Source organism: Stenotrophomonas sp. STEN018 (assembly GCF_056760235.1).
The window spans coordinates 1-57,671 of the sequence record NZ_JBRREK010000026.1 but is presented as its reverse complement, the minus strand read 5'-3'; the positions used below and the strand labels follow the sequence as shown (position 1 = coordinate 57,671).

At 60.7% G+C, this 57,671-nt stretch carries 50 protein-coding genes and 1 tRNA gene (1 of these 51 running past the window's edge); 21 read left to right on the top strand and 30 right to left on the bottom strand.

What is annotated here, in order from left to right; translation table 11 throughout:
• The 5 genes from clpB to ACVOMB_RS11700 form a co-directional block, all read right to left on the bottom strand.
• Window positions 1–2,561 carry the 5' portion of an ATP-dependent chaperone ClpB gene (gene clpB / locus ACVOMB_RS11720; RefSeq protein WP_481531337.1) on the bottom strand. Its footprint begins 28 nt before the window's first position, so the window shows 2,561 of its 2,589 coding nt (coding positions 1–2,561); it begins with the start codon at window positions 2,559–2,561; the stop codon falls past the left edge of the window.
• Window positions 2,562–2,736: 175 nt separating this feature from the next.
• On the bottom strand, window positions 2,737–3,549 hold the full coding sequence (locus ACVOMB_RS11715) for a DUF3014 domain-containing protein (protein ID WP_481531336.1): 813 nt from the start codon (window positions 3,547–3,549) through the stop codon (window positions 2,737–2,739).
• A 77-nt stretch (window positions 3,550–3,626) separates the two neighbouring features.
• Window positions 3,627–5,204: a hypothetical protein gene (locus ACVOMB_RS11710; protein WP_481531335.1), complete on the bottom strand. Its 1,578-nt coding sequence runs from the start codon at window positions 5,202–5,204 to the stop codon at window positions 3,627–3,629.
• Window positions 5,205–5,268: 64 nt separating this feature from the next.
• Entirely contained in the window at window positions 5,269–6,174 is a 906-nt protein-coding gene (locus ACVOMB_RS11705) for an XAC2610-related protein (RefSeq protein WP_481531334.1), read from the bottom strand.
• A 43-nt stretch (window positions 6,175–6,217) separates the two neighbouring features.
• Window positions 6,218–6,691: a DUF3574 domain-containing protein gene (locus ACVOMB_RS11700; protein ID WP_481531333.1), complete on the bottom strand. Its 474-nt coding sequence runs from the start codon at window positions 6,689–6,691 to the stop codon at window positions 6,218–6,220.
• A gap of 216 nt (window positions 6,692–6,907) precedes the next feature.
• Here ACVOMB_RS11700 and ACVOMB_RS11695 point away from each other — a divergent pair, with 216 nt between their 5' ends.
• The 5 genes from ACVOMB_RS11695 (at window position 6,908) to otsA (ending at window position 15,091) form a co-directional block, all read left to right on the top strand.
• Window positions 6,908–9,340: a TonB-dependent receptor plug domain-containing protein gene (locus ACVOMB_RS11695; protein WP_481531332.1), complete on the top strand. Its 2,433-nt coding sequence runs from the start codon at window positions 6,908–6,910 to the stop codon at window positions 9,338–9,340.
• 260 nt (window positions 9,341–9,600) lie between these two features.
• Complete coding sequence (locus ACVOMB_RS11690; protein WP_481531331.1) at window positions 9,601–10,932, top strand: OmpA family protein; 1,332 nt, start codon at window positions 9,601–9,603, stop codon at window positions 10,930–10,932.
• Between the two features lie 215 nt (window positions 10,933–11,147).
• Window positions 11,148–11,894, top strand: coding sequence for a trehalose-phosphatase (gene otsB / locus ACVOMB_RS11685; protein ID WP_481531330.1), 747 nt, complete (start codon window positions 11,148–11,150; stop codon window positions 11,892–11,894).
• 54 nt (window positions 11,895–11,948) lie between these two features.
• Complete coding sequence (locus tag ACVOMB_RS11680) at window positions 11,949–13,727, top strand: glycoside hydrolase family 15 protein (protein ID WP_481531329.1); 1,779 nt, start codon at window positions 11,949–11,951, stop codon at window positions 13,725–13,727.
• On the top strand, window positions 13,724–15,091 hold the full coding sequence (gene otsA / locus ACVOMB_RS11675; protein ID WP_481531328.1) for an alpha,alpha-trehalose-phosphate synthase (UDP-forming): 1,368 nt from the start codon (window positions 13,724–13,726) through the stop codon (window positions 15,089–15,091). Before ACVOMB_RS11680 ends, otsA begins: the two co-directional genes overlap by 4 nt.
• Before the next feature lie 160 nt (window positions 15,092–15,251).
• On the opposite strand, the gene ACVOMB_RS11670 is transcribed toward otsA, so the two are convergent.
• The 4 genes from ACVOMB_RS11670 to rluD are packed head-to-tail and all read right to left on the bottom strand — an operon-like array spanning window position 15,252 to window position 17,950.
• Window positions 15,252–15,653, bottom strand: a complete 402-nt coding sequence (locus ACVOMB_RS11670) for a thiol-disulfide oxidoreductase DCC family protein (RefSeq protein ID WP_481531327.1) — start codon at window positions 15,651–15,653, stop codon at window positions 15,252–15,254.
• Window positions 15,646–16,185: a DUF4166 domain-containing protein gene (locus tag ACVOMB_RS11665; protein ID WP_481531326.1), complete on the bottom strand. Its 540-nt coding sequence runs from the start codon at window positions 16,183–16,185 to the stop codon at window positions 15,646–15,648. The genes ACVOMB_RS11670 and ACVOMB_RS11665 overlap by 8 nt, the downstream gene beginning before the upstream one ends.
• Window positions 16,182–16,961, bottom strand: a complete 780-nt coding sequence (pgeF, locus tag ACVOMB_RS11660; protein WP_481531325.1) for a peptidoglycan editing factor PgeF — start codon at window positions 16,959–16,961, stop codon at window positions 16,182–16,184. The genes ACVOMB_RS11665 and pgeF overlap by 4 nt, the downstream gene beginning before the upstream one ends.
• Entirely contained in the window at window positions 16,961–17,950 is a 990-nt protein-coding gene (gene rluD, locus ACVOMB_RS11655; RefSeq protein WP_481531324.1) for a 23S rRNA pseudouridine(1911/1915/1917) synthase RluD, read from the bottom strand. The genes pgeF and rluD overlap by 1 nt, the downstream gene beginning before the upstream one ends.
• Window positions 17,951–18,067: 117 nt before the next feature.
• Between rluD and ACVOMB_RS11650 the strand changes: the two genes are divergently transcribed.
• Window positions 18,068–18,952 carry an outer membrane protein assembly factor BamD gene (locus tag ACVOMB_RS11650; RefSeq protein ID WP_481509417.1) on the top strand — a complete coding sequence of 295 codons (885 nt, stop codon included), beginning with the start codon at window positions 18,068–18,070 and terminating at the stop codon, window positions 18,950–18,952.
• A 557-nt stretch (window positions 18,953–19,509) separates the two neighbouring features.
• On the opposite strand, the gene ACVOMB_RS11645 is transcribed toward ACVOMB_RS11650, so the two are convergent.
• From ACVOMB_RS11645 to sucC, 4 genes are all read right to left on the bottom strand, one after another.
• Window positions 19,510–21,147, bottom strand: coding sequence for an NAD+ synthase (locus ACVOMB_RS11645; RefSeq protein WP_481531323.1), 1,638 nt, complete (start codon window positions 21,145–21,147; stop codon window positions 19,510–19,512).
• A gap of 1 nt (window position 21,148) precedes the next feature.
• A complete protein-coding gene (locus ACVOMB_RS11640) occupies window positions 21,149–21,529 on the bottom strand; it encodes an endonuclease domain-containing protein (protein WP_481531322.1) in 381 nt (126 codons plus the stop codon).
• 530 nt (window positions 21,530–22,059) lie between these two features.
• Window positions 22,060–22,935 (bottom strand): succinate--CoA ligase subunit alpha, encoded by an 876-nt coding sequence (gene sucD / locus ACVOMB_RS11635; RefSeq protein ID WP_481531321.1) that lies wholly within the window; start codon window positions 22,933–22,935, stop codon window positions 22,060–22,062.
• Window positions 22,936–22,956: 21 nt separating this feature from the next.
• On the bottom strand, window positions 22,957–24,126 hold the full coding sequence (gene sucC / locus ACVOMB_RS11630) for an ADP-forming succinate--CoA ligase subunit beta (RefSeq protein ID WP_346499776.1): 1,170 nt from the start codon (window positions 24,124–24,126) through the stop codon (window positions 22,957–22,959).
• Window positions 24,127–24,382: 256 nt separating this feature from the next.
• Here sucC and ACVOMB_RS11625 point away from each other — a divergent pair, with 256 nt between their 5' ends.
• Both ACVOMB_RS11625 and ACVOMB_RS11620 read left to right on the top strand, forming a co-directional pair.
• On the top strand, window positions 24,383–26,008 hold the full coding sequence (locus ACVOMB_RS11625; protein ID WP_481531320.1) for a sensor histidine kinase: 1,626 nt from the start codon (window positions 24,383–24,385) through the stop codon (window positions 26,006–26,008).
• A 58-nt stretch (window positions 26,009–26,066) separates the two neighbouring features.
• A complete protein-coding gene (locus ACVOMB_RS11620) occupies window positions 26,067–27,467 on the top strand; it encodes a sigma-54-dependent transcriptional regulator (protein WP_481531319.1) in 1,401 nt (466 codons plus the stop codon).
• A 148-nt stretch (window positions 27,468–27,615) separates the two neighbouring features.
• On the opposite strand, the gene pilB is transcribed toward ACVOMB_RS11620, so the two are convergent.
• On the bottom strand, window positions 27,616–29,343 hold the full coding sequence (gene pilB, locus ACVOMB_RS11615; protein WP_481531318.1) for a type IV-A pilus assembly ATPase PilB: 1,728 nt from the start codon (window positions 29,341–29,343) through the stop codon (window positions 27,616–27,618).
• Window positions 29,344–29,465: 122 nt separating this feature from the next.
• Here pilB and ACVOMB_RS11610 point away from each other — a divergent pair, with 122 nt between their 5' ends.
• The 4 genes from ACVOMB_RS11610 to ACVOMB_RS11595 all read left to right on the top strand — a co-directional run bounded on the left by ACVOMB_RS11610 (window position 29,466) and on the right by ACVOMB_RS11595 (window position 33,401).
• Window positions 29,466–30,320 carry a glycosyltransferase family 2 protein gene (locus ACVOMB_RS11610; RefSeq protein WP_481531317.1) on the top strand — a complete coding sequence of 285 codons (855 nt, stop codon included), beginning with the start codon at window positions 29,466–29,468 and terminating at the stop codon, window positions 30,318–30,320.
• Between the two features lie 313 nt (window positions 30,321–30,633).
• Window positions 30,634–31,452 carry a glycosyltransferase gene (locus tag ACVOMB_RS11605; RefSeq protein ID WP_481531316.1) on the top strand — a complete coding sequence of 273 codons (819 nt, stop codon included), beginning with the start codon at window positions 30,634–30,636 and terminating at the stop codon, window positions 31,450–31,452.
• 3 nt (window positions 31,453–31,455) lie between these two features.
• Window positions 31,456–32,385, top strand: a complete 930-nt coding sequence (locus ACVOMB_RS11600; RefSeq protein ID WP_481531315.1) for an NAD-dependent epimerase/dehydratase family protein — start codon at window positions 31,456–31,458, stop codon at window positions 32,383–32,385.
• On the top strand, window positions 32,382–33,401 hold the full coding sequence (locus ACVOMB_RS11595; protein ID WP_481531314.1) for a glycosyltransferase family 2 protein: 1,020 nt from the start codon (window positions 32,382–32,384) through the stop codon (window positions 33,399–33,401). Before ACVOMB_RS11600 ends, ACVOMB_RS11595 begins: the two co-directional genes overlap by 4 nt.
• Here ACVOMB_RS11595 and ACVOMB_RS11590 read toward each other — a convergent pair.
• The 9 genes from ACVOMB_RS11590 to ACVOMB_RS11550 all read right to left on the bottom strand — a co-directional run bounded on the left by ACVOMB_RS11590 (window position 33,340) and on the right by ACVOMB_RS11550 (window position 42,396).
• Complete coding sequence (locus tag ACVOMB_RS11590) at window positions 33,340–34,197, bottom strand: class I SAM-dependent methyltransferase (protein WP_481531313.1); 858 nt, start codon at window positions 34,195–34,197, stop codon at window positions 33,340–33,342. The genes ACVOMB_RS11595 and ACVOMB_RS11590 overlap by 62 nt on opposite strands.
• A 12-nt stretch (window positions 34,198–34,209) precedes the next feature.
• Entirely contained in the window at window positions 34,210–35,139 is a 930-nt protein-coding gene (locus ACVOMB_RS11585) for a glycosyltransferase family 2 protein (protein ID WP_481531312.1), read from the bottom strand.
• Window positions 35,136–36,536 carry a lipopolysaccharide biosynthesis protein gene (locus tag ACVOMB_RS11580; RefSeq protein ID WP_481531311.1) on the bottom strand — a complete coding sequence of 467 codons (1,401 nt, stop codon included), beginning with the start codon at window positions 36,534–36,536 and terminating at the stop codon, window positions 35,136–35,138. Before ACVOMB_RS11580 ends, ACVOMB_RS11585 begins: the two co-directional genes overlap by 4 nt.
• 186 nt (window positions 36,537–36,722) lie before the next feature.
• Window positions 36,723–37,475: a class I SAM-dependent methyltransferase gene (locus ACVOMB_RS11575; protein ID WP_481531310.1), complete on the bottom strand. Its 753-nt coding sequence runs from the start codon at window positions 37,473–37,475 to the stop codon at window positions 36,723–36,725.
• A complete protein-coding gene (locus ACVOMB_RS11570) occupies window positions 37,441–38,409 on the bottom strand; it encodes an ATP-grasp domain-containing protein (RefSeq protein WP_481531309.1) in 969 nt (322 codons plus the stop codon). The genes ACVOMB_RS11575 and ACVOMB_RS11570 overlap by 35 nt, the downstream gene beginning before the upstream one ends.
• A 17-nt stretch (window positions 38,410–38,426) precedes the next feature.
• A complete protein-coding gene (locus ACVOMB_RS11565; protein WP_481531308.1) occupies window positions 38,427–39,611 on the bottom strand; it encodes a DegT/DnrJ/EryC1/StrS family aminotransferase in 1,185 nt (394 codons plus the stop codon).
• Between the two features lie 94 nt (window positions 39,612–39,705).
• The gene (locus tag ACVOMB_RS11560; RefSeq protein ID WP_481531307.1) at window positions 39,706–40,041 is read right to left on the bottom strand and encodes a type IV pilin protein; all 336 of its coding nucleotides are present in this window, start codon (window positions 40,039–40,041) and stop codon (window positions 39,706–39,708) included.
• A gap of 51 nt (window positions 40,042–40,092) precedes the next feature.
• The gene (locus ACVOMB_RS11555) at window positions 40,093–41,940 is read right to left on the bottom strand and encodes a hypothetical protein (RefSeq protein WP_481531306.1); all 1,848 of its coding nucleotides are present in this window, start codon (window positions 41,938–41,940) and stop codon (window positions 40,093–40,095) included.
• Between the two features lie 93 nt (window positions 41,941–42,033).
• Complete coding sequence (locus tag ACVOMB_RS11550; RefSeq protein WP_481531305.1) at window positions 42,034–42,396, bottom strand: prepilin-type N-terminal cleavage/methylation domain-containing protein; 363 nt, start codon at window positions 42,394–42,396, stop codon at window positions 42,034–42,036.
• Between the two features lie 359 nt (window positions 42,397–42,755).
• Between ACVOMB_RS11550 and ACVOMB_RS11545 the strand changes: the two genes are divergently transcribed.
• Genes ACVOMB_RS11545 through coaE form a run of 3 tightly spaced genes read left to right on the top strand, consistent with a single transcriptional unit; the run spans window position 42,756 to window position 45,562 of the window.
• The gene (locus ACVOMB_RS11545) at window positions 42,756–44,015 is read left to right on the top strand and encodes a type II secretion system F family protein (RefSeq protein ID WP_481531304.1); all 1,260 of its coding nucleotides are present in this window, start codon (window positions 42,756–42,758) and stop codon (window positions 44,013–44,015) included.
• 7 nt (window positions 44,016–44,022) lie between these two features.
• The gene (locus tag ACVOMB_RS11540; protein WP_481531303.1) at window positions 44,023–44,889 is read left to right on the top strand and encodes a prepilin peptidase; all 867 of its coding nucleotides are present in this window, start codon (window positions 44,023–44,025) and stop codon (window positions 44,887–44,889) included.
• Window positions 44,890–44,944: 55 nt separating this feature from the next.
• On the top strand, window positions 44,945–45,562 hold the full coding sequence (gene coaE, locus ACVOMB_RS11535; protein ID WP_481531302.1) for a dephospho-CoA kinase: 618 nt from the start codon (window positions 44,945–44,947) through the stop codon (window positions 45,560–45,562).
• A gap of 145 nt (window positions 45,563–45,707) precedes the next feature.
• On the opposite strand, the gene ACVOMB_RS11530 is transcribed toward coaE, so the two are convergent.
• The 6 genes from ACVOMB_RS11530 to ACVOMB_RS11505 form a co-directional block, all read right to left on the bottom strand.
• On the bottom strand, window positions 45,708–47,048 hold the full coding sequence (locus tag ACVOMB_RS11530; protein ID WP_481531301.1) for a sensor histidine kinase: 1,341 nt from the start codon (window positions 47,046–47,048) through the stop codon (window positions 45,708–45,710).
• Window positions 47,041–47,718, bottom strand: coding sequence for a response regulator transcription factor (locus ACVOMB_RS11525; RefSeq protein WP_057629745.1), 678 nt, complete (start codon window positions 47,716–47,718; stop codon window positions 47,041–47,043). Before ACVOMB_RS11525 ends, ACVOMB_RS11530 begins: the two co-directional genes overlap by 8 nt.
• Before the next feature lie 147 nt (window positions 47,719–47,865).
• Window positions 47,866–48,330: a hypothetical protein gene (locus tag ACVOMB_RS11520; protein WP_481531300.1), complete on the bottom strand. Its 465-nt coding sequence runs from the start codon at window positions 48,328–48,330 to the stop codon at window positions 47,866–47,868.
• 220 nt (window positions 48,331–48,550) lie between these two features.
• Window positions 48,551–49,426, bottom strand: a complete 876-nt coding sequence (rimK, locus tag ACVOMB_RS11515; protein WP_481509140.1) for a 30S ribosomal protein S6--L-glutamate ligase — start codon at window positions 49,424–49,426, stop codon at window positions 48,551–48,553.
• 146 nt (window positions 49,427–49,572) lie between these two features.
• Window positions 49,573–49,646, bottom strand: a tRNA-Gly gene (locus ACVOMB_RS11510).
• A 244-nt stretch (window positions 49,647–49,890) separates the two neighbouring features.
• On the bottom strand, window positions 49,891–51,678 hold the full coding sequence (locus ACVOMB_RS11505; RefSeq protein WP_481531349.1) for an autotransporter outer membrane beta-barrel domain-containing protein: 1,788 nt from the start codon (window positions 51,676–51,678) through the stop codon (window positions 49,891–49,893).
• 178 nt (window positions 51,679–51,856) lie between these two features.
• Here ACVOMB_RS11505 and thiS point away from each other — a divergent pair, with 178 nt between their 5' ends.
• From thiS to ACVOMB_RS11480, 5 genes are all read left to right on the top strand, one after another.
• Window positions 51,857–52,057 carry a sulfur carrier protein ThiS gene (gene thiS, locus ACVOMB_RS11500; RefSeq protein WP_481531299.1) on the top strand — a complete coding sequence of 67 codons (201 nt, stop codon included), beginning with the start codon at window positions 51,857–51,859 and terminating at the stop codon, window positions 52,055–52,057.
• A 281-nt stretch (window positions 52,058–52,338) separates the two neighbouring features.
• Window positions 52,339–53,133 (top strand): thiazole synthase, encoded by a 795-nt coding sequence (locus tag ACVOMB_RS11495; protein ID WP_282272409.1) that lies wholly within the window; start codon window positions 52,339–52,341, stop codon window positions 53,131–53,133.
• On the top strand, window positions 53,133–53,885 hold the full coding sequence (trmB, locus tag ACVOMB_RS11490; protein WP_481531298.1) for a tRNA (guanosine(46)-N7)-methyltransferase TrmB: 753 nt from the start codon (window positions 53,133–53,135) through the stop codon (window positions 53,883–53,885). The genes ACVOMB_RS11495 and trmB overlap by 1 nt, the downstream gene beginning before the upstream one ends.
• A 124-nt stretch (window positions 53,886–54,009) precedes the next feature.
• Window positions 54,010–55,857 (top strand): SLC13 family permease, encoded by a 1,848-nt coding sequence (locus tag ACVOMB_RS11485; protein WP_481531297.1) that lies wholly within the window; start codon window positions 54,010–54,012, stop codon window positions 55,855–55,857.
• A gap of 44 nt (window positions 55,858–55,901) precedes the next feature.
• A complete protein-coding gene (locus tag ACVOMB_RS11480) occupies window positions 55,902–56,657 on the top strand; it encodes a hypothetical protein (RefSeq protein ID WP_481531296.1) in 756 nt (251 codons plus the stop codon).
• 11 nt (window positions 56,658–56,668) lie between these two features.
• Here the strand turns inward: ACVOMB_RS11480 and ACVOMB_RS11475 are convergent, their stop codons facing one another.
• The gene (locus ACVOMB_RS11475; RefSeq protein WP_481531295.1) at window positions 56,669–57,016 is read right to left on the bottom strand and encodes a Rieske (2Fe-2S) protein; all 348 of its coding nucleotides are present in this window, start codon (window positions 57,014–57,016) and stop codon (window positions 56,669–56,671) included.
• 172 nt (window positions 57,017–57,188) lie between these two features.
• Between ACVOMB_RS11475 and ACVOMB_RS11470 the strand changes: the two genes are divergently transcribed.
• A complete protein-coding gene (locus tag ACVOMB_RS11470; RefSeq protein ID WP_481531294.1) occupies window positions 57,189–57,470 on the top strand; it encodes a hypothetical protein in 282 nt (93 codons plus the stop codon).
• Window positions 57,471–57,671: the final 201 nt, after the last annotated feature.

Genomic DNA, 57,671 nt, shown 5'->3' with positions numbered 1-57,671 from the left:
CCGCCGCCGGCTTCCACCTTGATGGTGTCGCCGCTGACGAACTCGCCGGACAGAATCTTCTGCGCCAACGGGTTCTCCAGCTGGGCCTGGATCGCACGCTTCAACGGACGTGCGCCATACACCGGATCGAAGCCGACATTGCTCAACACATCGAAGGCCGAATCCGACACTTCCAGGCTCAGGCCACGCTCGGTCAGCCGCTTCTCCAGCCCACGCATCTGGATGCGTGCGATCTGCTTGATCTGCTGCTTGTCCAGCGGGTGGAACACGACGATGTCGTCCAGACGGTTGATGAACTCTGGACGGAAGTGCGCCTGCACCACGCCCATCACCGCGGCCTTCATCTGCGTATAGGCTTCCGGGCTGTCGTCGCCGCTCATGTCCTGGATCTGGTGCGAGCCCAGGTTCGAGGTCATCACGATGACGGTGTTGCGGAAGTCCACCGTGCGGCCCTGGCCGTCGGTCAAACGACCGTCATCCAGCACCTGCAGCAGGATGTTGAACACATCCGGATGCGCCTTCTCCACTTCGTCCAGCAGGATCACGCTGTACGGGCGACGACGCACCGCCTCGGTCAGGTAGCCACCTTCTTCGTAGCCCACATAACCCGGGGGCGCACCGATCAGGCGCGACACGCTGTGCTTCTCCATGAACTCACTCATGTCGATGCGCACCATCGCGTCGGGTGAGTCGAACAGGAAGTCGGCCAGTGCCTTGGTCAGCTCGGTCTTGCCCACGCCGGTCGGGCCCAGGAACAGGAACGAGCCGCTCGGGCGATTCGGATCCGACAGGCCAGCGCGCGAGCGCCGCACCGCGTCGGAGACCACGCGGATTGCTTCTTCCTGCCCAACCACGCGGTTGTGCAGCATGTCTTCCATGCGCAGCAGCTTGTCGCGCTCGCCTTCGAGCATCTTGCTGACCGGGATACCGGTCCAGCGCGAGACGACCTCGGCGATTTCTTCGTCGGTCACCTTGTCCTGCACCAGCCGGAAGTCCTTGCGGTCCACTTCCTGCGCGGCAGCGAGCTGTTTTTCCAGGTTCGGCAGCAGGCCGTACTGGATTTCGCTCATCTTGGCGAAGTCCTGGCGGCGCTGCGCAGCTTCCAGATCAAGTTTTGCCTTTTCGACCTGCTCCTTGATCTTGGTCGCGCCCTGCAGCGCAGCCTTCTCCGACTTCCAGATTTCGTTGAGGTCGGAGAACTCGCGTTCCAGCGTATCGATGTCGGCTTCCAGATCGGCCAGGCGCTTGCGCGAGGCGTCATCCTTCTCCTTCTTCAGCATTTCGCGCTGGATCTTGAGCTGGATCAAACGACGCTCCAGACGATCAAGTTCCTCCGGCTTGGAGTCGATCTCCATGCGGATGCGCGAAGCGGCCTCATCCATCAGGTCGATGGCCTTGTCCGGCAGCTGCCGGTCGGTGATGTAGCGGTTCGACAAGGTCGCTGCCGCAACCACGGCCGGGTCGGTGATCTCGACGCCATGGTGCACCGCGTAGCGTTCCTTCAGGCCACGCAGGATGGCAATGGTGTCCTCAACCGTCGGCTCACCGACAAACACCTTCTGGAAACGGCGCTCCAGCGCGGCGTCCTTCTCGATGTACTGGCGGTACTCGTCCAGCGTGGTGGCGCCGATGCAATGCAGCTCGCCACGCGCAAGCGCGGGCTTGAGCATATTGCCCGCATCCATTGCGCCCTCGCCCTTGCCGGCGCCGACCATGGTGTGCAGTTCGTCGATGAACAGGATGATCTGGCCTTCGTTCTTGGACAGATCATTGAGCACGGCCTTCAGCCGTTCCTCGAACTCGCCGCGGAACTTGGCACCGGCAATCAACGCGCCCATGTCCAGCGAGAGCACGCGCTTGCCGCGCAGGCCCTCGGGCACTTCGTCATTGATGATGCGCTGGGCCAGACCTTCGACAATCGCGGTCTTGCCCACGCCGGGTTCACCGATCAGCACCGGGTTGTTCTTGGTACGGCGCTGCAGCACCTGGATGGTGCGACGGATTTCCTCGTCGCGGCCGATCACCGGGTCGAGCTTGCCGCTTTCGGCACGCGCGGTCAGGTCGATGGTGTACTTTTCCAGCGCCTGGCGTTGCTCTTCGGCGTTTTCGCTTTGCACGGTTTCTCCGCCGCGCAACTTGTCGATCGCGGCCTTTACTTTGTTTTTATCAGCGCCAGCAGCACGCAGGGCCATGCCGGCCGGGCCGCCATCGTCCACTGCCGCCAGCAGGAACCACTCGCTGGCGATGAACTGGTCGTTGTGCTGCTGGGCCAGCTTGTCGGTGTTGTTGAGCAGGCGATTGAGATCGTTGCCCATCGACAGGCTGCCGGCCTGGCCGGACACCTTGGGCAATGCATCCAGCGCCTCGGTCAGCCGCTCGCGCAGCACCGGCACGTTGACGCCGGCCTGGGCCAGCAAGGGCCGGCTGCTGCCACCGGGCTGATCGAGCAGCGCGCTGAGCACATGCACCGGCTCGATGATGTTGTTATCACGGCCAACCGCCAGCGACTGGGCATCTGCCAAGGCTTTCTGGAAATTGGAGGTGAGCTTATCCATCCGCATGGGTCTTCTTCCTCAAAGTTGGGGGCCAGCATTGCTGGCGATATTGATTCAGATGCGGTTGCAACGGCGTGATTCAAGGGTAAACAGCTTCCTTGTTCAGCTGCAATCGCAATCCATCGCCAGTATCGCCAGCTGCATTGGCCATACATTGATCCACCGCAAACGGCCGCGATTCTCAGCCTTGCGTGATCGACGCCCGCAGTGCCCGCAGCTGTTGTTTTACCGCCTGTTGCTGCGCCGCATCCATGCGCAGCAAGGCTTTCTGGCCTACCGACAGCGATTGCAAGGCCGGGTCAACAAACCGATAGCGGCCCTTGCCATCAGGCTCCAGCGCCAGCGGCCGGGCCGGCTCGGGGGTCTGCAGCAGGTGGTCGATCACGGCCACCAACCTGTCATTGAAATGGCCGTCAGGGTGACCGATGTCGCGATAGGCCTGCTGCAGCAAGGGATAGAAGCGGGTGTAGGCCGCCGCGACGGCGCCCGCATCGGCATGTGTAAAAGCATCAACGAACGGGGCGTAGCGCGCGGCGTTGGCGGCCCCAAGCTGCTCGCCGCCGGCACTGCCCTGCTCAACCAGCAGCGTGCCGGGCAGCGGCCGCAACGCCATCGCCGAACCGGGCAGGCTGGGCTGGGTCAGGTTGTCCACATGCACCACCACACGCTGGATCAGCTGTTCGCGCAGCAGCACGGCCAGGGCATCCGCGGGAAACAGCCCGCTCAACGCCTGCCAGCTGGAGGCATCGCTGTCTGCCAGTGCTGGCAGGGCCGGATCGGCAGCGACATCGAGCGGATATTTGGGACCGGCGGTTTGTTCGGCCGGCGCTTGCGGCGGCATCATCGGCGCCGCCGCATCATCAACCGGCGGCGAAACTGCCGCCACGGGCTGGCGCAGCTGCGCCACATCATCACGGAACATCCACCATGCAGCGCCGCCAACCGCGACGACGCCAACCACTGCCCAGGGCCACACTGCTTTACGCTTCTGCATCACTTGCACCTTCGTTGCATGTGATGGTGTGACCCTGTTTATCCCGCCGGGTTCCCCAGCGGTTCAAGCCTCGTGCATCAACGCTGTTTCTGCAGCGACATCAGGCCGATGACGACCGCCAGCACGGCGTAGGCAGCGGACACCTGCAAGGTGATGGCCTGACGCAGGCCATCCAGCTGCCACGGCAGGTAGATGCCGCCGCGTGGATCGGTGGAATGGATCACGCCGAACGCGCTCAGCGCCGCAGCCACAAACAACAGGCTCACCGCGACGCCGGGACGGCGCTCGATCAAGGCGACCAAGGCTGCCGCCCAGATCATCGCGCTGATGATGAAGCCATTGCCCAGCAGCTGCAGCGTAGCCACATCCGACAGACCATGGCCGTCGACCGCCGCATACAGTGCTGCCGCCGCGTCCGGGGCCACCCAGGTACCGAACTTGATGTTGATCAGGTAGGCAATCGCCGGCAGGAAGGCCAGCGCCACCGCGATCGCGTGCTCGCGCTTGGTCTGCTGGAAGGCCTGCACGGTGATGTCCAGTCCGACGAAAACAATGATCGGTGCCAGCACTGCCACCGGCAGCCACTGCACCAACCCAGCGACGACACCCAACATACCGCCGATGCCGATGAACAGGCCGGTCAGCAGCGTGTAGCCGGTGCGTGCGCCCAAGCGCTTGTACGCCGGCTGGCCGATGTACGGGGTGGTCTGCGCGACGCCGCCGCAGACACCAGCGATCAGCGTGGCGATGGCCTCGACCAGCAGGATGTCGCGGGTACGGTAATCGTCACCGGCGGCGCGTGCGCTCTCGGCCACGTTGATGCCGCCCACCACCATCAGCAGACCGAACGGCAGCAGCAGCGACAGATACGGCACGGTCAGCGGCAGGCCTTCGATAAAGCCCAGCGTCGGCAACGGCAAGGCCGCGGCGAAGGAGATTGCCGGCGGCCATTGGAAGCCGGTCAGCGCGCCAGCGGCGCCCAGCCCGTAATACAGCGCGACACCGACCAACAGCGAGAACAGCACGCCCGGCAAGCGCAACGGCACCACACCGCGCGCGACCAGCACGTACAGCAGCACGCCCAGCGTGACCAGGCCGACCAGCGGCTGGCGCATGCTTTCGATCAGCGGCAGGAAGCCAAGCAGGGTCAACGCCGCACCGCCGATGGAGCCCAGCAGGGCGGCACGTGGCACATGGCGGGTGACCGCATCGCCGACGAAGGACAGCACCAGCTTGAGCAGGCCCATCACCACCAGCGAAGCCATGCCCAGCTTCCAGGTGGCCATCGCTGCCGCCTGCGGGTCCATGCCCAATTGCTTGAAACCGACGAAGGCCGGGCCCAGCACCAGCAGCGCCATGCCGATGCTGGTCGGCGCATCCAGGCCCAGCGGCATCGCGGTGACGTCATCGCGGCCGCTGCGGGCAGCCAGGCGACGCGCCATCACCGTGTACATCAGGTTGCCGATCAACACGCCGAACGCCGTGCCGGGGAACATGCGGCCAAACACCACATCGGCCGGGAACTGGAAGATGCCGACCAGCGCCATTGCGATGAAGCCGAGGATCGACAGGTTGTCGACCACCAGACCGAAGAAGCCGTTGAGATCGCCTGCGACGAACCAACGCGGGCGGGATGTTGATGCGGGAGAATTCATGGGGGATATCGTCAGGAAAGCGGAGCGATGGTAACGCTGGGAGAAAGCGTGCGGATGGAACAGATCATTCGTTGGCGGGCAATTTCACCCAGCCCAGCACCGGGCCACGGCTGGGATTGCGGTAACGCAGCTGCAGCCAGCCATCGGCTTCGTCCAGCAGCTCGACGCGGTCACCTTTGAGCAGATAGCGTTTGGTGGAGGTGTCCCCCGCCCTGCTGTACAGCGGCAGTTTTGCCGGCACCACCGAAGCGCTGCGGCCCTGCATCGGAGCATCGCTGAGCGGCGGATCAAATGCATTCCAGAGCGAAGTATCCAGGCGCTTTCCCGCCGCGTCCCAGGTACTCCAGACCGTCAGTATCTCAGCATCATCCACCGGCCCCAGATCCACCACCTGTGCCAAGCCTTCGGTGTCGATGAAGGCATTGCGCATCGATCGATACAGATAGAGCCGATTGCCTTGGTAGCGGTAAATATCGCTGTACCACATTGGCCCGCTGCGGCAGCTGCTGCTCAACGTGCGCGTGGCCGGATCCGGGGTCAGCGACCAGAAGCCTTCGCAGCTGATCTGCGGACCGTCAGGCTCGGCCAAGGCACGGAATTGACCACTGCCCGGCTCGTACAGGTAGACGGTCACCGATTCGTTGACCTGCCCCAGCGTCGCGCTAGAGTCCAGGTCCTGATAGCCGTCGAAGTTGTAGTCGGCATGGCCCAGACGGGTGCCGCCGCCCTCTTCGTCGGTAGACGCTGGCAACCGTTGCTTGGCCGCTGAGCGGTTGGTACCTACCTCGATATTGCCGTCAGCCAGCAGCCGCGCCTGTGCAGTTACGCCCGGGCTGACCTCGAAGCGGATCTGGCTTTCATCGGCCGCCAGCGCTTTCGCCGCCAACAGCGACAAGCCCACCACCAGCAGGCCACAGGCAGCTTTGCGCAGGCGCAACGTTGATTTCACTGGCGTCATCAGGAAGCTCATCTGCAATCGGAAGCTGCCCGCAGGCTAGCCGATCCGGCACTGCTCAGAACGAAACCTCAACCGGCTGCCGTGACCACAGCACCGACTGGTGCTTGGTGGCCTGCTTCCAGGCCAGGCGGATGGCTTCGATGTCGTTGCGGCGCTGTGGGCTGTCCTCATGCAGGATCACCAGCACCTTGGTGCGCAGCCGGTTCGGCTCGGGCGCACCGCGGAACAGCCACTGGCCGTAGGCGTCGAAGACGGTCAGGCCATCGGGGAAGCGCGGGGTGACTTCCTTGTCGAGGAAGGCGCGCCACTGGGCCTCGCTGATCACGTCGGTCTGCTCACGTGCCGACGGCCCGGTTTCCTCGCCCACGCCGAAATACAGTTCGCTACGCACCCAGCCACCGGCTTCGGCCGGCCGCGCAGCATCGCCGTGCAGCTGGGCGCTCGGCGCCGGCTCCGCAGCAGGTGGGGCAGCGTTGGCACTGGCGGCAACAGCAAACAGCAGGGGCAACAGGGCAGCGTGCAACTTCATGGAAAACCTCCGGGCAAGAGCAACACGGTGGCATCCAAGGCACCGCAGGGGATATCGCGTTTGGTTATCAGCCAATTGCCAGCAGGACTTGCATCCCGGGCGCTGTTAACGCGAAGATAATATATCGCTTCATCCGGATGGATGTAAGTCTTGACGTCATCCGCAATCCCTCTCCCCGCCCTTCCCCGCCCTTCCCCACGTATTCCCGGAGTTTCCATGTCCCGCCCCACCTCGGCCCCGCTCGGCCTGGCCATCGCGCTGGCGCTGTCTTCCCCCGCTTTTGCCCAAAATGGCCAGCAGGCCACCAATCTGGACACGGTGATCGTCACCGGCACCCGCGCAGCGGACCGCACCGTGCTGGAATCCACCTCGCCGGTGGACGTGCTCAGCGCCGAAGACATCCGCAAGGCCGGCGTGGTCAATGGTGAGTTGGGCAGCGCGCTGCAGGCGTTGCTGCCCTCGTTCAACTTCCCGCGTCAGTCCAATTCCGGTGGCGCTGACCACGTACGCGCCGCGCAGCTGCGCGGCCTCTCGCCAGACCATGTGCTGGTGCTGATCAACGGCAAGCGCCGCCACAACAGCGCCTTGGTCAATACCGACAGCAAGATCGGCAAGGGCACCACCCCGGTCGATTTCAACGCCATCCCGGTCAGCGCGATCAAGCGTATCGAGGTGCTGCGTGACGGCGCCGGCGCGCTGTATGGCTCCGATGCGGTAGCCGGTGTGATCAACGTGATCCTCGACGACGCCCCGGAAGGCGGCGCCATCGAAGCCAGCTTCGGCGCGCACCACACCGACCTCAAGCCGATCGACCGCACCCTGACCGATGGCCAGACCAGCTTCTTCAGCGCCAAGGTCGGCACCGCCCTGACCGATGACGGCGGCTTCCTGCGGGTCGGCCTGGAATTGAAGAACCGCGAAGCCACCAACCGCGCCGGTTTCGACCAGATCCCGCCGTGGGAAGCGCAGACCCCGGACAATCTGGCCCTGGCCGGCAAGCGCAATTACTCGCTGGGCGACGGCGCCAGCAAGGACCTCAATGCCTGGTTCAATGCCGAAATCCCGTTCGGTACCGCCTCCAAGGCCTATGCCTTCGGTACCTACAACCAGCGCGATACCGAAGGCGCCAACTACTTCCGTTACCCGGATGGCGAAGCCAACTGGAAGGAGTTGTATCCGAACGGTTACCGCCCGATCTCCGAAGGCGAGAATCTGGATGTGCAGCTGGTGGCCGGTGCCCGCGGCGAGCTGGGCGACTGGAATTACGATGCCAGCCTCGACCACGGCCGCAACGCGTTCACCTATCGCCTGCGCAACTCGCTCAACGCCTCGCTTGGCCCGACCAGCCCAACCAGCTTCAAGACTGCGGATTTCAGCTTCGCGCAGACCGTGGCCAACCTGGATTTCGGCCGCATCTTCGTGCGTGCCAATGACACCCACAGCCTCGGCTTTGGCATCGAAGGCCGTCACGAGCGCTACGAAACCGGTGCTGGCGATCCGGCCAGCTATGCAGCCGGCCCCTATACCGACCGCCCGACTGGCTCGCAGGCCGGCGGTGGGCTGACGCCTCAGGATGAAGCCGATCTGTCGCGCGATGTGATCAGCGCCTACACCAGTCTGTCCTCCACGTTCGGCGAAAAGTTCTCCACCGATATCGCCGCCCGCTATGAGCATTACGAAGATTTCGGCGGCGAGCTGACCGGCAAGATCGGGGCGCGTTACGCCTTTGCCCCGGCCTTCGCCCTGCGCGGCTCGATCTCCAACAACTTCCACGCGCCGTCGCTGAGCCAGATCGGCTACGAATCCACCTCGACCGGCTATACCGCTGGTGGCCAGCTGGTGCAGGGCCGCCTGCTGTCGGTCAACAATCCGATCGCACGTGCCTTGGGCGCCACCGACCTGAAGCCGGAGAAGTCGATCAACTACAGCCTGGGCTTCACCAGCCAGATCGGCAGCCATTTCGACCTGTCACTGGATCTGTTCCAGATCGATATCGATGACCGTATCGCATTGTCGGAAAGCATCACCGGCGATGCGCTGACCGACTTCGTGCAGCAGCAGTTCGGCATCGGTGGTCTGGAGAGCGCGCACTACTTCGTCAATGCTGCCGATACGCGTACTCGCGGTGCCGAATTCGTCGGCAACTGGCGGCAATCGCTGGGTGACGGCGAACTGCTGTTGACCGGCACCTGGAGCTACGCCAAGACCGAATTGAAGAACGTCGTCGCCACGCCCTCCCAGCTGCTGGCGCTGAATCCGGACTACGTGCTGTTCGGCGTGGAAGAGAGCAATACGTTGACCGACGCTGCACCGCGTACCCGCGCGCAGTTCGCCGCCAGCTGGGCCAATGACAACTGGTCGTTGAGCAGCCGCGTGAGCCGCCATGGCAGCGCCAAGCGTGTGTTCGATTTTGGTGGTGGCTATATCCCGACCCAGACCTACCAGGCCGAGTGGCAGTTGGACGCGGAAGTCGAATACCGCATCACCCCGCAGTGGAGCGTGGCCGTTGGCGGGCAGAACCTGACCGACAACTACCCGGACAAGTCGAACGAGGACATCTACTACTTCGGCAACCTGCCCTACGACGTGCTGTCGCCGATCGGCAGCAATGGCGCATATTGGTACGGGCGGGTGCGGTTTACGTTCTGATTTGGTTGTTTAGTGCGGGATTGCTTGCTTAAGAGCTTCCCCTCACCCCAGCCCCTCTCCCGCGCGCGGGAGAGGGGCTCGGATCGCGTCGGCTCGTAGTGCACTAGCCCCTCTCCCGTTCACGGGAGAGGGCTTGGGGCGAGGGGAAGCTTCTAGCTAAAGAACCAAAAACCCCCGAATTCATCCAGCTTTAACAGCGCTAGGCGCTCCTTACGCCTGCCGGCTCATTCCAGCCCGGTTCATCCCTTGCGGAGGCGTATATGTTCGAGTCGTTGATTCGCGAAGCGGCAAGCCGCTTTCATCTCGGCGACAACGCAGGGCGCCTCGTGCGCCAGCTTGTCGATGTCATCTTCGATCCTGCCAACGGCGGCTTCGCCGGCCTGCAGAAACGCTTTACCGATGCCGGCCTGGATGGCCTGCTCTCTTCGTGGATAGGCTCCACACCCGGCGACAACGTACTGCAACCAGACCAGTTCAGCGCCGGCTTCGGCCAGAACCTGGCCAGCGGCATTGCCAGCAAGCTCGGCATTCCAGCAGCGGCGGTGAACATGGCCGGTGCATGGTTGCTGCCCAAGATCGTCGGCCAGCTCACCCCGGGTGGCAAGATCCCCACCTCGCGCCCGACCGACTACGAGCGTTGGTTCGGCACCGCAACGCCAACCGCCGGCTATAGCGGCGGTGGCACCGTACCGGCCAAGGCTTCAGGTGGTTTCTGGAAATGGCTGCTTCCGCTGATCCTGCTGCTTGCCGCGTTCCTGCTGTTCCGCAGCTGCAAGAAGGAAGAAGTGGTTACCCCGGCACCGATGCAACCGGCCGCCACCACGCAGCCTGCAGCACCGGTGGCGCAAGCCAATCCACGCTTCGGGTTTGAGAACGTGGACGGCAAGGTCACGGTCAGCGGCCAGGTTGCCAGCGATGCCGACAAAACCCGCTTGTGGGATGCACTGAAGGCCACTTTCGGTGAAGGCAATCTGTCCGGCAACATCACCGTTGATCCAGCCACCCTACCGGCCGGCTGGATGGACAAGCTGATCGCCGCACTGCCGGAGCTGAAAGCCAAGGGCCTGAAGTTCGGCTTTGACGGCGACAAGCTCAACATCGACACCAGCGGCCTGTCCGAAGCCGATCGCTTCACGGTCAGCGACAAGCTGCGTGGCCTGTTTGGTGGCTTTGCGATCAGCGGCTTGTGGGACCGTGCAGCAGCGGCATTGTCAGGACTCAAAGCCGGCTTCAGCGGCGATGACCTGATCAAAGCCCTGAACCTGATGAACATCTACTTCGATACAGGTTCGGCCACCATCACCCGCGATAGTCTGGAGACATTGACCAGCGCAGCGAATGCGATCAAGCAGGCACCTGCAGGCACCAAAATCGAGGTGGGTGGGCATACCGACAACACCGGCAGTGCCGATGCCAACGTCACCTTGAGCCAGCAACGTGCTGATGCGGTTGTCGCCAAGCTGGGCGAGCTGGGTGTTGCTGCCGATACGCTCAGTGCCAAGGGCTATGGCCAGACCAAGCCGCGCGCCAGCAATGACACTGAAGAGGGTCGTGCGCAGAACCGCCGGATTGAGTTTGCGGTTACCAAGTGATGCTTTGTTTGCAGGGTGAAGAGCAGAAGCTTGCCCTCACCCCAACCCCTCTCCCGTAAACGGGAGAGGGGCTAGTGCACTACGAGTGCAAGCGATGCGAGCCCCTCTCCCGCGCGCGGGAGAGGGGTTGGGGTGAGGGCGCTCTGAAAGCACGTACAGCAAGCTCTCAGCTCCAAATGACCTTCCTGTAACAACCGCTGCGGCATAGTGGCCGCATGCTTGATGACCTACAGCGACCGCCCCCTCCGGCGCTGGCAGATGACGACGCACTGTTTCTCGACGTAGATGGCACCCTGCTCGCCTTTGCTGACCATCCGGACAAGGTAGCGCCCGATCCGTCCCTGCTCGCGCTGCTGGCCAGCGTGCAGCAAGGTCTCGGCGGCGCGCTGGCGCTGCTCAGTGGCCGCCCTGTCGGCCAACTGCAAACCATGTTCGCACCGCTGCGCCTGCCCATGGCCGGGCTGCATGGCGCGCAACTGCTCACCTCCGCCGATACGGAACCCGAGCAAACAGACACGGCGGCGTGGCTGCATACACTGCACCAGCGCGCGATGCGCCTGGCGCATGCACATCCCGGCGTGTTGATCGAAAACAAAGGCCAGGCATTGGCCCTGCATTGGCGCAAAGCGCTAGGTGCAGGCGCTGCGATCATCGCATTCGCCAACACCCAGCTGCCGCAACTACCCGGCGTGCGCCTGCAACCCGGCGACCATGTTATCGAGTTCGTCGGCAGCGGCCACGACAAAGGCCGCGCCCTGCTGCAGCTGATGCAGCATCCACCCTTCCAAGGCCGCCGCCCGCTGTTCATCGGCGATGATCTCACCGACGAATACGGCTTCGACGCCGCGCAAAAACTCGGCGGCATCGGCGTACTGGTTGGCCAGCGCAGCAACAGCCTGGCCATCACAGCGCTGCCTGACATCACTGCCGTACACGCTTGGCTGCGCGCAGCCATTACCTGACCCACCCGGAGGAAACGGCGGCGCCAGCGGCGTCCGCGCAACAAGGAGAACGCAATGCAAGACGCCACCCTCGACCTTGGCGTAGTTGGCAATGGCAGTTTTGGCGCACTGATAGACAAGCAGGCACGCGTGGTCTGGAGCTGTCTGCCCAGCTTCGATGGTGACCCGGCCTTCTGCGCCCTGCTCGGCCCCAACCAGCACCCCGGCGGTGACTTCGGCATCGAGCTGGAGGACTTCCTCGACAGCGAGCAGTCCTACCTGACCAACACCGCCATCCTGCGCACGGTACTGCGCGACACCCATGGCGGCGCGGTGGAAATCATCGATTTCGCTCCGCGTTGGCGCCAGAACGACCGCTTCTACCGGCCCGTCAGCCTGATCCGTCAGGTCACCCCGCTATCCGGCAACCCGCGCATCATCGTGCGCGCACGGCCGCTGGCCGACTGGGGCGCGCGCCAGCCGGAAACCACCTGGGGCAGCAATCACATCCGCTGGCTGTTGCCGGATCTGGTGCTGCGCCTGACCACCGACGTGCCGGTGCGTTTCGTCCGCGATGCCCTGCCCTTCGTGCTCAATCACCGCGTGCATCTGGTACTGGGCGTGGACGAATCACTCAATCGCTCGCTCAGCGGCTACGTGCAGGAAGCCATGCAGCGTACCCGCAGCTATTGGCGCGAATGGGTGCGCTATCTGTCAGTGCCGCTGGAGTGGCAGGACGCGGTGATCCGCAGCGCCATCACCTTGAAGCTGTGCCAGTACGAAGACAGCGGCGCCATCATCGCGGCGATGACCACCTCCATCCCCGAGGCACCGGGCAGCAGCCGTAACTGGGACTACCGCTATTGCTGGTTGCGTGATGCCGCCTTCGTGGTGCGTGCTCTCAACCGGCTCGGCGCCACCCGCACCATGGAGCAGTTCCTGGGCTATATCTTCAACCTTGCCAGCACCGACGGTAGCCTGCAGCCGCTGTACGGCATCGGCTTCGAGGCCAAGCTCGATGAGGAAGAAGTCGCCTCGCTGTCCGGCTACGGCGGCATGGGCCCGGTACGCCGCGGCAATCTGGCCTGGGTGCAACGCCAGCACGATGTCTACGGCAGCGTGGTACTGGCGTCCACCCAGCTGTTCTTCGATCAACGCCTGCAGGACCCCGGCGATGCGCACACCTTCGCGCGCTTGGAGCCTCTTGGCGAGCAGGCCTTCGCCCTGCATGACGTACCGGATGCGGGGTTGTGGGAATTCCGTGGCCGCACCGAAGTGCATACCTATACCAGCGCGATGTGCTGGGCTGCCTGTGATCGCCTGTCCAAGATCGCAACCCGCTTGAAACTCGATGGCCGCACCATCTACTGGCGCGAGCGTGCCGACCAGATCCACACGCGGGTCATGCATGAATCCTGGAGCGAACAGCTTGGCCACTTCACCGATACCTTCGGTGGCCACCGACTTGATGCATCCTTGCTGCTGCTGGCCGACATCGGCTTCATCGATGCTGGCGATGCACGCTTCATCGCCACGGTCGAGGCCATCGGCCGTGACCTGAAGCATGGCAACGCCTTGTACCGTTACACCGCCCCGGATGACTTCGGCACACCGGAGACCAGCTTCACCATCTGCACGTTCTGGTACATCGACGCGCTGGCCTCGATCGGGCGCATGGACGAAGCACGCGCGATGTTCGAGATCCTGCTGCAGCAACGCAATCATCTGGGCCTGTTGTCCGAAGACCTCAGCTTCGATGGCAAGGCCTGGGGCAACTTCCCGCAGACCTACTCGCATGTGGGTTTGGTGATCGCCGCGATGCGCTTGTCGCGCAGCTGGCAGGAAGCGTCGTGAGCCGACTGGTTGTCGTCTCCAACCGGGTAGCACTCCCGGGCGAAAACCGCGCCGGCGGGCTGGCAACCGGCCTGCTTGCGGCGCTGAGCGAACGTGGCGGGCTATGGTTCGGCTGGAGCGGGCGCAGCGTCAGTGTCGATAGCGGCGCCCTGCACGAAGCGCAGGACGGGCCTATCCGCTACCTGACGATGGATCTATCCAAGACCGATCTGGACAACTACTACAACGGTTTTTCCAACCGTGCTTTGTGGCCGCTGCTGCATTTTCGCCTTGACCTGGTCGATTACGACCGGCGCAAGCGCGAAGGCTATTGGAAGGTAAACAGGCTGTTCGCCGATACGCTGGCACCGTTGCTACGCGATGACGATACGGTCTGGATCCACGACTACCATCTGATTCCGCTGGCCGTGTTGCTGCGCGAGCGTGGTGTCGGTTGCAGGATTGGTTTCTTCCTGCATGTGCCGGTGCCGTCGGCCGACCTCATCCAGGCACTGCCCGATCACCGCTCTCTGTTCTCAGCGCTGTATTCGTACGATCTGCTCGGTTTCCAGACCCGCCGTGATGTGGATCGATTTCAATCCTATGTGCGCTTGTTCGGCGGCGGCACGCTGATCGACAACGAGTGGATCAAGGCCCCAGACGGCCGCCGCGTGCGCACCTCGGCATTCCCGATCGGAATTGATACCGAGCACATCGCACGACAGGCGCGTAGCGCGGCCAGCAACAAACCGGTGCGCGACCTGCGGCAAAGCCTGCAGCACCGCAAGCTGGCGATCGGCGTGGACCGGCTGGATTACTCCAAGGGCCTGCCAGAACGCTTCCATGGTTTCGAACGCTATCTGCAACGTTATCCGCAGCAGAAAGGCGATATGACCTTCCTGCAGATCGCGCCGGTATCGCGCGGCAGCGTCAACGAGTACCGCAAGCTGCGCAGTGATCTGGAGCGGCTGGCCGGACATATCAACGGTGGCCATGCCGAGGCCGATTGGACGCCGCTGCGTTACGTCAACCAGAACTACGCGCACAGCACGCTGACCGGGTTTTACCGGCAGGCGGCGGTGGGTTTGGTTACGCCGTTGCGGGACGGCATGAATCTGGTCGCCAAGGAGTACATCGCTGCGCAGGATCCTGAAAACCCGGGCATGTTGGTGTTGTCGTTGTTGGCTGGTGCTGCGGATGAATTGAAGCAGGCGCTGCTGGTCAATCCGCATGATCTGGATGGCGTGGCCGATGCGATTGCGACGGCGGCGAACATGCCGCGGGCAGAACGGATCGAGCGCTGGCGGGCGATGATGGAGCATCTGCGGACGCATGATATCCACCGGTGGCGGCGGGATTATCTGTTGGCGTTGGAGAGGGTTTAGGGCTGGAGCAAAGGCAAGAGCTTGCCCTCACCCCAACCCCTCTCCCGTAAACGGGAGAGGGGCTCGCATTGCTTGCACTCGTAGTGCACTAGCCCCTCTCCCGCGCGCGGGAGAGGGGTTGGGGTGAGGGCAAGCTCCTGGCAAGCAGAACCAAACCCACTCAATCCAAAAACCGCCCGCGCTGCTCCGGCGTCGGCAGAAAACAACTCTCATGCCGGCCAAACCAGCGATACCGGTTCCGTGCCAACCAGCGGTACGCTGGGTCCCGCACCGAAGCAGGCAGCACCCGCGCAAGCCCAGCCAAGCGCCAAACCCCGCCCAATCCGGTCACCACCCGCAGGATCGCGTCAGTGTCGGTATAGGCCACACCTTCGGCCACCAGCAGGAACGACAAGGGGTCATCCGGGTCCAACCCATGCGCAGCCAACAGCGCGCGGCCCTGCACGCCCTGCATCGCCGCGAACCGGTAACGCCCCTCCCGATCAAACCGCAGCAGAAAACGCACCCAGCGGCTGCACAGCGCGCAGACACCATCAAACACGATCACCGCCGGCTCAGCCATGCGCAGGCTCCGGCAACAACCAGCCTTCGTAACGGATCAGACGCCCGATCAGCGGCATCGATACATCCACCAGAAATTCATAGCGGCCAGCGTGCTCGCGCTCGCGGCACTGCACCTGCGCAAACCAGCGCGTCGGCAGTGGCAACACGCCGAACGCCCAGGCTCGCTCGGCCCGCCACAGTATCTGGCCGGCTTCCTCGCGCAGTCCAAAGCGGAAGCGCACCGCGCCCAGTTGCTCAAACAGCCGCCCATCGCGTTGCCATAGCCGCGAGGCCATGCGCGCGGCGCCAAATTGCCGGTTCCAACGCTCCCCGCTGGCATCAACCGCGAACTCCACCGTCACCGGCACGCATGAGGTCGGCGGCAGCCGCGCCAACCAGGCGCAGGGCGCTACCAGCCAATGGCCGCCGCGCAGCACCTCGCCTTGCCCGCTCCAGCGCTGGCGCGCGGGAATCGAGTGCAGCGCACGTACCTGCGGGGCCAGCTGTTCGAACGCAGGTCCCAGCACCTGCGCAAACAGCGGTGAGCTCATGGTTCCATCCACACCAGGGTGGCGATACGGCCGCTGCGACGGTCGCGGCGGTGCGAGAACCAGCGCTGCGGATCGGCCATGGTGCACAGATCGCCACCATGGATCGCCGCCGGCTGCATGCCTGCGGCCACCAGCCGCTGCCGTGCCAACCCAGGCAGGTCCACCTTCCAATGATCGGGCCGGGTAGCTACGAAGTGGCGCTCAGCGGCGCTGGAATGCGCCAGGAAGGCCTCGCGCACGTCCACGCCGACCTCGTACAGGGCAGGACCGGCCGCAGGGCCTATCCACGCTACCAGCGCCTCAGCGGGCGTGTGCATGGCTGCCAGGGTGTTTTCCAGCATGCCGCGCGCCAAACCGCCCCAGCCGGCATGGGCGGCCGCCACTTCGCTACCGTCGCGGGCGGCGAACACCACCGGCAGGCAGTCAGCGGTGAGGATGGCCAGCACTACGCCCGGCACCGAGGTCACCGAGGCATCAGCGGTCGGCTCGGCGTCCAGCCCTTGTGCCTGCGCTGGCGCGTCGAAACGCAGGGCCACGCTGCTATGGACTTGGCGCAGCCAGTGCGCAGCCGATGGCAGCTTCGCCAGCTGCTGCAGTTCGTCGCGGTTGCGCTGCACCTGGGCCGGATCGTCGCCATCGGCGGCGGTCCGGTTACCCAGGTTGAAACTGTCGAACGGGGGCTGCGAGCCGCCGGCGCCATGGCGCATCGTGGTGAAGGCCCGCACCCCCGGGGGCGCGGGCCAGTCAGCCAGCCACAGCGGACTCGCTTCCACCATTACCAGCGGCCTCGCTCGCGGTCGGCGAAGGCCTTGGAGTCCTCACGCAGCGCCTTCATCAGCGCCTGCAGGTCGGCCGGTACCGGTGCGGTGTTGCTGATGCTCTCGCCGGTGATCGGATGCGTGAATTCAAGGGTTTCAGCGTGCAGCGCCTGGCGCTTGAACCCGCGCAGCGCGGCGACCAGCTCATCGGTCGCGCCCTTGGGCAGCTTCAGCGAGCCGCCGTACAGCGGATCACCAACGATGGCGTGCTTGAGATGCGCCATGTGCACGCGGATCTGGTGGGTACGACCGGTTTCCAGGCGGCATTCCAGCGCGGTATGGGCGCGGAAGCGCTCGCGCAGACGGTAATGAGTCACCGCCTCCTTGCCGTCCTCGCGCACACCCATCTTCAGGCGGTCGCGCGCGTGGCGGTCGATCGGGGCGTCAGCGGTGCCGCCGGAGACCAGCGCGCCAACCACCACGGCCAGGTACTGGCGATGCACTTCACGCGCGGACAGCTGCTCCACCAGCGCGGTCTGCGCCTGCACGGTACGGGCCACCACCATCACGCCGCTGGTGTCCTTGTCCAGACGGTGGACCACGCCTGCGCGCGGCACCTTGGCGATCTGCGGGTCACGGAACAGCAGCGCGTTGAGCAGGGTGCCGGTCGGGTTGCCGGCGCCGGGGTGGACCACCAGGCCAGCCGGCTTGTCGATAACGAACACGTGCTCGTCCTCGTACAGGACCGACAAGGGGATGTCCTCCGGCAGGGCGTGGACTTCGACTTCGAGCACTGCATTCAGGGTGGCGATTTCGCCGCCGCGGACCGGGTCGCGCGGGCGGACGGGCTCGCCATCGAGCAGAACTGCGCCGGTTTTGATCCACTCGGTCAGGCGCGAACGGGAGAATTCGGGGAACAATTCGGCCAAGACCGCGTCGAAGCGACGGCCGGCGGCGGAATCGGGAACCTGCGCGTGGCGCGGGCTGGAAGCGGTGTTCTCGGACATGGGTAAAAACCGGCTGTAGACGAAATTATGGGGTCCTGACGACAACAGTCAGTCGCAGGACAGGCCACTAGGCTATCATCGCCCCTTCGTATTCCTGCCGCGTCCTGCCCTGAACCCATGATCCGACGCTCTTCGCTGCTGTCCGCGCCCGTCCGCCTCACCGCCCTGTTGCTGGTTTTGGTCTTCGTCGCCACTGGTTGCCATCGCGGCGCCAAGAAGGACGCCGACGAAGGCGCGCCGGTCGAACAACTGTTCGAAAAGAGCCACAAGCTGATGGAGGGCGGCAATTGGTCCGGCGCCGAAACCAGCTTCAAACGGCTGATTGCGCAGTATCCGTATGGCCCGTACACCGAGCAGGCGATGATCGAAAGCGCCTACGCCCAGTACAAGGCCGGCAAGAACGATGACGCGGTGTCGAGCATCGACCGCTTCATCCGCACCTACCCGACCCACCGCAACATCGCGTATCTGTACTACCTGCGCGGTCTTGCCAACGGCAACCGCGATACGGTTTTCCTGCGCCGCGTATGGTCGCTGGACCCGAGCCGCCGCGACCTGTCGACCCCGCGCCAGGCCTATGCCGATTTCAATATCGTCACCGAGCGCTACCCGAACAGCCGTTATGCCGCCGATGCGCGCCAGCGTATGGTCGAGCTGCGCGACGTTTTCGCCCAGCACGAGCTGGATGACGCCCTGTACTACGCCCGCCGTGGCGCCTGGGTGTCGGTGGTCGGCCGCGCCAACTACCTGCTGGAGACCTACCCGCAGAGCGCCTTCCAGTACGACGCAGTCGCGCTGCTCGGCGAGGCTTACACCAATCTGGGCAACAAGACCCTGGCCGACGACGCCCGCCGCGTGCTTGAGCTGAACCAGCCGGAGCATCCGTGGCTGGCCGGCAACTGGCCGAAGTACCCGTGGATGATCCGCAAGCTGAACCCGTTTGCGGGTGAGCGCTCGGTGGCCACCGGCCAGAGCAACGCCACGATGAATCGCGGCAAGTAAGCGCCGGTTTACTGGTGGTGATCAGGAAGGGGCCTTTGGGCCCCTTTCTTGTTTCTGGGGTTTGGGGGGCTGGTCCCCCTGGCTTTGGCTTTGGCTTCGGATGGGCTTGCTTGCTAGAAGCTACCCTCACCCCAACCCCTCTCCCGTAAACGGGAGAGGGGCTAGTGCACTACGAGCGCAGGCAATGCGAGCCCCTCTCCCGTTTACGGGAGAGGGGTTGGGGTGAGGGCAGCTCTAAAGCTCCCGCACAAAAAACGGCCGCCTCACCATCGCCGCCCTCGTCTTCCAAATAAAAATGCCACCGACGAAGCAGTGGCAAGGAGAGAGAGATGAACCGGTGTTTTCTTGTGGCCCCATCTTGCGCTCGCAATATGTAGAGAATTTGTCGAAAGCTCGTTGGATTGAGCAATGCAGTTCATGAACCGCTATCAGGCCGGCGTGCTCCAACTGCGCCCGGGCGGGGTAAAGCCTTAGCCGATCAACCGTTTCGCCGCTCGTCGTACAAGCAGAAAGGGCCTTACGGCCCCTTCTGCGCACATCCTATCGGTGAGAAACGCTCAGCCGCGATAACCGTTGGTGATGGGATAGCGGCGCTCGCGGCCGAATGCGCGGCGCGACACCTTGGGGCCCGGCGCGGCCTGATGGCGCTTCCACTCGCTGATCCGTACCAACCTCAGCACCCGGTCCACCACCTCAGGTGCATAACCGGCACCGACGATGTCCTCGCGCGACTGCTCCTGATCGATATAGCGATACAGGATGCCATCCAAAACATCGTAGGCCGGCAACGAGTCCTGATCGGTCTGGTTGTCACGCAGCTCGGCCGAGGGCGCACGGGCAATGACCGCAGGCGGAATCACTGGCGCGCCACCCACCGTATTGCGCCACTTGGACAGACCGTAGACTTCCGTCTTGTACAGATCCTTCAACGGCGCGTAGCCACCGCACATATCGCCATAGATGGTGGCGTAACCAACCGCGTACTCGCTCTTGTTGCCGGTAGTCAGCAGCAGGCCGCCGAACTTGTTGGCCAAGGCCATCAGGATCACGCCGCGGCTGCGCGACTGCAGGTTCTCTTCGGTGACATCCGCCGCCTGACCTTCAAACATCGCCGACAGCGACTGCATCAAACCCTGGAAGGCCGGCTCGATCGGCACCGTCTCCAACTTCACGCCCAGCGCGCGACACTGCTCCACCGCCAGATCATTGGACAGGTCAGCGGTGTAGCGCGACGGCAGGCTGACTGCGGTGACGTTGTCGGCACCCAGTGCATCCACCGCCAGTGCCAGCACCAGTGCCGAATCGATACCGCCGGACAGGCCCAGCCACACCTTGCTGAAGCCGTTCTTGCCGCAATAGTCCTGGATGCCACGGGTGACCGCGCGCCAGGCCAAGGCGTCCATGCTCTCATCTCCATCGTCAATCCAGCGCAGCGGCATGAAGCTGCGCGCGGCGACGTTGTATTCGACCACCAGCATTTCTTCGGTGAAAGCCACAGCGGCCGGATGCACGGTGCCATCGCCATCGGCGACGACAGAAGCACCGTCAAACACCACCGCATCCTGGCCGCCGACGGTGTTGACGTAGGCAATGGCCACGCCGGTCTCGCGGCTGCGCTCGGCCAGCAGCGCATCGCGCTGGGCATGCTTGCCACGTTCGTATGGCGAGGCGTTGGGCACCAACACCAACTCAGCACCGGCCTTGACGGTGGCAGCCAGCGGCTCGGGGAACCACAGGTCTTCGCAGATCACCAAGCCCAGCTTCACGCCATTGACTTCGAACACGCAGTTGCCACCATCCGGATCCACGTCGAAGTAGCGTCGCTCGTCGAACACGGCGTAATTCGGCAGCTCGCGCTTTCGGTAGGTGGTGGCGATGGCGCCATCGCGCAGCACGCTGGCGGCGTTGTAGACCACCGCACCGGCGCTCTGCGGCCAGCCAACCACGGCAACGATGCCCTGCACTTCCGCCGCGACCCGCGCCAACGCCCGCTCGCAGCTGCGCAGGAAGCCTGGGCGCATCAGCAGGTCTTCCGGCGGATAGCCGCTGATGGCAAGTTCCGGAAACAGCACCACATCGGCACCGTATTCGTCACGCGCCTCATGCATCAGCTCGATGATGCGGCTGGCGTTGCCATCCACGTCCCCGACCGGGAAATCGAACTGGGCGAGGGCGATGCGTAGCGATTCGGACATATCAACAACCTTCTGCTTGGCCCCGCACCCTGCGGGGGCTTGGTGTTACCAACGTCGCGCGCAGGATGCTTTCGCAGACTGCGGCGGTGTGGCTCAGGGCTTCATTATTCCAGAAGCGCAGCACGCGGTAGCCGTTGCGGTGCAGGAAGGCGTCGCGGCGGCGGTCATTGGGGTCGGTGGCGTGTTGGCTGCCGTCCAGCTCGATGACCAGCTTGTGCGCCAGACAGACGAAATCGACGACATAAGGGCCGATGGGGTGTTGTCGGCGAAACTTGAAGCCGACCAGGTGGCGCCCCCTGAGGAAGTACCAGATGCGCCGCTCGGCATCGGTCATGCGCCGGCGCAGGGCACGGGCGCTATTGGTTTTGCTGCCTTTGCGCATGGTGTCTCCTTGGTTGGGAGACGATTGCGCCACGGAGCGCCGGTTGGAATCGGAGGAAACGGGTCTTTGAGGAGAGAGACTCCCGCTTTTTTGGCGATGCGAGGGAGGTGGCTGAAAGCTCAGGCAAAGGCAGGAGCTTGCCCTCACCCCTACCCCTCTCCCGCAGGCGGGAGAGGGGAAAGCAATTGCAACTGCCAGAACCAAAGCCACAGCTACAGCTACAGCTACAGCTACAGCCACAGCCACAGCCAAAGCCACAGCCAAAGCCAAAACCAGAACCAGAACCAAGGCCAAAGCAATGATTCAAAACCCGAACCAGGGCCGAAGTTCGGCTTCGGCTTCGGCTTCGGCTTCGGCTTCGGCTGTGGCTGTGGCTGTGGCTTTGGCTTTGGCTGTCCCCTCTCCCGCCTGCGGGAGAGGGGTAGGGGTGAGGGCAAGCCCTTGCTTTTGCTCTTGCCTGCTTTCGACCAACCCCAAAAACAAGAAAGGCCACCCGAAGGTGGCCTCTCTCAAATCACTGAAGCGCGGTCTTACTTGACCAGCTTCGCAATCGCAGCGCCCAGGTCGCCCGGCGAACGGACGGTGACAACGCCAGCAGCTTCCATCGCCGCGAACTTGCCCTCAGCCGTGCCCTTGCCGCCCGATGCGATCGCACCAGCGTGGCCCATGCGCTTGCCGGCCGGAGCCGAGGCGCCGGCGATGAAGCCGACAACCGGCTTCTTCACGAACTGCTTGATGTACTCAGCGCCGGCTTCCTCAGCGTCGCCGCCGATTTCGCCAACCATGATGATGCCTTCGGTCTGCGGGTCTTCGTTGAACAGCTTCAGGCAGTCAACGAAGTTCAGGCCGTTGATCGGATCGCCACCGATACCGATGCAGGTCGACTGGCCCAGGCCCACTTCCGTGGTCTGCTTGACCGCTTCATAGGTCAGGGTGCCCGAACGCGACACGATGCCGATCTTGCCCGGCATGTGGATGTGGCCCGGCATGATGCCGATCTTGCACTCGCCCGGGGTGATCACGCCGGGGCAGTTCGGGCCGACCAGCACGGTGTCCGGATGGGCACGGGTCAGCACGTTCTTGACGCGCAGCATGTCCAGCACCGGGATGCCTTCGGTGATGCAGACGATGACCTTGATGCCGGCAGCAGCGGCTTCCAGGATCGCGTCGGCCGCGTACGGCGGCGGCACGTAGATGACCGATGCGTCAGCATGGGTGCTCTCAACGGCCTCGGCCACGGTGTTGAACACCGGCAGATCGATATGGGTGGTGCCGCCCTTGCCCGGGGTCACGCCGCCAACAACCTTGGTGCCGTACTCAACCATCTGAGTGGCGTGGAAGGTGCCCTGCTGGCCGGTAAAGCCCTGCACGATCACCTTGGTGTTCTTGTTAATCAAAACAGACATTGGATTTCCTTCGGTGTCGGATCAGGCGGCGTTCTTGACAGCTTCAACGATCTTCTTGGCGCCATCGTTGATGTTGTCAGCCGGGATGATGGCCATGCCGCTGTCACGCAGCAGCTGCTTGCCTTCTTCCACGTTGGTGCCTTCCAGGCGCACCACGACCGGAACCTTGACGCCCACTTCCTTCACAGCGGCGATGATGCCTTCGGCAATCATGTCGCAGCGGACGATGCCGCCGAAGATGTTGACGAAGATGCCTTCGACCTTGTCCGAGGACAGGATCAGCTTGAAGGCTTCAATGACGCGCTGCTTGTTGGCACCGCCGCCCACGTCCAGGAAGTTCGCCGGCTCGCCGCCGTTGAGCTTGATGACGTCCATGGTGGCCATGGCCAAGCCTGCGCCGTTGACCATGCAGCCGATGTTGCCGTCCATGGTGACGTAGTTGATGTCCAGCTCCGAAGCGATCACTTCGGTCGGGTCTTCCTGGGTCTTGTCGCGCATGGCAACCAGAGCCTTCTGACGGAACGCGGCGTTGTCGTCGCTGTCGAACTTGCCGTCCAGCGCGTACAGGTTGCCGTCGTCCAGGATGGCCAGCGGGTTGATTTCAACCAGCGCCAGGTCCTTTTCGTTGAACAGGCGGTACAGGTTCACCATGATGTTGGCGAACTGGCCAGCCTGCTTGGCGGTCAGGCCCAGCTTGAAGCCGAAATCACGGCCGTGGTAACCCTGCACGCCTTCAACGAAGTCGACGTTGAGCGAATGGATCAGCTCCGGGGTTTCAGCAGCAACCTGCTCGATCTCCACGCCGCCTTCCGAAGAAGCGATGTAGGTGATGGTCTTGGTGCCACGGTCAACCAGCACCGACAGGTACAGCTCCTTGACGATCTCACCGGCGGTGGTCACCAGCACCAGGTTGACCGGCAGCTCGACGCCTGCGGTCTGGTAGGTGGCCATCTTGGTACCGAGCATCTTGGCCGCAGCGGCCTTGACGTCGTCGGTGGTCTTGCAGAACTTGACGCCGCCAGCCTTGCCGCGGCCGCCAGCGTGGATCTGTGCCTTGACCATCCAGGGGCCCTGGCCCAGCGACTGGGCAGCAGCTACAGCCTCGTCCGGGGTCGCAGCGACCTTGCCGGCCGGGACCGGAATGCCGTATTCGGCAAGCAGTTGTTTTGACTGGTACTCGTGGAAATTCATGCGTCACCGTGGGAATAGGAACGACCGCACGCAGTCCGCAGGGCCAGAACTGGCCGACTGACAGGGCGGGCGGGCCCGACATTGTCGCCGACGGCGGCCCAGCACGCAAAGAAGTCTGTACAAATTGCCAGAACCGGCACGGTTTTACCCGCTAATTCAGCAACTTGCCAGTGATTGACAAGTATGTCAGGGACTCCCCCGCAGGGCCGTCGGCGCACCTATACTGACGCGATTACGCTTGGATAGGAGATCCGGCTTGGCCCCCAGTTCGTCGATCATCGACCGCCTCGAATCCATCCCAACGCGCGAGCTGTACTTTTTTGCGTTGTATCGGGTCCTGGTCGCCGCACTGCTGAGCGCGCTCGTGTTCGGGCCGCTGACCTCCATGGTTGGCGACGCGCATCAACCATTACTGGCGCAATCGGTCTCCATTTCCTACCTGCTGATTTCGACAGCGCTGCTTATTTGGGGCCGCAACGAGCGCTGGTTGCAGCGCATCGTGATTGGCAGCGTGGTCATCGATATTGCCGCCGCCACCCTGCTCAGCCACGCCCTGCCCGGCGCCAGCGCTGGCATCTCAATGTCGCTGCTGTTCAACATTGCCGCCGCTGGCCTTCTGTTGCCGCTGTCGCGGGCAATGCTGATCGCCCTGTTGGCCTGCGCTGCCAGCATTGCCGAGTACATCTGGCAGATGCTGGAAGGCAGCCAGAACACCCGCACCCTGGCCGAACTGGCGATGTTCGTCACCAGCTACCTGGCGCTGACCTTCATTGCCTACCAGATCGGCAGCCGTACTCGCCGCACCCAGCAGTTGGCTGATCAACGCGGCGTCGAAGTAGCCAATCTGTTCGAAGTGAACGAGCTGATCATCCGCCGCATGCGTACCGGCGTACTGGTGGTGGATACCAACGGCCAGATCACCCTTGCCAATGAAGCGGCGACCGCCCTGCTCGGCGACATGGAAGGCGCACTGGCCACCGAGCGTGTCGCCTTGAACATTGCTTCGCCGGAACTGGCGCGACGCCTGCAACGCTGGCGCAATGGCTGGCACGAGGACGAACAACCGTTGCAGTTGGCCCCGGAGCAGGCCGAAGTACTACCGCGCTTCGCCCGCCTGCTGGCCGACAGCGACATGTCACTGATCTTCCTGGACGACACCACCGTGGTCTCGCGCCGAGCCGAGTCGCTGACCCTGTCCACCCTTGGCCGCTTCTCCGCCAGCCTGGCCCATGAAATCCGCAACCCGCTGGCGGCAATCAACTACGCCACCCAGCTACTGGAGGAGTCCGAAGACATTGGTGAGGCTGACCGGCGCCTGCTGCAGATCATCCACCAACAATGCCAGCGCACCAACGGCATCGTCGAGAGTGTGCTGGCACTGGCCCGACGCGAACGGGCCAACCCGGAAAACCTCGACCTGGCCGCCTTCGTGCGCCGCTTCGTGATCGAGTACCGGCAGACCCTGTCGCTGGAAAACGACAGTCTGGAAGCGGTGATCCGTGAGCCCTCGGTGGTGGCGATGATGGACCCCCGGCACCTGCATCAGGTATTGACCGCACTGGTCCATAACGCCCTCAAATACGGCCGGATGGCCGATGAACCGGCGCGTATCCGCATCCGGGTCGCCTCGGCCGAGCGCAATGCGGTGATCGACATCATGGACCGCGGCCCGGGCATTCCCGACGCCATTGCCACCCAGCTGTTCCGGCCGTTCTACACCACCTCCGAGCACGGCACCGGGCTTGGCCTGTACATCGCCCGCGAGCTTTGCCGGGCCAATCAAGCCCAGTTGGACTACGTGTCCATTCCCGCTGGCGGCGCCTGTTTCCGGTTGACCCTGAGCACCCCGAAAACCGCATTCGCCCGCGGCCAGCGCCAATGAGCCAATTTTCGATGCAATCGTTTGTAGACATGCCTCTACCTCGGCTATCGTTCCATTCATGAACGCAACACATAGCGCCCTGATCGTCGATGACGAACGCGACATCCGTGAGCTGCTGGTCCTTACCCTTGGCCGGATGGGCCTACGGATCAGCACCGCCGCAAACCTCGCCGAGGCCCGGGAACTGCTGGCCAGCAACCATTTCGACCTATGCCTGACCGACATGCGCCTGCCTGACGGCAACGGCATCGAGCTGGTCACCGAGATCACCCGCGACCACCCGGCCACTCCGGTGGCGATGATCACTGCCTTTGGCAGCATGGATCTGGCCGTGGAAGCCCTGAAAGCCGGCGCCTTCGATTTCGTCAGCAAGCCGGTGGACATCAATGTGCTGCGCGGCCTGGTGCGGCACGCCATCGAACTGAACAACGAAGCCCGCCCCAGCACCCCACCGCCGCCGGAAAACGCCACCCGCCTGCTTGGCAGTTCGCCGGCAATGGACGAGCTGCGCGCCACCATCGGCAAGGTCGCGCGCAGCCAGGCGCCGGTGTACATCCTGGGCGAATCCGGCGTCGGCAAGGAACTGGTAGCCCGCACCATCCACGATCAGGGCGCACGTGCGGCCGGGCCATTCATCCCGGTCAACTGTGGTGCCATCCCCAGTGAACTCATGGAAAGCGAGTTCTTCGGCCATCGCAAGGGCAGCTTCACCGGCGCCCATGCCGACAAGCCCGGCCTGTTCCAGGCAGCCAATGGCGGCACCTTGTTCCTCGATGAAGTGGCCGAGCTGCCACTGCAGATGCAGGTCAAGCTGTTGCGGGCAATCCAGGAAAAATCAGTGCGCCCGGTAGGCGCGGCCACCGAAGTCACCGTGGACGTGCGCATCCTTTCGGCCACCCATAAAGACCTGAGCACCTTGGTGCAGGATGGGCGCTTCCGCCACGACCTGTACTACCGTATCAATGTCATTGAACTGCGCGTGCCACCGCTGCGCGAGCGCCGCGGCGACCTGCCGCAGCTAGCCAGCACCATCCTGAATCGTTTGGCACAGTCACAAGGCCAGAAGCCGCCACAACTGGCAGCTTCGGCACTTGAAGCGCTGGATGCCTATTCCTTTCCCGGCAACGTCCGTGAGCTGGAGAACATCCTCGAGCGTTCGTTGGCGCTGGCCGACAGCGACCGCATCGACGCCAGCGACCTGCGCCTGCCGCAGCCGCAAAGTGCGGTGCCGCGTGCTCCCAGCAACGAAACCCCTGCAGCTGTTGCCACCGTCCAGGAAGCCGTTGTCGACATCGACCCTGCCAGCGCCGCCCTGCCTTCTTACATCGAGCAGATGGAGCGCACGGTGATCCAGAAGGCGCTGGAAGAGAACCGCTGGAACAAGACCAAAACCGCCGCCCAGCTCGGAATCACTTTTCGTGCCCTGCGCTACAAGCTGAAAAAGCTGGGCATGGAATAAAACAGCCCCAAAAGAACCAGGTAGAGCCGAGCCATGCTCGGCTGGACATTGCCAGGAAAGCCCACCCGTAGAGCCGAGCCATGCTCGGCTAGGCACTACGAGGAAGGCCTCTGCCGAGCATGGCTCGGCACTACACACTACGCGTGGCTTAGTCCTTGGTGACGCGATTGATCTCGGCCAGACTGGTGGTGCCCTGCGCCGCCTTCAACAATGCCGACTGACGCAGATCATTGATACCTATCTTCTGTGCGGCCTCAGCGATATCCATCGCATTGCCGCCCTGCAGGACGATCGACGCGATGTCGTCGGTCATCGGCATCACCTGATAGATACCGGTACGGCCCTTGTAGCCTTCAGTGCACTCATCACACCCCACCGCTTCAAACAGCTGCACGCCCTTGGCGATCTGCTCGGCGGTATAGCCCTCAGCGAGCAGCGCATTCTCCGGCAACTGCTGCGGACGCTTGCAGTTACTGCACAGTCGCCGTGCCAGACGCTGGGCAATCACCAATGTCACCGAAGAAGTGATGTTGTACGGCGCGATACCCATGTTCATCAAACGCGCAATGGTCTGCGGCGCATCGTTGGTATGCAGCGTGGATAGCACCATGTGGCCGGTCTGTGCAGCCTTGATCGCGATTTCCGCAGTCTCAAGGTCACGGATTTCGCCGACCATGATGATGTCCGGATCCTGTCTCAGGAACGAACGCAACGCCACCGCAAAGGTCATGCCGCGCTTATTGTTCTGCTGCACCTGATTGACGCCGGGTAGACGGATTTCCACCGGATCCTCAGCCGTGGAGATATTGCGGGTATCGTCATTAAGGATGCCCAGCGCGGTATACAGCGACACCGTTTTACCTGAACCAGTCGGGCCGGTAACCAGCACCATGCCATAAGGCTTGTGGATCGCCTCCAGGAACAACTTCTGCTGGTCAGGCTCATAGCCAAGCTTGTCGATACCCAGCTTGGCCGCACTGGCATCAAGGATACGCAGCACGATCTTTTCACCGAACAAGGTCGGCAAAGTACTGACACGGAAGTCGATCTGCTTGCTCTTGGACAGATTGAGCTTGATACGCCCATCCTGCGGCACGCGCTTCTCCGCGATGTCCAGCTGCGACATGACCTTGAGGCGAGCGGCAATACGCTGATTCAGCTTGACCGGCGCCTTGGCCACGGTCTTGAGCAGACCGTCAATACGGAAACGGACCCGGTAATCGTCCTCGTAGGGCTCGAAGTGGATATCCGAGGCTCCCTTGCGGATCGCATCCACCAACGCCTTGTTGACGAATTTCACGACCGGCGTGTCGTCACCCTTGGCATCAACACCGGTATCGCCGCCGCCGCCCATATCCTCGTCGCCGGCGGAGACGTCCAGGTCGCCCATGCCTTCATCGTCGCCGCCAAGGCCGTCACTCAGCGAATCATTGCTGGCCAACCACAGATCCAAGGTGCGGCGGATCTGCTCCTCATCGACCAGGATAGGCTCGACCACCAAGTTGGTCTGGAACTTGATTTCATCCAGTTGCTGGGTCGGATTGCTGGTGCCGACGAACAATTTGCCGCCGCGCTTGAACAGCGGCAACACATGATGTCTGCGCAATAACTCCTCACTGACCAGCTTCATCGCGCTCTGGTTGGTGTCGAACACCGACACATCCAGCAACGGCATGCCGAATTCCATCGCGTTGGCTGCCGCCATATGCGCAGCGCTCACCAGCTTCTTGTCAGCCAGCCATTGGGCCAACGGCACCTTGGCATCCCCGGCCTGGGCCATCGCGGTACGGGCAACGGCCTCATCCAAGGCCCCGTCCTGAACCAGACGGCGGGCAATGCCGGTGATTCCGACCAAGTTTGCGGTGGCAACGTTCATTGAGGCATCCCCTGAAAGCAGGCCCCCAGATTACCTCAAGCCTCTATAAACGGGCAGTCCGTCCGCACCAAGGACACCAACCCAGCTACTATGCTGATGGGGAGAACTACGGGTAATCAAACGTGCGTGAACTGAGCATCATCCTGCCTGCAAAGAACGAGGCTGAGGGGCTGAAGCGGACACTGCCTGCCTTACGGGCAGCGTATCCGGCTGCAGAGATCATCGTTGTAGACGACGGCTCAACGGACCAGACCGCGGCAATCGCCCGCGAACACGGCGTCAGTGTCCTGAGCAGCCCATATTCGATGGGCAATGGCGCTGCGATCAAGCGCGGGGCCCGTGCCGCTACTGGACAGACACTGGTGTTCATGGACGCCGATGGCCAACACAGCGCCAGCCATATCGCGCAGTTGCTCGCCAAGCTGGAAGACGGCTACGACATGGTGGTGGGCGCCCGTGACAGCAGTGGCCAGGCCAACGTGCACCGAGGGCTGGCCAATGCCTTCTACAACCGCTTGGCCAGCCATATGACCGGCCACAAGATCCACGACCTGACCTCGGGCTTCCGCGCCGTGCGGGCAGACAAGTTCCGGGAGTTCCTGCACCTGCTGCCGAACGGCTTCAGCTACCCGACCACCAGCACCATGGCATTCTTCCGCAGCGCCTACCCGGTGGCGTACGTACCCATCCCGGTGGCCAAGCGGGTAGGCAACGGCAGTCATATCCGGCCTATTAAGGACGGCATTCGGTTTTTGCTGATCATATTCAAGATCGCGACGTTGTATTCGCCCTTGAAGCTGTTTGCGCCTATCGGGCTAGTATTTTTCGCTACAGGCATGGGGTACTACGCCTATACATTCGCCACCATGCATCGGCTCACGAACATGAGCACGTTGCTCTTTAGCGCCTCTGTTATCGTGTTTCTCATAGGGCTAATTTCGGAACAAATCACATCGCTGACCTACAGTGAAAAGTAAGAATCCACAGGCTTTGCCCAACGAAGCGCCGTTAGATGTCTTGTTTGTGAGCACCTCCTATCCTCGTGATGAAGCAGATTGGCGAGGAGTTTTCATGCGGCACATTTGCGATGCACTTGCGCTAAGAGACGAGATTTCCCTGAACGTATGGGCCCCCCCGGGGCAACCAATCTTGAATGCAGAAAGTGCAACCACTGCCGACGATGCACAGTGGCTAGACTCTCTAATGCAACGCGGGGGAATTTCTCATCTCTTGCGCTCCGACCCTATCACCGGAATAGCTTCCTCAGCAAAGTTATTGTGGATGCTGAGGATGGCGTATAAACGCGCGACCACCGCGCTGTATCATGTGAACTGGCTGCAATGTGCCATCGCGCTTCCAAATGATGGAAAGCCTGCGCTGATCACCGTATTGGGAAACGACATGCACCTGCTTAAGGTGCCATTGATACGACACGCGATACGCCGAGCATTGAGGGGAAGGGCCGTTACCATCTGTCCAAACGCAGAATGGATGGCGGCACCGCTACGTGATGCTTTCGGTGATATCGCAAACGTGGAAACCGTACCTTTCGGTATCGCTGCTGATTGGTATCAGATAAGCCGTGCCCCGGCGCTTCCTCCTCGCTGGCTAGTGGTCACCCGATTAACCTCCGACAAGCTTGGACCGTTGTTCGAATGGTGCGAACACCTTTTCAAAACCAGTGACAGACAACTCCACCTATTTGGCCCAATGCAGGAGCAGATCAAGACTCCAGATTGGGTTCACTACCACGGTGCCGCCACACCGGAAGCACTACTGCACACTTGGTTCCCACAAGCTATTGGCCTAATCACGCTCAGCCGCCACGCTGAAGGGCGGCCACAAGTGTTGCTGGAAGCGATGGCGGCGGGCCTTCCGATAATTGCATCGAAGCTTGCCGCACATTCAGACCTGATTGAAGATCGTGTTTCGGGGTTACTCTGCAACGAATCTTGTGAATTTTCGGAAGCAATAACCCTATTGGAACGAAGCGAATTCAATTCCAGCTATGGCGCTGCTGGCCGAAGCCACGCAAAGCATAGTTTTGGCACTTGGAATGATTGTGCGCAGCGCTATATATCGATATACCGCAGTCTTCTGGAGAAATAAACAATGCCCGGCGCAATACTTGTCATAGGCGCAGGCGGCTTCGTCGGACAAAATCTACTCAACGTGCTTTCAACGAAAAATACCCGCGTCATCGTGGCAACTCGGCACCCTTTGCCCCCAGGAGCTTATGGAACTGCTATCAGTAACATAGGTCTTCTGCAGCATCCAGCAAAGCTCGTGCCCGTACTTCGCGAAGTTATTGCTGTTGTCAACCTAGCGTCAGCATCCACACCAGGTAGTTCAGCAGATAATCCAATCTTGGAAATTGAGCAAAATCTGCGACCGCTTGCGATCCTTCTGAATGCACTGCAATCAGTGCCACAAATTCCATTAATACATATGTCATCAGCAGGAGCTATTTCATACAGACGAAACGCGGGCACCAGCGACGAAGATTCCCCCGTCTATAGCAGATCTTATCACGGCGCCGCAAAAATCGCCGCTGAGCATCTTATCGAGGCGTGGGTGCATCAGTTTAACGGCTCAGCAACGATCTTGCGTCCATCGAACATCTATGGACCAGGACAACCCTTTCGCCAAGGGTTTGGAATTATCCCCTCCATTTTCAACAGCTTGTGTAACAGCGAGACCGTCAAAATCTGGGGTGACGGGTCTTTCACCCGCGACTACCTTTTCATCGATGATCTTATCGGACTATTGATCAAGATCCTTGCTGGTGCCGCCAAGCCAGGCTTCAATATCTATAACGCTTGCAGCGGATCCAGCACCTCCCTGAACACCCTGTTGGAGATAATTGAATCAATCACCCATGCCCGCATCAAACGGGATTACATGCCAGAGCGCAAGATAGACTCTCCGTCCACGATTGTGAGTGGGAAAAAAACAGCCAATGCCCTCGGGTGGTCGGCGAACACTGAGATTAGCGATGGCTTACGGGCAACATGGAACTGGTTTAGAGATACTCACTCTTGAATACTCTGCCCACACCCACCTGTTCTATCTGTATTGCCAACTATAACGGCGTAAAACTATTGCCAGATTGCATACAGTCCTTATTGGATCAGCAGCCTCCGCTAGCCTTCGAAATAATTGTTCATGATGATGCCTCCACCGATGGCTCCGCGGAATGGATCCGGGCACGATATCCTGCGATCACGCTTATTGCCTCCAATGAAAATGTTGGATTCTGCGTTGCCAACAACAGAATGGCGGCTGTTGCGCGAGGGAAATACATCCTTCTGCTAAACAACGATGCCGCGCTACTTCCGGATGCTCTGAGCACCCTGATACAAGCTTCTGAGAGCGGCCTATCGTCCGCGATCCTGACACTTCCACAGTACGACTGGGACTCCGGTAGCCTGGTTGATCGTGGCTGCCTGCTGGACCCGTTTTATAACCCCGTGCCAAATCTCGATCCGGAGTGCCAAAGCGTGGCCTATGTCATCGGAGCATGCATGTTCATGGCTAGCGCTACTTGGAAGGAGCTGGGTGGATTCCCGCCATGGATGAACTCCATAGCGGAAGACATTTTTCTGTGCCGCCTAGCAAGGCTATCAGGGCGACCAGTAATTGCCTTAGGCAGCAGTGGATATCGTCACAGACAAGGGGCTAGCTTTGGAGGCAACCGAGCGGGCAAAGGTGGCTTGAGCTCGACCTACCGTCGCCGAATGCTGAGTGAACGTAACAAGACCGCGACCATGGTGATCTGCACACCGACAATACTAGTTTGGCCATTGCTAGTGGCACATATTCTGTTGTTATGTATTGAAGGAGGTGTAATGGTCGCAATCAAGCGTAACACACGCCCATGGCATGCAATATACGCCGAAGTAATTCGTCACACGCTCCGGAAACTACCTCTCTGGGTCAAACAACGTCGACAGATACAAGAATCCAGGCAATCTGCGATCGCCTATTTTACAGACTTCACTCTATTCCCACAGAAACTAAAACTACTGATGCGCCATGGCCTACCTCAGCTGCACTAGGCCTCAGCTGTGCGCTCTCAAAAACAGGCTTTTTGAATAAAAACAGCGGTTCAGCCGGATTCACACCGTGTACTATTGGATCATACTTACCCAGAACTTCAGAATGATCGCGAACAGCCGGTTGTAATCCGCTCTGTGCGAAGCGAACGAACACATCTCGCCCAAACAGCCGAACATGATCTGCCTGTCCATATGCTTGGAGCCTTGCATCCGCATCCACAATACCGGCATCCTCCCAACTCTTGTGTAACTTAGCGCTATACGGCGTCTGCAGAAGCGCAAATCCACCCGGCCTGAGCACCCTGTACACCTCCGCAAGCGCGATGTCCGCATCAGCCACATGCTCAAGAACATGATTGGCTACAACCATATCAAAACTTTCATCCTCAAAGTCGATGTGCAACATATCAATACGACGGACGTCGGCGCGCCCAGGATAGAGATCACATTTTACATAGTTGGCCATGCCCACACCCTCGAAAACGCGGGACAGCTTTTTCTCCGGCGCAAAGTGGAGGACTGATTTCCCTTCCATCCAGATTAGCATCTGCAACTCGCGCAGATACATCAACAGATGGCGCTCTCTGTCATGAGCCCCACATCTGGGACACTCAAACTGCTCAGGGTCACTACCAATAACGTCGAGCACCCTGATAAGCGCCGGCACATCCGAACTACCATGACGATAGGGCATGAAGCGCCAAACATTTTTGCCGCAGAGCACGCAATAACGCCGCCCACCAGGAATCCATCCCGCAAAAAAATAAGGAATAACCTTGGAAAGCTGCAGCGCCATACCACCCTCTAGTCAATGCGGATAAAGAACCCGGCTGCGGACGGACCTCAAACTGCCAACAATCGATTTTGAGCCAACCCGCCCTATTGATGACAATACCTTTGGCCAGCTGATCCTAGCCTCAAGCCGCACCCGGCCGAGCCAATACCCAAACATGGCCCAATCCCCACTACGGATACTACGGAAGAAGACCCTTCGCAAGAAGTCGGCAACTGCCCGATCCCGATCCGCTACCTCAATCAGATCGCGCGGCACGCTCAATATCGCCTGCCAATAGAGCTCGCGAACCCGCCCATTCATATCAACAACCATTGATGCCGCGTTTCCTACTCTGTATGCAGTAAGCGGCTCTGCGATGTGCCCTAAGGGCCCGAAACATGCCAACCTTAAATGCACCTGGAAATCTATCTGCTGCTGCCTTTCAATCCAGCTCTTTTTGAACGAGGCGCGAAACAGCACCGAACTGTTGTTAAGAACATTTCCACGGGAGATTAGCGTACGAAGATCGATTGAATCACCAACGTAATCCGTGAAACGCCCGAGAGGCCGCTCATGCATATCTACAACCATCGCATTGGTGTAAACAGCAGGACTTTCTGGATGGGCCGTTAGATACTCGATCTGCCGCTGCAACTTTCCAGGCAACCAATAGTCATCACCATCTACCCTGGCCAGAAAATCCCCATGAGCACTGTCCAAGAGGTCACACATGTTTGCGAAGGCCCCGATATTTTCTGGCCTCCTGAAGTACTGAATACGGTGCTGGTACTCGCCCAGCAGCGCCCCAATCACAATCGGCGTGCCGTCTGTAGACGCGTCATCACCAACCAGTACTTGAACATCCGCATCTACGATCTGATCCAAAATACTGCGCAGACACCTCTCGATCAATTCCGCCTGATTGTAGGTAACAACGCAAACGGTTATCAGGTACTGGCTCATCGAGAGTCCCTGGCCAGCACTTTCCTCAGGAAATATACTCCAGCCTTCCAGGCGGCAAGCTTGGCTGAAGCGGCGACGCCCACATAAATGCTCGCAGCGAATATGACCGACGAACCAAGCCCAACTGGCCCCTTGCCCCAGATCATCATACCCGCCCTCGCCAGCACGCAGACCGCGGCGGCCAGCACAAACACACCGTAGCAATCGCGCACCTGCGCAGAAATTCCGTACCCAAGTAGCCGCTTGGATTGCCAGCCATTAATGAACACGCAAAGCACTCCAGAGATAACGACAGCAGTAGCCATCGCCAGTGCGCCAAAAAAGCTGCCAAGCACTAGCACCGGCAATGAAACTGCAACCTTCACGATTTCCAGCTTAAATACAATATCGGCGCGCCCGATAGCTCCAAGCGCAGCTAGATTAACCAGATGCAGGGGCCACAATGCTGCCGCCAGCGCCAGCAGCGAGAGCAGCGGTGCGGCAGGCAGCCATTTATCGCCGAAAATCATGGCAATCACCGCGTCAGAAACAGCCGCCAGACCCAGCATGCAGGGCGCGAACACCAACATACTAGCCCGCAACGACAGTCGCATTGCACTTTGCAGTGCGCCTTCAACCTCTCGTGCCGAAGCAAAGATTGGCAGCCCAACGCGATTCATTACCCCGGCCATGAACTGGGCAGGCGCCTCTTGGATGCTCTGGGCGAGAGTGTACTGGCCGACGACTTGCGGCGCAAAAAAATGCCCCAGCGTTAGCAGCTGCAGCCGCACGGAGACCATACTCATGAGATTGGCCGCCATCATGTAACCGCCAAATCTGAACAATCCTTTAAATGAAGACGCGCGAAAGCGCACAGCTGGCCGCCAGCCCACGCTCACCCAAAGTAGCAGGACTCGCGCCAGCGTCGCCATAAGTGCCTGCAACACTAGAGCAGCCGCACCAGCGCCCTTCTGGGCCAGGATGATCGCTACCAGCCCTGAGGATGTCGAGGCCACCAATTCAATTTTCGCTCTCGACCTGAAGTCCAAGCGCCGCGTCAGTAGTGCGTCAGGAACAATAGCCAACGCTCCGAGCGGGACCACCAAGAGCAACAGCCGGGCTAGCGGCTCAAGCACTGGTTGCGAATAAAACCTAGCAAGCCACGGCGACGCTATCCAAAGCAGCCAAAACAATACAACAGACACGAGCAGCGATGCGCAGAACACCGTGGCCTCGTCATCGGCGTTGATGATTTTGCTCTGCACCAACGCCAGCCCAAAACCTCCATTCACCAACACACCGCAAATAGTCGTGAAAGCCAAAAGAATAGCAACCAAACCGAAGTCGCTTGGCACTAGGATCCGCGCCAGACAAACCGTAACCACGAACTGCGCCGAATATCGGAACGCAATCTCCACGGCACTCCACCATGTCGCACGAGCCGCCCGGTGCGCCAATGGCTCTATGGAGCTCACCTCCACCATTGATCAACCTCACGCAAACCGTAATCGATCATAGAATAAATGCTCGTATCTGACCCCAAAACGATGCTGCCGCCAGACAACTAAATGCCGGAAACACATGGCTCGCCGAACTTCAAATTTTCAACGCGGCCTGCCAATGCAAAGCAGCCTTTCACTTCGATCTAAAAGCCGGTGACCCGATGCACGCAAATATGTGCGAATCAATGCCGGGTGGCCCAATCCGGTACGGATCAAAAAATCCTCATGCCTGCGTTTATACTTTCCAACAGGAATAACGACTACATCCTCGCAGACCGAAGACATCAGATCGGTTATTTCAGCTACAGAAAAAAAACGAATATCATAAAGAGAATCACGCTGCTTCATTCGCGAAAAATACTCCACAAACTGCGCATTGTGTCCATTATGAACCGTAGCAATCATACGTCCACGCGTCACGCGAGCTTGCTCGGCAGCCAACTCTTTAATCTGGGCATCATCGAATAGTACCCAGAACCCGTTATGGTAAGTAACATCGAAATGCTTGTCGAGAAAAGGCAACTCAAACGCACTCGCATGAAAAATTGAACTGGTGAAACCTGGAAAAACATGTCGTGCACGGGCAACCGATTCCGCAGAAAAATCCATCCCACTGCACTCTATACCCGATCGTCGCAGCATCGCCATATCACGAAAACTACCCGCAGCCAATTCAAGAACAGATTGATCTTTCCGGGCAAGAAGCGCACGAATGTAGTAAGCATGACGCAGATCCGCTTGATACTTGTCAAATATCGCAACCCACTTTTCATCCCAATCCGCAGAAATAGAGTTCTTATCAAGCCCATTCAGTGACATATCAACCCCCGGCAAAGCCGCCGTCAACTTCGACATATTCGCGACAATATATCACCTTCCGAACCACGATTTCGCCATCAATAGATCCGCCACTGAAGCAGCGAATGTGATTGGCGACCATGTCATAACCCATCATCTTAGTGAACGCGACACCGGCAGAAAATCTAGGATTGACATCCATCAAAAAAAAACGACCTTCGCGATCAACGATGAATTCGACATTCACACAACCATTCACGCCAAGCGTGTCCACCACGTATTTTGCAGCTTCGATATGTTCAGGAGCGGACCCCATTTCTACAACCAGACCCGCGCCGTTCACGGTCCTCTGCAGCTCACGTCGCCCTATCGCAACAGCAAGCCCGCTTGTCTGCTGCCTTACCACGTCGACCACCACTACATGACCGTCGATGAGAGGCTGGATTATATAGTCCCTTGCGCAGGTCCTACGCAAGAGCTGGGCAACATCGAATTCGTTGTCAATTCGAACCACACCTTCGCTACTACGCCCGCGCCTCGGCTTGGCAATCAAAGGAAACGATGGCATGGACCTTTCCCTGTCCATCAATTTGGTTGGAATTATTGCCACACGCGAATCCGCAAAAAAGTGCTCATAGAGCGCCCATTTATCACGACTGATCCGCAACGCGGCACTGGAGGACATACAAAGCTGCGCTCCGCACGCAGCAAATGCCAGCCTATTTCTATCCAGCACGTCAATTTCAATATCAGTTAGAGGGATAACCCAATCGATAGCGAGAGATCGGCAGACGAGTGTCAACGCAGAGATATAATCAGTCTCATCGCATGCCTGTGGGACCTCATGAAAGGAATCTACCCGAGCTGCCTGTGCTGTCCAACTAAAGGGAAGGGAGTTGCAACCGACCACATAGGCACCAGGCAAAGAGCGCAGCGAAGCTACAACGGCTGCAGCTGACATCGACCCGATCGCAGTTACCAGAAAATTCACCGGCTCCCCCAAGAAAATTATCGATCGGCTCGATCCGCCCAGGTGCCAAGAGCTCGGGAGACCACCGCCACCACTCTCTCGATATCCTGACCAGAAATATGCGGCCCGGCAGGAAGAACGATCACACGCTCAGCAATAACTTCGGTCTGCGGAAGGCTTGCACCGGCGTGTGGATACAAATCCCGATACGGCTGCATCCTGTGGCATCCAGGCCAAAAATACTTTCGTGCCAGTATGTTATCGGCATGTAATAGTTCGACAAGCTCGTCACGCGATGCCGCTGCATCCAAGGCAATCTCCAGCACAACGTAATGATGGCTATTTGCATCACAGCCATCATATTTAACGAAATCAATGCCCTTTACTTTTGAAAAAGCGGCCCTGTACAAACGATGAACTTCGCGATTGGAAGCACATATTTGCTCGAAGCCCTCCAGGTTAACCAGTCCCATCGCCGCACAAACTTCTATCATTTTTCCGTTCGTACCCGGATGAATGACATTGTCATAGCCCTTGAACCCAAAATTACGCATCAGCCTCAACGTCTCCGCCAACCCATCATCATTGGTTGTTACCGCACCGCCTTCCATAGTATTAAATGCCTTGGTGGCGTGAAAACTAAAAACTTCACACGAACCAAAATTGCCTATACTGACGCCGTCGAGAGTGCTTCCGAACGCATGAGCCGCATCGAACATCAATTTGAGCTTGAATTCGTCGGCAATGTCTTGCAACGCCTGTACCGGAGCCGCGCGCCCCCAAAGGTGCACACCGATTATTCCAGTAGTGCGCGGGGTTATCTTCTTCCTTACCGAGTCCGGATCAAGGTTGTGGGTTACAGGATCGATGTCAGCAAAAACCGGCGTTATGCCTTGCCAAAGCAGCGCATGTGCTGTTGCGACAAAGGTCCAAGACGGAACAATAACCTCACCAACCAGTCCAAGCGCGCGAATTGCGATTTCAAGCGCAATGGTACCGTTGCACATTGCAACACAGTTCTTGACGCCAAGCTTCTCTGCGATCCTTTGCTCAAGTTGCTGAACTATGGGCCCGTTATTGGTAAGCCATTGATTGTCGAGCACCTTCGTCACCAATGACAGGAATTGTTCGCGACTACCAATATTTGGTCGACCAACATGCAATTCAGCCAGAGCGCGCTCCTGTACAGATACCGCTCTTGCTTCAGAGATTCCAGAGGACATCAGTCGTCACTCCTCACCTGCAAGGCAGACGTTACTGACTGAACACAATTGGATACATGACATTCAGCTGACGGCAAGATACCGTCCGGGGACCTCAAGGATTTAGATCGCATGCTGCGCTTCTCATGTCACATGTTATCGAGCGGATACCCGGGGGGTTGGGTGTTCCTGTAATGGTGATACTGTCCATCACAGCCCCTTCGATGGTACGACAGCCCCGCACTATTGGAACAGGCGGAGTGTCATTATTTGCAAGCGCGGCAACGGTAAATGAAGCATAGTTTTTCATCTCTGCCATGCAAGCTGATTCGGCGGCCCTTTGCTGGTGGCGCTTATATGTAGGTAGCGCAATGGCGGACAACAATGCGATCACCGCAACAACGATCATCAACTCCACAAGCGTGAATCCCAGAGCACGTTCGCGTCCCATACCCCCCCCTCTTGCACTTGTTGGTCAAATTCCAGGATGGCACCTGGAACGTCATTTCAAAGGTCTGCGAGATAGATGACCCGCCGAAACTATTTTGAGTTGCCTCACCCAATCCTCACGCCCTGCGGTCGATAGCTGCGCAAGTAGTCGCCTAATCTCAGGATCATCAGCGCTCGATCCCTCTACCGCCCGGCGAAGATAGGGAAGCGCACTATCCGGCCTTAGTGATTCATTGTGAATGAATGCACCGATTCGAAGATAATCATTTGGCGACAGCTCCGCGCGCGAACTGATAACTTCAATTACATCAAGAACCGCATCCTCATCTAACGCAATCCCATAACGCATATCATCCATTAGCACCCACATGATCCCCTTGTTCTGAGGGCTCATGGTCACAATCTTAAGCCGCTCCAGCAATGCAGCCCAGTCGCGGGCCGATACATCTCCCCGAACCGTTTTATAGATTGCAACATTCGACAAAAGCAACGCTGAACCGGTTCGACTAGCCCCAGCAGCATTCACACTTATGGCCGCGTCCAACCACGGGCTAGAAGCCAGAAGGCCGCCACGCTCTATATAGACCGCCCCCAACGCCAACCAAGCGCGCTCGGATGCCGGCTTTATCGACACGCTATACTTCGCCAAGCGCAAGGGATCCCCCCACGTATGGGCGCGCGATAACGTCGCCGCACCGACGCCCCCGAAGGACAATGCGAGAACGATCATTGCGTACATTGGCGCAACAGCGTAACGAACGAAAATGAAGCGCAGCAGATCCGCAATGACTAGCAAGGCCCCTATCAACGGAAAATGATTGCGGTGCTCAAATGCCAATTCGAGGCCATACACATTGCTAGCAATCAAATGCCCGGCAAGAAAGAGAAATATCCCGCACGAAATAACCGGCCGACGCTCGCGCACCAGCCACGCCAAAACAAGCAGCGACATCAGCAACAGCAGCGATAATAGTGTGGTAATTGGCTGCAACAGCCCTCTCGAAACCACAAGATCATCGTAAAAAAAAGGTAAATTCCCAGGCAACGGAGCCAAAATCTGCCCCAGATACATGGCCAATACTCGCCCCTGAGTCAATAAGCGCTCATAGCTGGAAAAATCTCGCCCTGGATATGACTGCCATTGCCACTGATGCGGCAGCACAACCAGAAAATAGAGCATCAACCCGCCCGCGACGGCAAGCCAATAACCACTCTTCAGCATTGACGCAAGCAGGCGACTGCGCGCCCTAAAATGTAAAAAAACAATCTCCAGAATGAACGCATAGACCACGAGGAGTACCGAGTCCTCCTTGCATGCGAACGCGAGCACCGCAAACAACACAAACAGCACACCAAACTGCCTGCTACGCGCACCTCGCAGCTGCGCCTCGCGCATGCGCAAATATGCCCAGAGCGACAGAACGACAAACAATGTCGCCAGTGTTTGCATCCTTTGGACAATATAGAGTACCGACGAAACCTGCAAAGGGTGGATACCCCAAGCCAAAGCGACACCTAACCCACCCAACGCCGCCTGCCGTTCCAACCAGCCGACCAGAATCAGCAATCGCCGCAAGAAGATAGCCAGGGCGAATACCGTTACACAATGTATTACTACATTGGTCAATTTGAAGGCATACGGATCGGGGCCGGCCCTCCAATAATCCAGCGCCAGACTCAACATACTGAGCGCACGAGACCCATTACCTGGCTGGAAGCTGTATGCCGCCTGTGCGAGATTCTGAAGACTCAGGTCAGACAAATGCAGCGCAGCGTTGCCAACGATATTGGCGCGATCATCAAACAGGAACCCACCACCAAGACCCGGCAGAAAAAACAGCGCGGACAGTAGCGCTATTACTGAAGCCGCAAGGCAAAATTGTAATGTTCCTATTCGCATAATCGCCCCAGTCGAGCCAACTCTATTAGAGAGGTCCCGGAAAAAGAAAAGCGCCTTCCGGCGCTTTTCCTTTTGCTACGCCACTACCGGAAATTACGGAGCAGCATCCAGCAAACGGCAGGAGCCGCTGCCAGCTTCGCAACGGGTGTCCTGCTTGATGGTGGCGTTGCCCTTGGTGGCGGCAACAAAGGTCACCGAGCCGCCCGCGTTGTACAAGGTGGTGGTCATGCTGGTACCAGAGGCGCAAGCTTTGCCAGCAAAGGCGGTCGGTGCACGGTTGTCAGCAGCATCTGCGACAGCAGCGCCCATGTAAGCCTTGCCTTCGGCCATACAAGCACCGTTGGACGAACGCTGGGTGTAGTTACGGTACTGCGGCAGCGCGATAGCGGCCAGGATGGCAATGATCGCAACCACGATCATCAGTTCGATCAGGGTAAAGCCTTGCTGCTTCTTCATGAGTAAATCCCCTAGAGGTGTGAATTGTGAACATGGTCACAGGCGAATGCCTGCCCCGCATGGGGTTACAAAGCAGGTTACGTGCCAACTGAACCAACACCCCCTACTCCCCGGCACAATGATGGCAGCATCCATGAATAAGGGAAGCCCCTCACCACAAAATCCTGATCGACACCTCAAGATGCCCCCCAGCGTCACATTGTGACCCTTCCTTGCATGCTTAGCCCACCCCACCCGAATCCAGCGTGGACGTGACGAAGGCCGCCAAAGTGTTCGCAAGGGGTGTGCCGAAAGGCAAGCGAACCGCTACCATGCGAACTGGTGTCCGGGCTGGGGAAGCTTGGACGGGGAGAAATAAAGTGGCTGTCACCCGCAACGCAATCAAGAACGATACGGCTGGGCGCAGTACCAGCCAGATGCTGCCGTTTGTCTGGGAAGGGACGGACAAGCGCGGCGTCAAGATGAAAGGCGAGCAGGACGCCAAGAGCGCCAACGTCCTCAAGGCCGAGCTACGCCGACTAGGCATCACGCCTATCGTCGTCAAACCCAAGCCGAAACCGCTGTTTGGTGCAGCAGGCTCCCCCATCAAACCTAAGGACATCGCCTTCTTCAGTCGCCAGATGGCGACGATGATGCGGTCCGGTGTACCTATCGTGACCGCCCTGGAGATCATTGGCAGCGGCCATAAGAACCCACGCATGGCCAAGATGATCGGCCAGATCAGAACCGACTTGGAGGGCGGCTCATCTCTATACGAAGCCATCAGCAAGCACCCGGTGCAGTTTGATGAGTTGTATCGCAACCTGGTCCGCGCTGGTGAAGGTGCAGGTGTGCTGGAGACGGTGCTCGAGACCATCGCCAACTACCAGGAGAACCTGGAGTCACTGAAGGGCAAGATCAAGAAGGCCCTGTTCTACCCAGCGATGACCATCGCCGTCGCGCTGCTTGTCAGCGCGATCCTGCTGATCTGGGTAGTCCCGCAGTTCGAGGAGGTCTTCAAGGGCTTCGGCGCTGATCTGCCGTTCTTCACCCAGATGATCGTGGCCGCTTCCCGCTTCATGGTCGGCTGGTGGTGGCTGATCCTGCTCGTCGCCGTAGGCTCAGTAGTCGGCTTCATGTTCGCCTACAAACGCTCGCTGTCCATGCAGCACACCATGGACAAGCTGGTACTCAAGGTTCCGGTCATCGGCCAGATCCTGCACAACAGCGCTATTGCCCGCTTTGCCCGCACCACCGCGGTGACCTTCAAGGCCGGCGTCCCGCTTGTCGAAGCGCTTAGTATTGTTGCCGGCGCAACTGGCAGCAGCGTCTACGAAAAGGCCGTTCTGCACATGCGTGACGACGTTGCCGTCGGCTATCCGGTCAACATGGCGATGAAACAGGTCAACCTGTTCCCGCACATGGTGGTGCAGATGACCGCCATCGGCGAAGAAGCTGGTGCTCTGGACACGATGCTGTTCAAGGTGGCCGAGTACTTCGAGCAGGAAGTGAACAACGCCGTGGACGCCCTCAGCAGCCTGATCGAACCCATGATCATGGTCTTCATCGGCGTGGTCGTGGGCGGCATGGTCATCGGCATGTACCTGCCGATCTTCAAGCTGGCCTCGATTGTTGGATAATTAACACATGGCATTTCTCGACCAGCATCCCGGTTTCGGCTATCCCGCCGCGGCCGGACTGGGACTGCTGATCGGCAGCTTCCTCAACGTGGTGATCCTGCGCTTGCCCAAGCGCATGGAGTGGCAGTGGAAACGCGATGCGCGCGAAATCCTGGAGCTGCCCGATATCTATGAGCCGCCGCCGCCGGGCATCGTGGTGGAGCCTTCGCACTGCCCGCACTGCAAGCACAAGCTGAGCTGGTACGAGAACATCCCGCTGTTCAGCTGGCTGATCCAGCGCGGTAAGTGCCGCCATTGCCAGGCACCCATTTCCATCCAGTATCCGATCGTGGAGCTGGTCACCAGCTTGATGGTGCTGGCCAGTGTCTGGCAGTTCGGGTTTGGTTGGCAGGGCTTTGGCGCGATCGTGCTGAGTTGCTTCCTGGTGGCACTGTCTGGCATCGATCTACGCACCCAGCTGCTACCCGACCAGCTCACCCTGCCACTGATGTGGCTGGGCTTGATCGGCAGTATGGACAACCTGTACATGCCAGCCAAGCCAGCACTGATAGGCGCGGCGGTCGGCTATCTGTCGCTATGGACGGTGTGGTGGCTGTTCAAGCAGATCACCGGCAAGGAAGGCATGGGCCACGGTGACTTCAAGCTGCTGGCGGCACTGGGGGCTTGGTGTGGGCTCAAGGGCATCCTGCCGATCATCCTGCTGTCCTCGCTGGTCGGCGCCATCATCGGCTCGATCTGGCTGTATTCCCGCGGCCGCGACCGCGCGACGCCCATTCCGTTTGGCCCCTACCTGGCCATCGCCGGCTGGCTGGTCTTCATGTGGGGCGACCAGATGGTAGGCGGTTACATGCGTCTGTCAGGGCTACAGCCATAAGGCAGCACAAGCGACAATGGCCCTTCAAGGGCCATTGTTGTTTTGGAGTCATTGCATGAGCAGCTTCATCGTCGGACTGACCGGCGGCATCGCCTCGGGCAAGAGTGAAGTCAGCAGGCGCTTCGAAGCGCTGGGTATTACCGTGGCTGATGCGGATATCGCAGCGCGCGAGGTCGTAGCTGTCGGCAGCCCTGCCCTTGCGGCGATTGCCGAATTGTTTGGTACCCGGGTTCTGCAGGCCGATGGCAGTTTGGATCGGGCTTGGTTGCGTCAGCGCGTGTTCGCCAATCCGGATGAACGCCAGACACTGGAGGCTATTACGCATCCGGCTATTCGTGTGCGGGTTCGTGAGGTTTGCGAGGCGGCGGAGAGCCCCTATGCCATCGCGGCAATTCCTCTGCTAACCGAGGTTGGCGGGCGAGCCAGCTATCCGTGGCTGCAGCGCATTCTGGTGGTGGATGCCCCAGAGGAGGCGCAGCATGCACGTCTGCTCAGTCGCGACAACATCAATGCTGCGCTGGCTGAGCGCATGATCCAGGCGCAGGCCAGCCGCGCGCAGCGCTTGGCGCTGGCTGACGATGTGATCGTCAATGATGGGCATCCTGATGCGTTGCAGGCGTGTATAGAGGCGTTGGATGTACGGTATCGGGAGCTTGCTGGGGTGGTGCGCTGAGCCACTTACGCGGCAATGCGGAGAGCGCCCTCACCCCAACCCCTCTCCCGCAGGCGGGAGAGGGGCTTACAGCCTTGTGGCACCGAGGTCTTGCAGCCCTGAACCCTTGCAGCCCTGAAGCCCCCTGCGGCTCTGCCTCTACGGCTCAGCCTTGCTCTGGCGCGAATGTCAGCGTTGCGATCACGCCACGCTCCTTGCCGGGGCGAATATCCACCTGCCAGCCGTACAGCGCGCAAAGCCGGCTGACGATCGACAGGCCGATACCGCCACCCTGCGAATGCCCTGCATGGGTGCCGCGATAGCCGCGCTGGAACAGGCTGGCGGCGTCCTTTTCGCTCAAGCCCGGGCCATTGTCGATCACCTCCACCCCGTTGCTACCAACTCGGACCAGCACCCGGCCTTCCTGCGAGTATTTGACGGCGTTGCCGATCAGATTACCCAATGCAACCGACAGCGCTGACTCCGGCGCGTCGATCACCAGCTCGCGCGACCCATCCAGCACCAGCTCCAAGGGTTTGCCACCGAGCTGGGCACGATGTGACTCCAACAGCTGTTCGGCAACCCGGGCAACGTTGCTGCTGCCCTGGGCGCGCTCATTGCGCGACAACAACAACAACGAGCCGATCAGGTCACTACATTGCTGCTCAGCGCGCTGGATACGCTGCAGGCGTTGCAGCACTTTTTCATCCAGATTGGGACGCGTCAACAGGAGCTCGGTAGCACCACGAATCACCGCCAGCGGCGTACGCAGTTCATGACTGACGTCAGCATTGAACTCGCGGTCGCGCTGCACCACTTCGGTCAGGCGCGCAGAGTAGTCATCAAGCGCCTCGGCCAGCTGCCCAACCTCGTCATCAGGAAAGCGCGGTGCGAGCGGTTCGGGGTGTGTGTTGCCACCCCGATAGGCACGTAGACGTGCCGCCAAGTCTGATACCGGCCGCATGACGCGCGAGGCAGACCACCAACCCAACACCCAGGAAAGCAGGCTGAACACAATGACCGAGAAGAACAGCGCACGTTTGAGCTGCTGTTCTCCCCTGATGCTTTCTGTCATGTCATAAGCAAGAAAGAACCAGGCATCGTCTGCCTTGCGAACCGCCAATTTGTAAGCGAATGGCAATCCCCTCTCGTCAATTCCACTTACATTGTGGTTGCCATTGGGCAACGCAGCCCATTCCGGGCGCTCCTCACGTACCCGCTCGAACTTATCCTTGGGATAGAAGTAGGCCCGGATCTGCTGCACCGGCAGGTCTGGATTACGGGTTGGGTCAACGTAATAGCGTCGCGCGTACTCGTCGATGTTGCGATTCATCACATCTTCGACGAGCTGGTTTTCCACGCGCATCCGCGCCCAGTTCGTGGCAAAGGCAAAAAGTGCTGTCAGGCAAAAGCCCAACAACACGAACGAGACGATGATGCGGCTGCGCAGGCGGCGGCGATAACGCCCCCGCTTGCGAACAGGCTCAGGCAATGCAGATTCAGGCATCGGGTGCGGAGATACGGTAACCAATGCCGTGGCGGGTCTGGATCATTGGTACTTCAAACGGCTTATCCACTACCGCGCGCAGGCCATGGATATGCACACGCAGCGAATCCGAATCCGGCAACTCTTCACCCCAGACGCGGGTTTCCAGCTCCTGCCGGGTAACCACCGCCGGCGAGGCCTCCATCAGGGCCTGCAGGATCTTCAACGCAGTCGGGTTGAGCTGCAGAAGCTTGCCTTGGCGCCGCACTTCCAAAGTATCCAGGTTGTATTCCAGATCACCCACTTCCAGCACCCGGGTGTGGGCGCCCTTGCCGCGACGAGAAAGCGCATTGAGCCGAACTTCCACTTCCTGCAGCGCGAACGGCTTGATCAGGTAGTCATCTGCACCAGAATCGAAGCCGGCCAGCTTGTTGTCCAGCGAATCGCGTGCGGTAAGCATCAATACCGGCGTCTGCTTGCGCGCATCGTTGCGCAGCTTGCGGCAGACCTCGATGCCATCCATGCCCGGCAGGTTGAGGTCCAGCACGATCGCGTCGAACTCATGCACCACGGCCAGGTGCAGGCCGGTAACGCCATCGGCGGCGAAATCCACCGTATGCCCACGATCCTCGAGATAGTCACCAAGGTTGGCGGCGATGTCGCTGTTGTCTTCGATTACAAGAATGCGCACGTGTGCGATTACCTTATGTCTTGAAAAGTACAGGCGACCCCAAAGGCCGCTTGTGACGAATTACAGCACACCCATCGTTAACTTCTTACATCCTGACCACAGTAGCTGGCTGCACACACTGTGCAGCCACCACCTGCCAATCAAAAATCAATTACCGACTTTTGCATCCTTGCCGCCCTGTACTGATTGCAGATAGTTCTGCGAATTCCGCTTCATGCGCTCACGCTCGGCGACCGTGAAACACTGTGTCGATGCCATCTGCGAGCCCAAGGTCTTTTCCCGGCGACAGATCTGACGGCTGTCTTCGCGCGCCTTGGTGAGCATGGTGTTGACGAGTTCCTGGTCATTGAAGACCTCAACCTTCTTCTCGGGCGAGAGCGACTCGATACTGCCGTCAGCGATGACAAGCGACATGCGCTCAAGGGCAGCAACCACTTGTCCGCGATTCTCAGCGGAGATCTCGCTGTAAACCTCTCCCGCCTGAAGATCAGCGTGAACCTTCTGCTGCTGGACAGCGAAAGGCTCGCCGGAACGCAACGGCAGCTCAACGGGCCTTGCAAAAGCCACACCAGGCACAGCCAAAACCAGCAAAAGCAATAACTTCCGGGTCATACCGAGTCTCTCCGTGGATTTCACCAACTCTAGCGCCGCCGCCGCCAGACAACAACAGTCTAATAATCAGACAAAACAAGGCCCCGACGGAAACCGCCGGGGCCTTAAAAAATTCCCGATCACCGGACCCACTGAGGAGGGCTGGGCACAGTGGAAACAGGCTAGGGCCAGCCGGATTAAAGGCTTGTTAAAACCATGCAAAGAAATTGCATCCCCGGTCTCAACGCTTGAGGCTGGTCACGTATTCGATCATGCGCCCGGCGATATCGTCCCCCGAGACCCCCTCGATCCCCTCCAGCCCCGGGGTCGAATTGACCTCCAGCACTAGTGGCCCGCGCTTTGAGCGGATCAGGTCCACGCCAGCAATGCCCAGCCCCAGCGCCTTGGCCGAGCGTATCGCCACCTGCTGCTCGGCCTTGCTGCACACCACCCGTTCGGCAACGCCACCAGCGTGAAGGTTGGAGCGGAAGTCCCCTTCCTGCGCCTGCCGGCGCATGGTCGCGACCACCTGGTCGCCCACCACCAGACAACGCAGGTCCGCGCCTTGGGCCTCGGCGATGAACTCCTGCACCAGGAAGTTGGCGTACAACCCACGCAGGGCCTCGACGGTGCCCTTGGAGGCACTTAGCTTCTCGGTGAGGATCACTCCCCTGCCCTGCGTGCCCTCGCTGAGCTTCACCACATGCGGCGGCGGCCCCAGCATCGAAAGCAGGTCGTCGGTATCGTCGGGGTTGTCGCCGAACACCGTAACCGGCATATCGATGCCCTTGGCCGCCAGCAGCTGGTGCGCGCGCAGCTTGTCGCGCGCACGCAGGATCGCATCGGATGGATTGGGGGTGCGCGCGCCCATCATTTCGAACTGGCGCAGCACCGCCGTGCCGTAGCGGGTGATCGAGGCGCCGATACGCGGGATCACCGCATCTATCCCGGTCAGCGCCTTGCCCTTGTAGTGCATGCCAAAGCCACTGGAGGTGATGCGCATGTAGCAGCGCAACGGGTCGAGAATGCGCACGGTATGGCCACGCGTGCGTGCAGCCTCGACCAGTCGACGGGTCGAATAGAGCTTGGTGTTACGGGAAAGAATGGCCAGTTTCATCGCGGCGGGATTGATCAGTAGGCGCGCAGCATATCGCGGCGTTACCGTATCCGGATGATCTGAATCAGGGAGTTCGTGCCGGCCGTTGTAGGCGCGTGAGTCGGCCTGCTGCCGTACCCGGATCAAACCCATCGTCTGCTTGGGATTGGAGCGGGCGAAGGGAATCGAACCCTCGTCAGTAGCTTGGGAAGCTACAGCTCTACCATTGAGCTACGCCCGCTTAGGCGAGGGTGAAGTCTATGCGTGACGCAGGGACAAAGCAACGGCCAACCCTGAGTACTCCGCCCTGCGGAAAACGGTTGCTGAGCGCAGTTTTTGCGGCCGGATCTGGTCATGGGGCGACGGTGTAAGCAACTGTTCTGCAAGCACTTGATGCATCCTGCCACCCAATCAAAAAGAGGCGATGCCGCAACTGCGACACCGCCTCCCACACACAACACCTAGCTAGTTGCTACTAAAGCGACTTAGAAGCTGCCGCCAAAGCTGGCGAACACGGTCGCATCACGTGCCGACTTCTGCATCGTGGTGGTGCTCAGGCCGATATTGCTGTCCAGACCCCACAACTTGAGCCGCGCACCCAGCACTGCGGTGGCGTAGTTGCGATCGAACTCCAGCCCCGGCACCTTGTACATGCCGACGTCGGCCATGGTCTGCAACCAGGCGCTGGCCTGCTTGCCGTCTTCAAACTCATGGTCGTAGGTGACCTGCACGTACGGCTTCACGTTGCCGCCATCAAAGCGCGCCTGCCAGCCGATGCGGCCAACGGTCGAATCCATGTCCTGGTCGCCATAGCCCAACGCGGTAGCACTGGCATTGCTTTCCACGTAGCCGTCCAGCTTCACCTTCTGCCAGACCACGCCGGCCACCGGGCCGTGGCGGAAGCCGCCGGCCTGACCGAACTCATAGCCGGCGTTGATTGCGGCGGTCAGGTTGCTGCCATCCGGCGAGCCCTTGTGCTCACGGGTGGCTGGGCCGAGCTGCACCTTGCGGGTCACGTCGTAGCCCAGCCAGCTATAGCTGACCTGGCCATTGACCCAGACGCGCTCGCCATACCAACCGGCGAACAGGCCAAGCGTGGTGTCGTCCTGGGTGAAATCACCCTTGCTGTTGCCGAAATCGGCATCCATGCGGCCGTAGCCGGCGAAGCCGCCCAGCACCATGCCGTCGCGCGCCCAATCGACACCGAACAGACCGGCCGGCGCCATGCCGTCATACAGATCGGCATGGTCGTAGCGCTGCATGTCACCGCGCACATTCCCCCACCAGCTCAGGCCATCAGCTGGACGCGAGCCCAGGTGGGCGCCAACCTGATCGGCGCGGGCGCGGCCGGTGGTCTGCGCCGAATGGCTCAGGACCTGCTGCAGGCGCGGCGCTTCAAGCACCGAGATCGTGTACTGGCCGAGAATCTGATGGGCCGCGGTGGTCGGATGCACACCATCGGCGAACACATAGGTGTTGTTTGCATTCGGCGCCACCAGGCTCAGCGGTGAGCAGGTCAACGACGAGGCCGAGGTGCAGGCCATGTTGCTGACATTGGTGAAGCCATAGGTTCCCGGGTTGGCGACGATTTCCTGCAGGATGGTGAAGGTGTCGACTGGAATCACCTGCAGCCCCGCCTGCTTCAGCCCGCCAAACAGCGCGTTGTTGTAAGCCTTGGCCAGCGCGGTGCCCTGCGCCATGCCGACGGCACCACCGGCGCGGGAGGCCGGGGTCAGACCGATATCAGGCAGGGTCGGGACCACCACGTACTGGGCACCGGCGGCCTTCAGCGTGCCAACGATGCCGATCTGGTCGGTCACCGCCGCGCCGATGATGGCCTGCGCCTGGGCTGGCGCGGCCTGCACCGCAAACAGATCATTGGCACCGCCCCACACCGTGTACAGCGCATTGGCATCTGCCTTGCCGCCGTTGGCCGCCAGATACTTGGTCATCTGGGTTTTCATTGACGGCGTTGCGCCCAACGCGCCCACCGTATCCACACCCACGCGGGCGCCGCCAACAGCATAGTTGTCACCGGTCTGGCCGTTGCCGTTGGGACTGGCATTGGTGCCGTACTGGTTGGCTACGTAATCCGCCCACACCCAACCCGGGTTGGTGGTGAAGCGACCCACCACGGCAGCATTCGGATCCAGCTGCATCAGCACCGGACGGAAGTAGCCGGTATCGGTCAGGCTGTCACCGAAGAACACCGTCTTGGAATACGGCGACTGCGCCATGGCCGGCACTGCGGCCAAGGCAATGGCGAGGGCCACGGCAGCACGCAGCGGGCGAAGGGAAAGAGACATGTTGAACTCCTGGGTGAGGGAAAGCGGACAGACATACGCCGCCGCACGTTGTTATGTTTTCATTACCGCGTAAGACACACACGCTGCGCCGCCGCAAACTGTCCGCCGGCTGGGCTTTTGTGGCCGCACTGGTGAGAATGGCGGCATGAACATCCATCTGAATGGCGAACCCCGCCAGCTGCAGCCCAGCCTGACCCTGATCGAACTATTGGCCGCCGAAGGGCTGGCCGAGCGGCGGGTGGCGGTTGAGATCAACGGCCACATCATTCCGCGCAGCCAGCATGCGAGCCACCAATTGCAGGACGGAGACCTGGTGGAAATCGTGCACGCGCTGGGCGGCGGCTGAAGGCAGCGCAGCGGTAGTGCCGAGCCATGCTCGGCAGGGGCGTTACCGGCGCACCATCAAATCTGTGGGAGCGGCGTAAGCCGCGAAGCTGACCATACGCAAAGGGCTGAAAAGCCAACCCCTCCCCAACCCTCCCCTTGCCTGCGGCAAAGGGAGGGAGCTACAGCGACTGCCCGCTCCACTTGTAGAGGGCAGCCATGCTGCACCGGGGCGTTCCCGGGAAAGCCCCTGCCGAGCATGGCTCGGCACTACGCGTAGGCGGGATGGGTGATAATTCGGGCATGAATGCAAACGTCCCCACCGATTCGCTGGTCATCGCCGGCAAAACCTATTCATCCCGGCTGCTGACCGGCACCGGCAAATTCAAGGATCTGGAAGAGACCCGCCTGGCTACCGAAGCCGCTGGCGCCCAGATCGTCACTGTGGCGATCCGCCGCACCAACATCGGCCAGAACCCGGGCGAGCCCAACCTGCTCGACGTGCTGCCGCCGGACCGCTACGCGATCCTGCCCAATACCGCCGGCTGCTATACCGCCGAAGACGCGGTGCGCACCTGCCGCCTGGCCCGTGAGCTGCTAGATGGCCACAACCTGACCAAACTCGAAGTACTGGGCGACCAGAAGACCCTGTACCCGGACGTGATGGCCACGCTCAAGGCCGCCGAACAGCTGGTCAAGGACGGCTTCGACGTCATGGTCTATACCTCCGATGACCCGATCCTGGCCAAGCGCCTGGAAGAAATCGGCTGCGCCGCGGTGATGCCGCTGGCTGCGCCAATTGGTTCGGGGCTGGGCATCCAGAACAAGTACAACCTGATCGAGATCATCGAGAACGCCAAGGTGCCGATCATCGTCGATGCCGGCGTTGGCACGGCCTCGGACGCAGCCATCGCGATGGAGCTGGGCTGCGACGGCGTGTTGATGAACACCGCCATTGCCGGCGCCCGCAACCCGGTGTTGATGGCCAGCGCCATGCGCAAGGCCGTGGAAGCCGGCCGCGAGGCCTTCCTCGCCGGCCGTATCCCGCGCAAGCGCTATGCCAGCGCTTCCTCCCCCGTAGATGGGCTGATCGGCTGATGACCAATCCTTTTGACAGCGCGGGCTCCAAGGCACCGCCCAAGCCCTTCACCGTGACCGAAGGCCGCCGCGAGATCCGCAGTTTCGTATTGCGCCAGGGCCGCTTCACCCCGGCCCAGCAGCGCGCATTCGACGACCGTTGGCCGCGCTTCGGCATCGACTTCAATGGCGAGCCGCGCGACCTGGAGACCACTTTTGGCCGCAATGCACCCAAGGTGCTGGAAATCGGCTTCGGCAACGGCGCCGCACTGCGCTACGCCGCGCAGTTCGACACCTCCAAGGATTACATCGGCATTGAGGTGCACGCACCGGGCGTAGGCCGCCTGCTCAATGCACTGGCCGATGACAACGCCGACAACGTCAAGCTCTACCACCACGACGCGGTCGAGGTGCTGGAGAAGGAAATCGCCGACGGCGCTCTTGATGAGATCCGCATCTATTTCCCCGATCCCTGGCACAAGAAGCGCCACAACAAGCGCCGCCTGGTGCAGCCGGGCTTTGCCGAGCTGCTGGTGCGCAAGCTGCGCGTTGGCGGCCGCCTGCACTGCGCCACCGACTGGGAAGACTATGCCGAGCAGATGTGGGACGTGCTTGACGCCACGCCCGGCCTGGTCAACCGCGCCGGCCCGCGTGGCGCGGTGCCACGCCCGGACTGGCGCCCGCAGACCCACTTCGAGACCCGCGGCCAAAAACTCGGCCATGGCGTCTGGGATCTGTTGTATGACAAGCCCGGCACGACGGACGCCTGCTGAGCGATGAGGACGCAATGACAGTTGCACGCTGCCATGAAACTGCCGATCACGCTGCCAGCGCAGCGTTGATGGCAGACTGCACTGTCATTCCGTCCCAGCTCTCCTCTTTGAAGTCACAGCCCTGATGGATACCGCGCTGACGCTCACCACCGATATGAAGCTCGTGCTCGGGCTGGTGGGCTTCACGATGGCGATGTTCCTGTTCGAGCGGATCCGCGCCGACGTGGTGGCGCTGGTGGTGATGGTGGTGCTGGGTGTCACCGGCTTGATCGCCCCGGAAGAAATCTTCGGCGGCTTCTCCGGTAACGCGGTAATGAGCATCATCGCCACCACCATTCTCGGTGCCGGCCTGGACCGCACCGGCGCGCTGAACCGTCTCGCTGGTTGGTTGCTGCGGCGTTCGCATGGCCTGGAGCAAAGACTGTTGCTGCTGACCAGCGCAACCGCTGGCTTGAACTCCTCGTTCATGCAGAACCCATCGGTGATGGCGCTGTACCTGCCAGTCGCCTCGCGCCTGGCTTCGCGTACCGCACTCACGTTGAAGCGCCAGCTGCTGCCGATTTCCGCCGCCATCGTGATGGGTGGCGCGCTGACCATGGTCGGCAACTCGCCGCTGATCCTGCTCAACGACTTGTTGATGTCGGCCAACAACAACCTGCCCTCCGGTACTGCCACCATCGAACCGCTGCGCATGTTCGCGCCGCTGCCGATTGGTGTCGCCCTGCTGATCGCCTCGCTGCTGTACTTCCGTTTTTACGGCAGCCGCAAGCTACAGGAAGAAGAAACCGAAAGCGAAGACGGCCAGGCGCCAGCCCGTACCGAGAGCTACTTCGCCAAGTCCTATGGCATTGAAGGCGACGTCTTCGAGCTGCTGGTCACTGCCGAAAGCCCGCTGGTTGGCATGACCGTCGGTGAGGCCGAGAACCTGTTCGACGCGCCACTGCTGCTGGCACTGAAAACCGGCGATGACACCCGCCTGTCACCACCGGCCGACATGCGCATATGGGTAGGCAGCGTGATCGGTGCGATGGGCCCGCGTCAGCAGGTGTCAGACTTCGCGCAGAACCAGTTCCTGCGCATGTCTTCACGCCTGAAGCAGCTGGGCGATCTGTTCAATCCGGCACGCGCAGGCATTTCCGAAGCGGTGGTGCCACCGACCTCGCGCCTGATCGGCAAGACTGCCGGCGAGCTGCGCCTGCGCAAGGAGCGCGGCATCAGCCTGCTGGCGATCAACCGCGACAAGCAGGTGATCCGCGAGGACGTGCGCAATACGCCACTGCGTGCCGGCGACATGCTGGTGTTCCACAGCATCTGGCAGGACCTGGCTACCGCCGCTGAAAGCCGCGACTTCGTGGTGGTCACCGACTACCCCAAGGGCGAGCAGCGCCCGCACAAATTCAAGATCGCCATGGCGATCTTCGCGCTGACCATCATCATCGCGCTCACCTCGCACCTGCCAGTAGCCTTGACCCTGCTCACCGGCGTGGCCGGCATGCTGCTGACCGGCGTGCTGCGCATGGACGAGGCCTATGCGGCGATCAACTGGAAGACCATCTTCATGATGGCCGGCTTGATTCCGCTGGGCTGGGCGATGGACAGCAGTGGCGCGGCGGCATGGATTGCCGGCCACACCATCGACAAACTACCTGCGGGCATTCCAGTGTGGGCGTTGGAAATCGCATTGGCATTGTTGACCACCGCATTCTCGCTGGTGATCAGCCATGTCGGTGCCACCATCGTGATGGTGCCGATTGCGGTCAACCTTGCGCTGGCAGCCGGTGGCAACCCCACCGCGTTCGCGCTGATCGTGGCATTGTCGGCATCGAACAACCTGATGACCGCTTCCAACCCGGTGATCTCGATGGCGATGGGCCCGGCAAAATACACCCCGCGAGAAATGTGGCGGGTCGGTGGACCTCTGTCACTGCTGTACACCGTGATTGTGGTGATCATGATCAACATCATGTTCTGATATATCTACGACCTGCTGTACTCGACCGGGGCAAGGACATGGCAATGAAACGGATGGCATTGGGAGCACTCGGTTTTCTGGCCATGCTCAGCGCTACTGCCGAGCAGCGCACACCCCCGCAGGCACATTGCATCGATGCACGCCAGATTGGCGGTGCCGAGGGCATCAGCTCCAACACGCTGGCGGTGCGGTTGAAGGACGGGCAGCGCTTCAAGGTGCAACTCGCACAGGACTGCCCTGCGCCGGAAAACCGTTTGTCAGTGCGCGGCAGCAAAGATGGCTGGTTGTGCGCCGAGCCAGGCGAGAGCCTGGTCATCGGCGATGCGCAATGCCCGATCAGCACCATCGCGCCACTGGATACGCGCAGCTACGCCGACCTGCTACGCCAGCGCGACAGACAGGTGGCCACCTTGGAAACCCTGCAGATTGAAGCCGCAAGCCAGCCACGCTCGCGCGGTTTTCGTGGCACAGCGGACTATTGCGTCGGCGTTGACGCCGTCCGCCGTTGGAGCGAGGGCCCGCAGGGGATCACCGTCGAAGTTTCACCCAACCGCGCCGCTGGCAATCGTTTCTATCGCATTGAAGTCGCCAGCAGCTGCCCGGCACTGGCCAACGCACAGACGATGACCTTGGTCTCCGGAATGGGTATCGGCATGGTCTGCGGCCACCCTGGCGACAGGATGGCGTTGGCCCGCCCAGAGCGCGAGCTGATCCGGCCCGGCGATCGTGCAAATTTCAGCGGCCGCTACGACTGCCAGATCAGCCGCGTCTATCCGGTGCTGGACAAGAACGGGAGCTGAGCCTGCAGGAATCAGCCCAGCAATACCTTGCCATCGCCGACCGATACCGGCACCGCGCGCAGCGAGTCGCCTTTGCATGGACCCGCGACGCAGATACCGCCTTCCAGCTCGAACGAAGCACCGTGCACGGCACAGACCAGATGCCCTTCGCGACTCTTGAGGAACTGGCCAGGCGCCCAGTCCAGCGCGCGCCCGGCGTGCGGGCAGACGTTCAACCACGCCCGCACCACATCGCCATCGCGGTACAACACCAAGGTTTCAGCATCGCCATCAATCACTGCCACCACTGAGTGAAAGCCTTGATCAGGCACGGCAGCCAGAGGGCAAAGTTCGATTCCGGAAGCGATGGCGCTGGACATTGGAACACCGATACAGATGAGCCGCCGATTGTCGCATGGGCAGTCAAGGCTGGACGAAGCTGACTCATGGCACTGTCGCGGGCCCTATTCAGACACCAATTAACGACAACTTCACGCAATTGGCCCAATCGCACCTGATACTCCACAGCAGACTCAACGTCATAGAGCTTTCATGAACATCCGTTACGTCCAATTCGCCAAGCTGCGCAACCTGTTCGAGCCGCGCAAACCGCGCAACCCGTTGGTGCGCATTGCCTTGGGCCTGCTCGGCATCGCAATTCTTGCGGTACTGGTAGTCGGCGGCGTGTTCATTGGCGCGGCCATGATCCTGGGCGGCATCGCCTGGAAGCTGTTTGCATCGCGCAAGGGCCGCGCCGTACGCAAGGCCGACCCGACCGTGGTCGACGCCGAGTACCGCGTAGTACGCAAGACCGCCCTGCCTCAGCCGCGCTAAAGCTTGTCTGTAGTGCCGAGCCATGCTCGGCAGCGGCTTTCCCGACCACCTCCCCGGAAGTGCCGAGCCATGCTCGACATGAGCCTTACCGGTGCACCAAGGTTGTGGGGGCGGGGGGATCCCCGCGCACCCCCCCCCCGCGGCCGCGCCCCGAAGCGGCGAATGTGGGAGCCGCGGAGATAGCGCGGGGGGGGCGCGCGG

Excerpts from the sequence above, each read along its gene's own strand:
- ACVOMB_RS11715 (WP_481531336.1), bottom strand. The coding sequence starts at position 3,549 with ATGCAGAAGCGTAAAGCAGTGTGGCCCTGGGCAGTGGTTGGCGTCGTC.
- ACVOMB_RS11710 (WP_481531335.1), bottom strand. The coding sequence starts at position 5,204 with ATGAATTCTCCCGCATCAACATCCCGCCCGCGTTGGTTCGTCGCAGGC.
- ACVOMB_RS11705 (WP_481531334.1), bottom strand. The coding sequence starts at position 6,174 with ATGAGCTTCCTGATGACGCCAGTGAAATCAACGTTGCGCCTGCGCAAA.
- ACVOMB_RS11700 (WP_481531333.1), bottom strand. The coding sequence starts at position 6,691 with ATGAAGTTGCACGCTGCCCTGTTGCCCCTGCTGTTTGCTGTTGCCGCC.
- ACVOMB_RS11695 (WP_481531332.1), top strand. The coding sequence starts at position 6,908 with ATGTCCCGCCCCACCTCGGCCCCGCTCGGCCTGGCCATCGCGCTGGCG.
- ACVOMB_RS11690 (WP_481531331.1), top strand. The coding sequence starts at position 9,601 with ATGTTCGAGTCGTTGATTCGCGAAGCGGCAAGCCGCTTTCATCTCGGC.
- otsB (WP_481531330.1), top strand. The coding sequence starts at position 11,148 with ATGCTTGATGACCTACAGCGACCGCCCCCTCCGGCGCTGGCAGATGAC.
- ACVOMB_RS11680 (WP_481531329.1), top strand. The coding sequence starts at position 11,949 with ATGCAAGACGCCACCCTCGACCTTGGCGTAGTTGGCAATGGCAGTTTT.
- ACVOMB_RS11670 (WP_481531327.1), bottom strand. The coding sequence starts at position 15,653 with ATGGCTGAGCCGGCGGTGATCGTGTTTGATGGTGTCTGCGCGCTGTGC.
- ACVOMB_RS11665 (WP_481531326.1), bottom strand. The coding sequence starts at position 16,185 with ATGAGCTCACCGCTGTTTGCGCAGGTGCTGGGACCTGCGTTCGAACAG.
- pgeF (WP_481531325.1), bottom strand. The coding sequence starts at position 16,961 with ATGGTGGAAGCGAGTCCGCTGTGGCTGGCTGACTGGCCCGCGCCCCCG.
- rluD (WP_481531324.1), bottom strand. The coding sequence starts at position 17,950 with ATGTCCGAGAACACCGCTTCCAGCCCGCGCCACGCGCAGGTTCCCGAT.
- ACVOMB_RS11650 (WP_481509417.1), top strand. The coding sequence starts at position 18,068 with ATGATCCGACGCTCTTCGCTGCTGTCCGCGCCCGTCCGCCTCACCGCC.
- ACVOMB_RS11645 (WP_481531323.1), bottom strand. The coding sequence starts at position 21,147 with ATGTCCGAATCGCTACGCATCGCCCTCGCCCAGTTCGATTTCCCGGTC.
- ACVOMB_RS11640 (WP_481531322.1), bottom strand. The coding sequence starts at position 21,529 with ATGCGCAAAGGCAGCAAAACCAATAGCGCCCGTGCCCTGCGCCGGCGC.
- sucD (WP_481531321.1), bottom strand. The coding sequence starts at position 22,935 with ATGTCTGTTTTGATTAACAAGAACACCAAGGTGATCGTGCAGGGCTTT.
- sucC (WP_346499776.1), bottom strand. The coding sequence starts at position 24,126 with ATGAATTTCCACGAGTACCAGTCAAAACAACTGCTTGCCGAATACGGC.
- ACVOMB_RS11620 (WP_481531319.1), top strand. The coding sequence starts at position 26,067 with ATGAACGCAACACATAGCGCCCTGATCGTCGATGACGAACGCGACATC.
- pilB (WP_481531318.1), bottom strand. The coding sequence starts at position 29,343 with ATGAACGTTGCCACCGCAAACTTGGTCGGAATCACCGGCATTGCCCGC.
- ACVOMB_RS11605 (WP_481531316.1), top strand. The coding sequence starts at position 30,634 with ATGGCGTATAAACGCGCGACCACCGCGCTGTATCATGTGAACTGGCTG.
- ACVOMB_RS11600 (WP_481531315.1), top strand. The coding sequence starts at position 31,456 with ATGCCCGGCGCAATACTTGTCATAGGCGCAGGCGGCTTCGTCGGACAA.
- ACVOMB_RS11590 (WP_481531313.1), bottom strand. The coding sequence starts at position 34,197 with ATGGCGCTGCAGCTTTCCAAGGTTATTCCTTATTTTTTTGCGGGATGG.
- ACVOMB_RS11585 (WP_481531312.1), bottom strand. The coding sequence starts at position 35,139 with ATGAGCCAGTACCTGATAACCGTTTGCGTTGTTACCTACAATCAGGCG.
- ACVOMB_RS11575 (WP_481531310.1), bottom strand. The coding sequence starts at position 37,475 with ATGTCGAAGTTGACGGCGGCTTTGCCGGGGGTTGATATGTCACTGAAT.
- ACVOMB_RS11565 (WP_481531308.1), bottom strand. The coding sequence starts at position 39,611 with ATGTCCTCTGGAATCTCTGAAGCAAGAGCGGTATCTGTACAGGAGCGC.
- ACVOMB_RS11560 (WP_481531307.1), bottom strand. The coding sequence starts at position 40,041 with ATGGGACGCGAACGTGCTCTGGGATTCACGCTTGTGGAGTTGATGATC.
- ACVOMB_RS11555 (WP_481531306.1), bottom strand. The coding sequence starts at position 41,940 with ATGCGAATAGGAACATTACAATTTTGCCTTGCGGCTTCAGTAATAGCG.
- ACVOMB_RS11550 (WP_481531305.1), bottom strand. The coding sequence starts at position 42,396 with ATGAAGAAGCAGCAAGGCTTTACCCTGATCGAACTGATGATCGTGGTT.
- ACVOMB_RS11540 (WP_481531303.1), top strand. The coding sequence starts at position 44,023 with ATGGCATTTCTCGACCAGCATCCCGGTTTCGGCTATCCCGCCGCGGCC.
- coaE (WP_481531302.1), top strand. The coding sequence starts at position 44,945 with ATGAGCAGCTTCATCGTCGGACTGACCGGCGGCATCGCCTCGGGCAAG.
- ACVOMB_RS11530 (WP_481531301.1), bottom strand. The coding sequence starts at position 47,048 with ATGCCTGAATCTGCATTGCCTGAGCCTGTTCGCAAGCGGGGGCGTTAT.
- ACVOMB_RS11520 (WP_481531300.1), bottom strand. The coding sequence starts at position 48,330 with ATGACCCGGAAGTTATTGCTTTTGCTGGTTTTGGCTGTGCCTGGTGTG.
- rimK (WP_481509140.1), bottom strand. The coding sequence starts at position 49,426 with ATGAAACTGGCCATTCTTTCCCGTAACACCAAGCTCTATTCGACCCGT.
- thiS (WP_481531299.1), top strand. The coding sequence starts at position 51,857 with ATGAACATCCATCTGAATGGCGAACCCCGCCAGCTGCAGCCCAGCCTG.
- ACVOMB_RS11495 (WP_282272409.1), top strand. The coding sequence starts at position 52,339 with ATGAATGCAAACGTCCCCACCGATTCGCTGGTCATCGCCGGCAAAACC.
- trmB (WP_481531298.1), top strand. The coding sequence starts at position 53,133 with ATGACCAATCCTTTTGACAGCGCGGGCTCCAAGGCACCGCCCAAGCCC.
- ACVOMB_RS11485 (WP_481531297.1), top strand. The coding sequence starts at position 54,010 with ATGGATACCGCGCTGACGCTCACCACCGATATGAAGCTCGTGCTCGGG.
- ACVOMB_RS11480 (WP_481531296.1), top strand. The coding sequence starts at position 55,902 with ATGAAACGGATGGCATTGGGAGCACTCGGTTTTCTGGCCATGCTCAGC.
- ACVOMB_RS11475 (WP_481531295.1), bottom strand. The coding sequence starts at position 57,016 with ATGTCCAGCGCCATCGCTTCCGGAATCGAACTTTGCCCTCTGGCTGCC.
- ACVOMB_RS11470 (WP_481531294.1), top strand. The coding sequence starts at position 57,189 with ATGAACATCCGTTACGTCCAATTCGCCAAGCTGCGCAACCTGTTCGAG.